This window comes from Streptomyces sp. NPDC051921, assembly GCF_040680975.1.
Classification (GTDB): Bacteria; Actinomycetota; Actinomycetes; order Streptomycetales; family Streptomycetaceae; genus Streptomyces.
Genome location: NZ_JBFAXU010000004.1, coordinates 363,360 through 419,593, shown reverse-complemented (window position 1 = coordinate 419,593; position 56,234 = coordinate 363,360). Strand labels below are relative to the sequence as shown.

Here is a 56,234-nt window from a genome sequence, read left to right as displayed (position 1 = left end):
GACCTTCGCGATGCCGTCGAAGTCCTTCTTGGACGCGGCGGCGTCCGCGAGGTGCATGAGGCGGAACATACCGGCGCCCTGGCGGGCGACGACGAGCTTCGGCTCGATCTTGATGCCGGGCGCGACCTCCAGCGAGAGCCCGAGCGCGAGCGCCTCCTCGGCGCCCTGCGGGGCGGTGATCTTGGTCGCGCCGAGCTTGATCTTCTGCCCCTCGGACTCGACGGTGAACTCGGCGCAGCCGTCCAGCGCCGTGGACAGCTTCTTGACGTAGTCCGCCGCACCGGTGCCGGGGAAGGTCGCCACCTGCTCGCTGAGCTCGGACGCGTTGTTGCCGATGACGAAGTCGACGCTCGCCCCGGTGGTGGCACCCGCGATGTCGGGGCCCATCATGTCGGCGAGCGGCTGGCACGCGGCCTTGTCGGCCTTGTAGACGCTCGTCGACTCCTCCGCCTTCTTGGTCTTCCAGCCGGAGGGCAGGTCCTTGACCTCCAGGGCGGCGGCCTTCATCTGGGCGTCCGTCAGCGGCGTGGCGGCCGGGGCCTGGGAGGTGGGGGCCGCGGAGGCAGAGGCCGACCCGGCGGCGGAGGGCTTGTCGGCGCCGTCCTTCTTCGTGTCGTCGGAGCCGCCGCACGCGGCGGTCAGCGAGAGCGCGGAGACGGCGAGAACGGCGGACAGACCACGGGTGATACGCGTACGCATGATGCGGGAGCCCTCGAGGGTGAGAAGGACGGCGGGAAGCAGCACGGCCGCGTCCCGCGGCAACGTGTGGGGTGAGAATATCCAGGCCCTCCGACATCACCGCACCGAGGCCCCCCGTTCCCCAAGAGAATGCCAAAACCCCTGGTCGTAGCCCCTGCCCTCCGGGGCTGACGGTCAGCCCGCGACGGGGAACATCGCCCCGCGCCGCCCCTGCGGAGACACCAGCCACTCCAGCTTCGCCGCCGTGTCGGCCTCCGGGAGCGGGGTGTGCAGCACGATCACGAGGTCCGGGCGGGCCGGCACGCGCAGCTGGGTGGCCTCGACGAAGAGCGGGCCGACCAGCGGGTGCTCCATCTCCTTGCGGTTGAGGCCGCCGGGCCGGATGTCCCGCCGCTCCCACAGCTCCGCGAACTCCGGGCTGGCCTCCTTGGCCTCCTCGACCACGGAACGGAAGCCGTCGTCCCCGGGATGCTCCGAGCAGGCGGCGCGGAACTGGGCGACGACCTGCGGCGCGAGCTCCTCCCAGCCGTTCGACCGCGCCCGGTAGAGCGGGTCGGTGAAGAAGGCGATCAGGCAGTTCTGCACGAGCTCCGGCCGCATCCCGAGGACGATCGCCGCCGCCTCGTTGTACATGACCGTGTTCCAGTACACGTCCATGATGTGCGCGGGGAACGGCATCCACGTGTCGATGAGGCGCCGCAGCCCGTGGCACATGTCCCGGTCCTCGGGCGCGGCCTCGGGAGCCGGCGGGTTGAGCCCCGCCAGGACGTACAGGTGCCGCCGCTCGGTCGGGCTGAGCCGCAGCACCCGGGCGACCGAGTCGAGGACCTGCGGGGAGACGGTGATGTCGCGGCCCTGCTCCAGCCACTGGTACCAGGAGACCCCGACCCCGGCGAGGACGGCGACCTCCTCGCGGCGCAGTCCGGGCGTGCGGCGCCGACCGCCGTCCGGCAGGCCGGCCTCGGTGGGGCTCACCCGGGCCCGACGGCTCATCAGGAACTCGCGCAGTTCCGCGAGTCGGTGGGCCTTGCCGTCCGTGTTCTCCACTGCCGTGGCCACGTGTGCTTCCTCCCCCTGGACGCGTGGTGGTGCCTGGTGGTGCGACCAACAGGATAAGTTCCCGCTCCCCACGGGCATTCCCGCGCCGCGAGAGTCGTGGCCATGGCAACCGTCACCTCCTCCGAGGCCTCCCGGGCCGAGACCGCCCCGGTCGTTCCCGCTCCCCCGGCCCCCGCGCCCGGCGCCGCCCCGGCCGGCCGCGCCAGGCTCATCCTGATCGTGCTGTGCGCCGCCCAGTTCATGGTGTCGCTGGACTTCTCCGTCCTGAACGTGGCCCTGCCCGTGCTCGGCGCCGACCTCGGCCTCAGCACCTCCGCGCTCCAGTGGGCCGTCACCGCCTTCGCCCTGCCGTCCGGCGGCTTCCTGCTGCTCTCCGGCCGGATCGGCGACCTGTACGGGCGCAAGAAGCTGTTCCTCACGGGCCTCGCGCTCTTCGGCGCGGCCTCGCTGCTCGCCACCTTCGCCTGGAGCCCGGCCGCCTTCCTCACCGGCCGCGCCCTGCAGGGGCTGGGTGCGGCGGCGATCGTGCCGACCGGCATGGCGCTGCTGACCACCACCTTCCCCGAGGGTCCGCAGCGCGACCGGGCGCTCGGCATCTCCGGCACCATCCTGTCGCTCGGCTTCACGGTCGGCATGGTCCTCGGCGGCGTCATGACCGACACCTTCGGATGGCGCTCCACCATGGGCCTGCTCGCCCTGTTCAGCGCGCTCGTGCTGCCCTTCGCCCCGGGCCTGCTGCCCGAGTCCCGGACCCCTGAGCGCCCCCGCCTGGACGTGCCGGGCGCGGTGACCGTCACCGGTGGTCTGCTGTCCCTGATCTACGCCCTGTCGACGGCGGCGCAGCGCGGCTTCGGCGGCGCGGACGTCCTGGTCACCCTGGTGGCGGGCGTGGTCCTGCTGGTCGCCTTCGTGGTCGTCGAGTCCCGGCACGAGGCGCCGCTGGTGTCGCTGCCGATGCTGAAGCGTCGCACCGTCGCCTTCGGAAACCTGGGCGGGCTCGTCACCTTCGCGATGATGTCGACCGTCGTCTTCGTCCTGACCCTCTACCTGCAGGAGACGCTGGGGCTCTCCGGCTTCCAGACCGGTCTGGTCTTCGGCGTCCAGGGCGTCATGTCGGTCCTCGCCGGCTCCTTCGCCGCCAGGGTGATCGGCCGGTTCGGCGCCCGCCGCACCCTCGTCCTCGGCCTCGCCGGGCAGGGCGTGCTGACCGCCGGGCTGCTCGCCATCGGTGGCGGCTCGGGCGCGGTCCTGGCGACGGTCGCGGTCTCGCTGGCCTCCATGTGCCACCTGGGCGCGATCATCTCGTACGGCGTGACCGTCACCTCCGGCGTCCCGGACGAGGAGCAGGGCCTGGCCACCGGTCTGGTGACCACGACCCAGCAGGTCGGCCTCACCGTCGGCATCCCGCTGCTCGGCGTCCTCGCCACCACCGGCGACAGCCTGTACGGGGGCGTGCGCACGGTGCTCGCCCTGGACGCGGCGATCGTCCTGGCGACGGCGGTCCTGGTCGCGCTCGGCCTGCGCAGGCGTGCCTGACGCTCAGGGCCGGTCGAGGCGGAGCCGTACCGCCTTCGGAAGACCGGCGACGACGAGGTCGTACGAGTCCTCGACGAGCTCCCGGACCATCCGGTCCGGGAGCTCTCCCACGCTCACGGTGTTCCAGTGCCGCTTGTTCATGTGGTAGCCGGGGGCGACCGCCGGATACTCCTCGCGGAGCCGTACGGCCTCGTCCGGGTCGCACTTGAGATTGACCGTCAGGGGGTCGGCGTCCAGCCAGGACAGCGCGAACATCTTCCCGGCCACCTTGAAGACGGAGACGTCGGGACCGAAGGGGAACTCCTCGCTCGCGTCGTTGAAGTCCAGGCAGAAGGCGCGCAGCTGGTCGGGCGTCACGAGTCGGGTCCCTCCTCGGGGCCGGCGGTGCCGACCGGTTCGACGAGCACGGTCACGATCTTGTTCCGGCGGCCGGCCGGGGACTCGGCGGTGAGCCGCAGGGTCCGCCCGTCCGGCAGCTCCACGACCGAGTTGGCGCCGGCGATCGGCACCCGGCCGAGGGCCTTGGCGAGCAGTCCGCCGACCGTCTCCACGTCCTCGTCGTCGTACTCGTCGGGCCCGAATCCGTAGAGCTCGCCGAGGTCGCCGATGTCCAGGCGGGCGGTGACCCGGTAGCGGTCCTCGCCGAGCTCCTCGACGGGCGGCAGCTCCCGGTCGTACTCGTCGGTGATCTCGCCGACGATCTCCTCCAGGATGTCCTCGATGGTGACGATCCCGGCCGTGCCGCCGTACTCGTCGATGACGACGGCGACGTGGTTGCGCTCCTGCTGCATCTCGCGCAGCAGGTCGCCCGCGTTCTTGGTGTCGGGCACGAAGGCCGCGGGCCGCATCGCGGTGGACACCAGGTCGGCCTCGGCCTCCCGGTTGATGTGCGTCTTGCGGACGAGGTCCTTCAGATACACGATCCCGACGACGTCGTCCTCGTTCTCGCCGGTCACCGGGATGCGCGAGAAGCCGGAGCGCAGCGCGAGGGTGAGGGCCTGCCGGACGGTCTTGTAGCGCTCGATGCAGACGAGGTCGGTGCGCGGCACCATCAGCTCGCGCACCAGGGTGTCGCCAAGCTCGAAGACCGAGTGCACCATGCGGCGCTCCTCGTCCTCGATCAGCGACTCCTGCTCGGCCAGGTCGACCATCGCGCGCAGTTCGGCCTCGGAGGCGAACGGGCCCTTGCGGAAGCCCTTGCCGGGCGTGAGCGCGTTGCCGATGAGGATGAGCAGCTGCGGGATCGGGCCCATGATCCGGGCCAGCGGCAGCAGCACGTACGCGGCGGCCGTCGCCGTGTTCAGCGGGTGCTGGCGGCCGATGGTGCGCGGCGAGACGCCGACGGCGACGTACGACACGAGCACCATCACGGCGATCGCGACGAGCAGCGCCTGCCAGGTCTCCGAGAACTCCTCCAGGCACGCGTACGTGACGAGCACGCCGGCCGCCATCTCGCAGGCGACACGGACGAGCAGCGCCACGTTGAGGTAGCGGGTCGGGTCGGAGGCGACCTGCGCGAGCTTCTCGGCGCCGCGCCGCCCGGACCGTACGGCCTCGGCCGCCCGGAAACTGGAGACCCGGGCGATGGCGGCCTCGGCGCAGGCGGCGAGCCAGGCGACGACGACGAGGGCGACGGCGCCCAGGATCAGCTGAGCACTCATGATCGCCCCGCTCAGGAGACGGTCGGCGCCGGCGACGGGCCGGTCAGGCCCTTCTCCGCGCGCCAGCCGTCCACGATGGCGGCCTGGAGACCGAACATCTCGGCCTTCTCGTCCGGCTCCTCGTGGTCGTAGCCGAGCAGGTGCAGCACCCCGTGGACGGTCAGCAGCTGCAGCTCCTCGTCCATGGAATGCCGCGTCGGCGCGTCCTCGCCCTGCTTCTTGGCGACTTCGGGGCAGAGCACGATGTCGCCGAGGAGCCCCTGCGGGGGCTCCTCGTCGTCCTTCGTCGGCGGGCGCAGCTCGTCCATCGGGAAGGACATGACGTCCGTCGGACCGGGCAGGTCCATCCACTGGATGTGGAGCTGCTCCATCGCCTCGGCATCCACCACGATCACCGAGAGCTCGGAGAGCGGGTGGATGCGCATGCGCGCGAGCGCGTAGCGGGCGATGTCGAGGATCGCCTGCTCGTCGACCTCGGTACCGGACTCGTTGTTGACGTCGATCGACATGTGCGGTTGCTTCTACTTCCCGTTACGGCTGTCCTGACGGCCGCCGGTGCGGCTGTCGTTGCGGCTGTCGTACTTCTCGTACGCGTCGACGATACGGCCGACGAGCTTGTGCCGTACGACATCCTGCGACGTGAGCATGGAGAAGTGCACGTCGGCCACCCCGTCGAGGATGTCCCTGACCTGCCGCAGACCGCTCTTCGTGCCGCCCGGCAGGTCGACCTGGGTGATGTCACCGGTGATGACGATCTTCGAGTCGAAGCCGAGGCGGGTGAGGAACATCTTCATCTGCTCGGGGTTCGTGTTCTGCGCCTCGTCGAGGATGATGAACGCGTCGTTGAGCGTCCTGCCGCGCATGTAGGCCAGCGGCGCGACCTCGATCGTCCCGTTCGCCATCAGCTTGGGGATCGAGTCGGGGTCGAGCATGTCGTGCAGCGCGTCGTAGAGCGGCCGCAGGTACGGGTCGATCTTCTCGTAGAGCGTGCCGGGCAGGAAGCCGAGCCGCTCGCCCGCCTCGACGGCCGGCCGGGTCAGGATGATCCGGGTGACCTGCTTGGACTGCAGGGCCTGGACCGCCTTGGCCATGGCCAGATACGTCTTGCCGGTGCCGGCGGGGCCGATGCCGAACACGATGGTGTGCTTGTCGATGGCGTCGACGTAGCGCTTCTGGTTGAGGGTCTTGGGTCGGATGGTGCGACCGCGGCTGGAGAGGATGTTCTGCGTGAGCACCTCGGAAGGCGTCTCGACCGCGGCCTCGCCCTCCCCGCTCTCCTCGCGCAGCATCGCGATCGACCGTTCCACGGCATCCTCCGTCATCGGCTGTCCGGTGCGGAGCACCAGCATCATCTCGTCGAACAGACGCTGGATCAGCGCGACTTCCCGCGCTTCACCGGTCGCGCTGATCTCGTTTCCCCGTACGTGGATGTCCGTCGTCGGGAACGCTTCCTCGATCACGCGCAGCAGGGCGTCACCGGAACCCAGCATCATCACCATCGGGTGCTTCGCGGGGACCGTGAACCGGGCGCGTGCCTGCCCCGGCGCGAGGGCGGGGGCGTGGGCTGTGGGTGTCTGAGTCATGGGCCGGCACTGGGGCCTGCACATACCTCCTGTTGCAGGGTTCTCGCTGCTCGACAACCTCTCGGATACCAAGCCTACGACTCGCCCGGGACAACCCTGAACGGATTTACGGGGCGGGCCGGGAGGCCGCCGGGCGGCGGCGCCTCAGGAGGTGGGGGCGGCGCGGAAGCCGATGGTGGGGACGGCCCGGCGCAGCGGCCAGGAGCGGGCCGGGACGGGCAGCAGGCGCTCCAGGAAGGCGTAGCGGTCGCGCAGGGCGGCAGGGTCCTGGCACTCGTGCCCCTGGACGTGCTGCCACCAGGCGGCGATCTCGCCCCAGGTCGGCGCGGACAGCGATCCGCCGAACTCCTGCACGGACAGGGCCGCGGTCAGTCCGGCGAAGGCGAGCCGGTCGGCGAGCGGCCAGCCGGCGAGGGTCCCGGTCACGAACCCGGCGACGAAGACGTCCCCGGCGCCGGTCGGGTCGAGCGCCGAGACCTGGATGGCGGGCACCTCGGCGGTGTCGCCGGTGGCCCCGTCCACGGCGTAGGCGCCCTCGGAACCGAGCGTGACGACGGCGTACCGCACCTTGTCGGCGAGGGCCCGGGCGGCGGCGCGGGGGCAGTCGGTGCGGGTGTAGCGCATCGCCTCGGCGGCGTTGGGCAGGAAGGCCTCGCAGTGCTCGAGGTCGGTGAGCCCGGCGAGGTCCCAGCGCCCGGTGTCGTCCCAGCCGACGTCGGCGAAGACCTTGGCGCCGGAACCGGCCGCCCGGGCCACCCACTCCTCGCTGCGGCCGGGCACCAGCGAGGCGACGGCGGCGCGGGCGTGCGGCGGGTAGGCGGGGAGGGCGCCGTCGAGGGGCGGGGCGGCGTGGCCGTGCGACACCATGGTCCGCTCGCCCTCGTAGGCCATCGAGACGGTGACGGGGGAATGCCACCCGGGCACGGTCCGCGAGAGCGAGAGATCGATCCCCTCGCCCTGCTCCAGGGCGTCCCAGCAGTACTCGCCGTAGTGGTCGTCGCCGAACGCGGCCGCCAGCGAGGTCCGCAGGCCGAGCCGGGCGAGCGCGGTCGCCATGTTGGCGACGCCGCCGGGGCTGGACCCCATGCCGCGGGCCCAGGACTCGGTCCCCCGCACGGGGGCCGAGTCGAGCCCGGTGAAGATGATGTCGAGGAAGACCGTGCCGGTGAGGAAGACGTCGCACTGGGGGTCGGTGGGCTCGCGGAGGCGCACCAGCGGGTCGACGTCGTTGTCGCGTTCGGTCACGGCAGGCTCCCCGGTCGTGGTGCGGCGGATCGGCACCGTGGTGCTGATCCGGACAGTGTGCCCGAAGGGGGCGGCGAGACGGGGTGGACGCGACGATTCCGCGCCTTGATACCCACTCGACCCTCATCCAAACCGATCGTGACCCACATCACAGACCGAATCGGGGGATAACGGCTTCTCCGCCCACTCGGATGCTTGATACACATGGTGCCGCGATCCCGTGGATCCCCGGGCGCCGTCTCATTTCCCCGTTCAGTTCCTGGAACGCCCATGCCGTCGCGCCCTGCGCGTGCCCTGGCACCGCAATTCGCTCTCGTCGCCCTCTTCACCGCCGGTTACCTGGCCCCGTACCTCCTCCCGACCATCGTCGGCCGCCTGTCCGCGGGCCTGGGCCTGGGCCCGTCCCCGGCCGGCCTGGTCGGCTCGATCCTCCTCCTCGGCTCGGCGTCGGCGGGCTTCACGCTCGCGGCCCGCGCGGACCGCGTCGGGCCGCGGCGGGCGGCGCGACTGGGCCTCACGGCCATGGTCGTCGGCTACGGCGTGGCCGCGGCGACGCACGAGCTGCCGCTGGTGGTGCTCGGCGCGGTGGTCGGCGGCTTCGGCTCGGGCACGTCGACGGCGGTCGCCGCGGCGGGCATCGCGGGCCGCCCGGACCCGCACCGCGCGTCGGCGCTCGGCCTGTTGTCGGTGTCGGCGACGGCGGGCGCGCTGTACCTGACGCTGCCGCGACTGGGCGGGGGCCATGCGCTGCCGTTCGTGGCGATAGCGGCGCTGGCGATGGCGGTATGGCCGACGACGGGAGCCCTGGCACCGCCGACGCGGCCCGGCGTGCCGGCCGCCCGGGAGGCACCCGGAGCACCCGGGGTGCCGCTCGGGGCCGCGGCCCCGTCGGCCACTCCCCTCCCCCACCGCCGCGCGGGCACGACCCTGGCGGGCGCCATCCTGCTCTGGTCGATGGCGCAGAACGCGCTGTGGGGGGTCAGCGGCCGGATCGGCCTGACCCAGGCGGGCCTGTCGGAAGTGGCCCTGGGCGCGGTCTTCGCCGTCGCGCTCGGCGCGGGCCTGGCGGGCGTGGTGGCGGCGGGAGCGCTGGGTTCGCGGCTGGGCCGGGCGGTCCCGATCGGCGCGGGAACGGCGCTGATCGCCGGCTGTGTCCTCCTGAGCTCGGCCGCGGTGACCCCGGCGAGCTTCGCGGCGGGCGAGATCGCGTGGAACGCCCTCTACCCCGTCGTCCTCTCCTACGTCCTCGGCCTGGCCGCGTCCCTGGACCCGCGGGGCCGCTGGGCGGTCCTGGTCGGCTCGGCGTCGTCCCTGGGCGTGGCGTGCGGCCCGGTCACGGGCAGCGTCCTGTCGGAGGCGGCGGGCTACCAGGGCATGGGCCTGACCCTGTGCGCCCTGCTCCTGCTCGTCGCCGCCCCCATGACGGCCGTGGCCCGCCACGCCTCGGGCCGCCCCCTGGTCCCCGGCTCCGTCCGCCGCCGCGGCGGCGCCCCGGCGGCCGTCCTGGCCGCGACCACCACCCCGACCCCGGCCCTCGTCCCCCAACTGGGCGCCCCGGAACAGGACATCGCCCCGATCCGCCTGGACACCCCGGCCGACCGCGCGACGAGGTCGGGCTTCGACCTGGCCCGCCCGTCGGACCGGGCGTAGGAGCCCGAGCGCCCGCCGGACGAGGCGCGGGCGGGGAGGGTCGGAGCGGGTCGGGTCGGGGCGAGTCAGGCAGGGGCGGGCCGGAGCGGGTCGGGCCGGAGCGGTTCGTGCCGGAGCGGGTCGGGGCGGATCGGTCGGGGCGGATCGGGCGGGGCGGATCGGGCGGGGCGGATCGGGCGGGGGTGGCTCGCCTCAGGCGCCCGGCTCCGCCGCGAAGTCGTACGCCTCGACCTCCGCCAGGTACCCCGCCCGTCGCTCCTCCTCGTCGTCGAGGAAGGACGCCAGGAAGGAGTTCCGGGCCAGCGTCCGAAGCTGCTCGGCGGACAGCCCCAGCGCGTCACGGACCGCCGTGAAGTTGTCGCCGACGTAGCCCCCGAAGTACGCCGGATCGTCCGAGTTGACCGTGGCCACGAGACCCGCGCCCAGCATCGCCCGCAGCGGATGGTCCTCGATCGTGTCGGTCGCGCGCAGGCGGACGTTGGAGAGGGGGCACAGGGTCAGCGGAATCCGCTCCCGCACCAGGCGCTCCACGAGCGCGGGGTCCTCCAGGCAGCGCAGGCCGTGGTCGACGCGCTCGACGCCGAGGACGTCGAGGGCCTCGGTGATGTACGACGGCGGGCCCTCCTCCCCCGCGTGCGCGACCCGCCGCAGGCCGAGGCGGGCGGCGGCCTCGTACACCTCGCGGAACTTGGCCGGCGGATGCCCGACCTCGGCGGAGTCGAGGCCGACGCCGGTGATCCGGTCCAGGTACGGCTTCGCGGCCTCCAGCGTCTCCATCGCCGACTCCGCGGACTCGTCGCGCAGGAAGCACATGATGAGCCGGGTGGAGATCCCGTGCCGCTCCTCGGCACGGTCGAGGGCCGCGCCGAGCCCCTCGACCACCACCCCCAGCGGCACGCCCCGCGCCACGTGCGCCTGCGGGTCGAAGAAGATCTCGGCGTGCCGCACCCCCTGCTCCGCGGCCCGCGCCAGATAGGCCTCGGCGAGCTCGGTGAAGTCCTCGGCGGTGCGCAGGACCCCCATCAGCGCGTAGTACAGGTCCAGGAAGGACTGCAGGTCGCTGAAGCGGTACGCCTCACGCAGCGCCTCGGTGTCCGCGTACGGCAGCGTCACCCCGTTCCGCGCGGCCAGCGCGAACGCCAGCTCGGGTTCGAGGGTGCCTTCGATGTGCAGGTGCAGTTCGGCCTTGGGTACGGGCATCGGGAGCGTTCTACCTCTTCGGTACGGGGACCCTCATCAGGTCCTGGGCAATGCTCAGTTCCCCCTCGAACCCGGCGGCCCGCGCCTGCCGCTCGAACTCCTCCGGTTCGGCGTACCGCTGCGAGAAGTGCGTCAGCACGAGATGCCGCACGCCCGCGTCCCGGGCGACGGCCGCCGCCTGACCGGCCGTCAGGTGTCCGTGGTCGGTGGCGAGCCGGACGTCCTCGTCGAGGAAGGTCGACTCGATGACGAGCATGTCGGCTCCGTCGGCGAGTGCGTACACACCGTCGCACAGCCGGGTGTCCATGACGAAGGCGAACCGCTGACCGCGCCGCACCTCGCTCACGTCCTCCAGCGTGACGCCGTTCAGGACGCCCTCCCGCTGGATCCGCCCCACGTCGGGCCCCTTGATGCCGTGCGCGGCGAGCCGCTCCGGCAGGAGGCGGCGTCCGTCGGGCTCGGTCAGCCGGTAGCCGTACGACTCGACGGGGTGCGAGAGCAGCCGCGCGTCGAGCGTGTACGCGTCGGTGACGGCGAACGGCCCGTCGGCGGCGACGGGCTCCTCCACCAGGCGCACGGTCTGGCGATAGGCGGTCGCGTACCGCAACCGCTCGAAGTACTCCTGCCCGCTCGCCGGGTAGTGCGCGGTGACCGGGTGCGGCACCTGGTCGAGGTTGATCCGCTGGATCACCCCGGCCAGGCCGAGCGAGTGGTCGCCGTGGAAGTGCGTGACGCAGATCCGGTTCAGGTCGTGTGCCGCGACCCCGGCCCGGAGCATCTGGCGCTGGGTGCCCTCACCGGGGTCGAAGAGGATGCCGGTCCCGTCCCAGCGCAGCAGGTAGCCGTTGTGGTTGCGGTGCCGGGTCGGGACCTGGCTGGCCGTGCCGAGGACGACCAGTTCGCGTACGGACAAGGGAGGTCCCGGCCTATCCGGGCGGCCAGTTGAGGCCGCGGCCGCCGAGGACGTGGGCGTGCGCGTGGAACACGGTCTGGCCGGCGCCGGCGCCGGTGTTGAAGACGATGCGGAAGCCGCTGTCGTCGACCTTCTCCTGCGCCGCGACCTCACCGGCCTCACGCAGTATGTCGGCGGCGACGGTCGGCGCGGCCGCCGCGAGGCTGGCGGCGTCCGGGTAGTGCAGGCGCGGGATGACCAGGATGTGGGTCGGCGCCTGCGGGTTGATGTCGCGGAACGCGAGGGTCGTCTCCGTCTCGCGCACGATCGTCGCCGGCACCTCCCCCTCCGCGATCTTGCAGAACAGGCAGTCGCTCTGCGGCTCTCCGGCCATGGCCCGGGCCTCCTCGCCTCCGTCGATCATCAGTACACGCGCATGCTATCGGGACCCGACCGGCTCCCCGCCGACGCCCGACACCCCGTCCGGCGTACGCGGCCACGGCCCACGCCCCCGCGCCGAGCACCGGCCGTAGCTGACGGAACCCGGTGCGGCCGACGGTCGCGTGCGGAGTCCGACGGCGGCGTCCGGCGTCCGGCGTCCGGCGTACGGCGTCCGGCGTACGGCGTCCGGGCAGGCTAGGACCAGCGTCCCGTGCGTCCGAGCACGAGCGCCGCGGCCGCCGTCCCGGCCGTGGAGGTGCGCAGGACGCTGTGCCCGAGGCGGTACGGCCGGGCGCCGGCGCCCTCGAAGAGCGCCAACTCCTCCGGGGACACGCCGCCTTCGGGCCCCACGACGAGCACGATCGAGCCCTTGTCCGGCAGCTCGGCGGTGGCGAGCGCCCCGCTCGGGTGGTCCCGGTCCTCGTGCAGGACGGCCGCGAAGTCGGCCTCCGCGAGCAGTGCGGCGACCTGCTTGGACGTCATCAGGTCCGCCACCTCGGGGAAGCGGGTGCGGCGCGACTGCTTGCCGGCCTCGCGGGAGGTGGCCCGCCACTTCGCGAGCGCCTTCAGACCGCGGTCGCCCTTCCACTGCGTGATGCAACGGGACGCGGCCCACGGAACGATCGCGTCGACGCCGGTCTCGGTCATGATCTCGACGGCCAGTTCGCCGCGGTCACCCTTGGGAAGGGCCTGGACGACGGTCACGTGGGGCGCCGGCGGGGGCTCCTCGTGGTCCGCGGAGACCTGGACGGTCAGCTGGTCCTTGCCCTCGGCGGACACGACGAGGCACTCGGCCCAGCGCCCCCGCCCGTCGGTCAGGACGACCTCCTCCCCGGCGCGCAGCCGCTTCACCGAGACGGCGTGCCGGCCCTCGGGCCCGTCGAGGAGGAAGCTGCCGCTCCCGGGAACGGAGTCGACGACGAAGACGGGTGCGGTCACGAGGTGCTCCTGGTGCGTGGGGTGCCGACGGGACCGGGGGTACCGGTCGCACCGGCGGATTCGGTGGTGGCTGCGGTGCCGGGGAGGACGGAGAGGGCGGCGTCGAGTTCCTCGGCGAGGACCTCGACCAGCCGGCCGGCCGGGAGCTCCCGGGCCAGCCGGTGGCCCTGTCCGGCCCACAGGGCCATCCCCTGCGGGTCGCCGGCCGTCGCGGCGGCCTTGCGCAACGGGGCCGTGAGGTGATGGACCTCGGGGTACGCGGCGGGGGCGTACGGCCCGTGCTCGCGCATGAAGCGGTTGACGAGCCCCCGCGCCGGACGCCCGGAGAAGGCCCGGGTGAGCTCGGTGTGGGTGAACAGCGGATCGGTGAGGGCCCGCTTGTGCAGCGGGTGCGCCCCCGACTCGGGGCAGGCGAGGAACGCGGTGCCGAGCTGCGCGGCGTCCGCGCCCGCGGCGAGCACGGCGGCGATCTGCCGGCCGCGCATGATCCCGCCGGTCGCCACCAGCGGCAGCCGGACGGCCTCGCGCACCTCGGTGAGCAGCGGCAACAGCCCGCGGCCCCGGCCCGGGGCGGGGCCGTCGGCCGGGTCGTCCCGGTGGGTGCCCAGGTGCCCGCCCGCCTCGGCGCCCTGGACGCAGACCGCCCCGGCCCCGGCGCGCTCGGCGGTCCGGGCCTCCTCGACGGACGTGACGGTGACGATCGTGAACGTGCCGACCCGCGCGAAGGCGTCCAGCGCGTCGCGGTCGGGGCAGCCGAAGGTGAAGGAGACGACCGGGACGGGGTCGTCGAGGAGGATCGCCAGCTTGGCCTCGTACGCGTCGTCCCGCCCGTGCTCCGCGTCGCCGAGCGGCGTCTCGTACCACGTCGCCTCGCCGGAGAGCTGGTGCCGGTAGACCTCGACGGCGGCGGCGTCGGGTGCCTGCCCGCCGGGCGGCATGAGGAGGTTGACGCCGAAGGGCCGCGCGGTGAGCCCGCGCACCCGCTTGACCTCCTGGTAGAGCCCGCCCGCGGTCTTGTACCCCCCGGCGAGGAACCCGAGCGCCCCCGCCTCGCACACGGCCCCGGCCAGCTCGGGACAGGAGGCGCCGCCCGCCATGGGGGCCTGCACGATCGGATGACGAGAGAGATCGTTCAGCGGGGTGGACATGCAGGCATCGTGCCATGCCGGAACGGCCGGGCCGAATCCGTACGGGACCGGGGAACCCCGGCACCGCAGACCCGTGCGGGCGCCCCGCAGACCGGCGAAACGCCGAGGGGCGGTCCCGCGTTTCCGCGGGACCGCCCCTCGGCGTGGTGCGTCGGCTCAGCGCCCGTTGAACGCGTCCTTCAGACGCGAGAACAGCCCCTGCTGGCCCGGCTGGAACTGGCCCGTCGGGCGCTCCTCGCCACGCAGCTTGGACAGCTCGCGCAGCAGGCGCTCCTGCTCCGGGTCGAGCTTCGTCGGGGTCTGGACCTCGACGTGGACGATCAGGTCGCCCCGCCCGTTGCCGCGCAGGTGCGTGACGCCGCGGCCGTGCAGCGGGATCGACTGGCCGGACTGGGTGCCCGGGCGGATGTCGACGTCCTCCAGGCCGTCCAGCGTCTGCAGCTGCACCTTCGTGCCGAGCGCGGCCGCCGTCATCGGGATGGTGACCGTGCAGTGCAGGTCGTCGCCACGCCGCTGGAAGACCTCGTGCGGGACCTCGTGGATCTCGACGTACAGGTCGCCGGCGGGGCCGCCGCCGGGGCCGACCTCGCCCTCGCCCGCGAGCTGGATGCGGGTGCCGTTGTCGACACCGGCCGGGATCTTGACCGTGAGCGTACGGCGCGACCGGACGCGCCCGTCGCCCGCGCACTCGGGGCACGGGGTCGGGACGACGGTGCCGAAGCCCTGGCACTGCGGGCAGGGCCGGGAGGTCATGACCTGGCCCAGGAAGGACCGGGTGACCTGGGAGACCTCACCACGGCCGCGGCACATGTCACAGGTCTGCGCGGTGGTGCCGGGTGCGGCGCCCTCACCGGAACAGGTGGTGCAGACGACGGCCGTGTCGACCTGGATGTCCTTGGTGGTGCCGAAGGCCGCCTCGTCGAGGGTGACCTCCAGGCGGATCATCGCGTCCTGGCCGCGCCGGGTGCGCGAGCGCGGGCCGCGCTGGGACGCCGTACCGAAGAAGGCGTCCATGATGTCCGAGAAGTTCCCGAAGCCGCCCGCACCGAAGCCGCCCGCGCCGCCCGCGCCGCCGGAGGCGGACAGCGGGTCGCCGCCGAGGTCGTAGACCTGCTTCTTCTGCGGGTCCGAGAGCACCTCGTAAGCGGCGTTGATCTCCTTGAACCGCTCCTGCGTCTTCGGGTCCGGGTTCACGTCCGGGTGAAGCTCACGGGCGAGACGGCGGAAGGCCTTCTTGATCTCGTCCTGCGACGCGTCGCGGCGTACGCCCAGTACGGCGTAGTAGTCGGTGGCCACTTACGACTCCGCCAGGATCTGTCCGACGTAACGTGCCACTGCGCGTACCGCTCCCATCGTTCCGGGGTAGTCCATGCGGGTCGGTCCGACCACGCCGAGTTTGGCGACTGCCTCGCCGCCGGAACCGTAGCCGACCGAGACGACCGACGTGGACGTCAGCCCCTCGTGGGCGTTCTCGTGCCCGATGCGTACGGTCATGCCCGACTCCTTGGCCTCGCCGAGCAGCTTGAGGAGCACGACCTGCTCCTCGAGGGCTTCCAGCACGGGCCTGATCGTCAGGGGGAAGTCGTGTCCGAAGCGGGTCAGATTGGCGGTGCCGCCGATCATGAGCCGCTCCTCCTGCTCCTCCACGAGGGTCTCGAGGAGGGTCGCGAGCACGGTCGAGACCGTGCCGCGGTCCTCGATCTCCTCGAAGGAGTCCGGCAGGTCCTGCACCAGCTGCGGCACGTCGGCGAACCGGCGGCCGACGACCCGGCTGTTGAGCCGGGCCCGCAGGTCGGCCAGGGAGGTCTCGCCGAAGGGCGCCGGGCAGTCGATCACGCGCTGCTCGACCCGGCCGGTGTCGGTGATGAGCACCAGCATCAGCCGGGCGGGAGCCAGCGACAGCAGTTCCACGTGCCGGACCGTCGAACGGGTCAGCGAGGGGTACTGCACGACGGCGACCTGCCGGGTCAGCTGCGCGAGCAGCCGGACCGTGCGGCCGACGACGTCGTCGAGGTCGACGGCTCCGTCGAGGAAGTTGTGGATCGCCCGCCGCTCCGGGGTCGACAGCGGCTTGACGCCCGCGAGCCGGTCCACGAAGAGGCGGTAGCCCTTGTCGGTGGGGATGCGGCCGGCACTGGTGTGAGGCTGGGCGATGAAGCCCTCCTCCTCCAGGACGGCCATGTCGTTGCGCACGGTGGCGGGCGACACGCCGAGCTTGTGCCGCTCGGTCAACGCCTTGGAGCCGACCGGCTCCTCCGTCCCGACGTAGTCCTGGACGATGGCGCGCAGCACCTCGAGTCTGCGTTCGCTGAGCATCGCGCGCACCTCCAGCTGTCGATCCGGTTTCCGGTTGCTCCGCTTTTGGCACTCGCCCTGCCCGAGTGCCAGGAATCCCCCGGCCAGTGTACGGCGGCCGACATCGCTCCTGGCAAGGAGGCGGGGTCGGAGCGGTTAGCGTCACGCCATGGACCTGGACTGGGAAGCGTACGACTGGGAGCGGCTCGGGGACGGGGTCGGCAGGCGCCGGCTGCCGGGCTGGGACGCCACGGTGGGCCTGGTCGTCGGGCGGGACGCGGTGCTGCTGTACGACACGGGCGGCACCCTCGCGCAGGGTGCCGAGCTGCGCGCCCAGGTGACGGCACTCACGGGCCGCCGGAGGGTGACGCATGTCGCACTGAGCCATCCGCACTTCGACCATGTGCTGGGCACGGCCGTCTTCGCGGGGGTCGAGGTGTTCGGCGCGGTCGGTGTGGACGCGCTGCTGCGCCGCGGGGCGGAGGCGCTGCGGGCGGACGCGGTGCGGCACGGGGTGGACGAGCGGGCCGCGGCGGAGGCCTCGGAGATCCTGGTCGCCCCGCGGCACACGGTCTCGGGCGAGTGGACGCTCGACCTGGGCGGGCGCCAGGTCCTGCTCGCCAACGTCGGCCCGGGCCACACGGGCCACGACCTGGCGCTCCTGGTCCCGGGCGAGCGGGAGATCGTCTTCTGCGGCGATCTCGTGGAGGAGTCGGGCGAGCCGCAGGCGGGCCCGGACGCGATCCCGGGCCGCTGGCCGGCCGCCGTCGACCGCCTGCTGTCCCTGGGCGGCGAGGACGCGGTGTACGTGCCCGGGCACGGCGCACTGGTGGAAGCGGACTTCGTCCGACGCCAGCGGGATGAACTGGCACGCCGCTTCGACGTGTCGTAGCGTCGCCCGAATACGTGGCCACGCCCCGGACATGACGCCTCGTCGGCTCCGCCCTCCCGGCGGCCGCCGCGCGGCCCCGGCCTCCCCCGGCGGCATCTCGTGCCCCTCGCCCAGGACAGAATCGAGCCCATGCGCAGCTACGACCCGGACCTCACTCCCGCCTGGAAGCGCTCGGCCCCCGTGCCGGAGGTCCCGGCGGACCACGACCTCGTCGTCGAGGAGGTCTCGACGGGCTTCTGCGGGGCGGTGATCCGCTGCGAGGCGGGCACGGTCACCCTGGAGGACCGCTTCGGCAAGCAACGGGTCTTCCCGATGGAACCGCGCGGCTTCCTCCTGGAGGGCCGGGTGGTCACCCTGGTCCGCCCGTCCCGCCCGGCGCCCGCGAGTCCCGCCCGTACGGCCTCCGGCTCGATCGCGGTCCCCGGCGCCCGGGCCCGCGTCGCCCGGGCCGGCCGGATCTACGTGGAGGGCCGCCACGACGCCGAGCTGGTGGAGCGCGTCTGGGGCGACGACCTGCGCATCGAGGGCGTGGTCGTGGAGTACCTGGAGGGCGTCGACGACCTCCCGGCCATCGTCGCCGACTTCGCCCCGGCCCCGGACGCCCGCCTCGGCGTCCTGGTGGACCATCTGGTGGAGGGCTCCAAGGAGTCCCGCATCGCCGCCCGGGTCACCTCCCCCGACGTCCTGGTCGTCGGCCACCCCTACATCGACATCTGGGAGGCCGTGAAGCCCTCCTCCGTCGGCATCCGCGCCTGGCCGGCCGTCCCCCGCGGCCAGGACTGGAAGACCGGCGTCTGCCGCGCCCTCGGCTGGCCCGAGAACACCGGCGCGGCCTGGCAGCACATCCTGTCCCGGGTCCACTCCTACAAGGACCTGGAGCCGGCGCTCCTGGGCCGGGTGGAGGAACTCATCGACTTCGTCACGGCTCCGTAGGGGCTCCGTCCCCTCAACTCCCCACCACATGCGGGGTGGTCACAGGATCGCGGCGTTCTCGGCCTGTGGGACATGAGGGGGGCTCATGGAGACGCGGGGTCTGCCGTGGGAGTACCGGGCGAAGGGTCCACGGTCACGCGGGACCGGAGCCCGTCCCGGGCCGGCCCTCCGGCCGGGAGGCGCCCGGTGCGCGCGCCGGCGTGAGGCCCGTCGGCGGCCCGGGACCAGGTCGTGTCCGTGAAGCCCGCCCGGCTCGTGACGCCTGGCACGCTCGCCGCGTCGTCGGGATCACCCGGGTACGCACGGCACGAGGGCGACCCTCCGCCCGGCGCTCGCACGCACCGGGCGCCGCGAGCCCCGCCCCGCGGGCGGACGGCGCTCCTTCCCGGACGGGACCTAGTCGACCAGGTCCCGCACGACCGCGTCGGCCAGGAGCCGCCCCCGCAGGGTCAGCACGGCCCTCCCCTCGGCGTACGGCCCGGGGTCGAGGAGTCCGTCCGCGAGGGCCCGCTCGGCAGCCGCCAGCCCTTCGGGCTTGAGCAGTCCCAGCTCGACGCCCTCCCGGAGCCGCAGCTCGAGGAGCACCCGCTCGACCCGTCGGTCCTCCTCCGACAGGACCTCGCGCCCGGCCCCCGGAGACTTCCCGGACCCCAGCGCCGCCGCGTACGCGCCGGGGTGCTTGACGTTCCACCACCGCACCCCGCCCACGTGGCTGTGGGCGCCCGGCCCCGCGCCCCACCAGTCGGCGCCGCGCCAGTACAGCTCGTTGTGCAGGCAGCGGCCGGCGTCGGAGGTGGCCCAGTTGGACACCTCGTACCACGCGTAGCCCGCCCGGGACAGCACGTCCTCGGCCATCAGGTAGCGATCGGCGTGCACGTCGTCGTCGGTCATCGGTACCTCGCCGCGCCGGATGCGCCGCGCCAGCTGTGTGCCCTCCTCGACGATCAGGGCGTACGCGCTGACGTGGTCCGGCCCGGCCCCGATCGCCGCGTCCAGGGAAGCCCGCCAGTCGTCGTCGGACTCGCCGGGCGTGCCGTAGATGAGGTCCAGGTTCACGTGCTCGAAGCCAGCCGCCCGCGCCTCGGCGACGCACGCCTCGGGGCGACCGGGGGTGTGGCTGCGGTCGAGGATCTTCAGGACGTGCTGCCGGGCGCTCTGCATGCCGAAGGAGATCCGGTTGAAGCCGCCCTCGCGCAGCGTGGCCAGATACGCGGGGTCGACGGACTCCGGATTCGCCTCGGTCGTCACCTCGGCGTCGTCCGCGAGCCCGAACTCGTCCCGGACGACCGCGAGCATCGACACGAGATCGGCCGCGTCGAGCAGCGTGGGGGTGCCGCCGCCGACGAAGACGGTCCGCACCGGGCGGGGGTCGTCGCCGAGGACCTTGCGCGCGAGCCGTATCTCCTCGGCCACCTGCCCGGCGTAGTTCTCGCGGGAGGCGAGCACGCCGCCGGCACCGCGCAGCTCGCCGGCGGTGTAGGTGTTGAAGTCGCAGTAGCCGCAGCGGGTGGCGCAGTACGGCACGTGCAGATAGAACCCGAGCGGTCGCTCCCCGGCGCCCTGCAGGGCGCTCACGGGCAGCGCACCGTCCTCGGGCATGGGCTCACCATCGGGCAGTACGGAAGGCATGAGCCCATTGTCCCGTACCGCCCGAGGTGCGCCCCGCGCCTGTGGAAAACTCCGGAAGTCCCAGGTCGGCCGAGGTCGGCCGGGGCGGCCGGGGCGGCCGGGGTCGGCCCGCCTCAGCCCCGTCAGGTCGCGCAGGGCCCGTCAGGTCGCGCAGGCCCGCCGGGCCCCGCGGCCCGACGAGGCTCCGTCCGACCCGTCAGGCCTCCCGCGCCCCCGTGTACATCTCGTCGATCAGGTGCTGGTACGTCCGCTCCACCACCGGGCGCTTCATCTTGAGGCTCGGCGTGAGCTCGCCGTGCTCGACGTCGAGGTCACGCGGCAGGAGGCGGAACTTCTTGATCGTCTGCCAGCGCTGCAGACCCTCGTTGAGGCGTCCGATGTAGCCCTCGATCAGCTGCTCGACCTGCGGGGAGGCGACGACCTCCGCGTAGGACTTGCCGCCGAGCTCGTGCTCGGCCGCCCAGCCGAGGATGGCGGGCTCGTCGAGGGCGATGAGCGCGCTGCAGTAGTTCCGGTCGGCGCCGAGCACCACGATGTTGGAGACGAACGGACAGACGGCCTTGAACTGGCCCTCGATCTCCGTCGGCGCGATGTACTTGCCGCCGGAGGTCTTGAACAGGTCCTTCTTGCGGTCGGTGATCCGCAGGTAGCCGTCGGCGGACAGTTCGCCGATGTCACCGGTGTGGAACCAGCCGTCCGGCTCCAGGACCTCCGCGGTCTTCTCCGGCAGCCCGTGGTAGCCCTCCATGACGCCGGGGCTGCGCAGCAGGATCTCGCCGTCGTCGGCGATGCGGACCTCGGTGCCGGGCAACGGCTTGCCGACGGTGCCGGTGCGGTAGGCCTCGCCCGGGTTGACGAAGGAGGCGGCGGAGGACTCCGTGAGGCCGTAGCCCTCCAGGATGTGGATGCCGGCGCCGGAGAAGAAGTAACCGATCTCCGGGGCGAGCGCGACGGAGCCGGAGACGGCGGCGCGCAGCCGGCCGCCGAAGGCCTCGCGGAGCTTCTTGTAGACCAGCGCGTCGGCGACCTTGTGCTTCGCGGTGAGGCCGAAGGGCGCCGAGGCGGTGCCGGTGCGGCGGAAGTTGTCCTGGGTGACCTTCGCGTACTCGCGGGCGACTCCGGCCGCCCACTGGAAGATCTTGTACTTGGCCGCGCCGCCCTCGCGGGCCTTGGCGGCGACGCCGTTGTAGACCTTCTCGAAGATGCGCGGGACGGCGGCCATGTAGGTGGGCTGCACGACCGGCAGGTTCAGGATGATCTTGTCGATGCGCCCGTCGACGGCGGTGACGTGGCCGACCTCGATCTGGCCGGAGGTGAGCACCTTGCCGAAGACGTGGGCGAGCGGCAGCCACAGGTACTGCACGTCGTCCTGGGTGACCAGGCCGGTGGCGGCGATGGCCTTGGCCATGTACGACCAGTTGTCGTGCGGGAGGCGGACGCCCTTGGGGCGGCCGGTGGTGCCCGAGGTGTAGATGAGGGTGGCGAGCTGGTCGGAGGTGATGGCCCCGACGCGCTCCTTCACGGCCTCCGGGTGCTTCTCCAGGTAGGCCTTGCCGCGCGCCTCCAGATCGGCGAGGGTGACCACCCACTCGTCGGAGGTGTCCGCACCCTCGGGGTCGATGACCACGACGTGGTGGAGGTTCGGCAGATCGGCGCGGCGTTCGACGGCCTTGGCGAGCTGGGCGGCGTCCTCCGCGATCAGGACGCGCGAGTCGGAGTCGGAGAGGATGAACGCCGACTCCTCGGCGTTGGTCTGCGGGTAGATCGTGGTGACGGCGGCGCCGGCGCACATGACGCCGAGGTCGGCGAGGATCCACTCGACCCGGGTCGAGGAGGCGAGCGCGACCCGCTCCTCCGGCTGCACCCCGAGGTCGACGAGGCCGGCGGCGATGCCGTAGACGCGTTCGGCGGCCTGCGCCCAGCTGAGCGACTTCCAGTCGTCCGGCCCCTGGCCGGAGGAGGCGGGAACCGGGTAGCGGTAGGCCTCCGCGTCCGGCGTCCGCTCGACTCGCTCAAGGAAGAGGGTCGCCACGGACGGCGGCCGGTTCTCGATCAGGGTCTGTGTGTCGCTCACGACGTCCTCCGGGCGGCGGCGGTGCGGTCAGGCGGTGGGTCGGACAGTGCGTAACTAACTGGCGAGTAACCTTCGAGCGGCTTCAGAGTAGAGCGCCGGAGACTGGCGCGTAAGGGCTTGCATATAACGAACGGGTCTGCACGCTCTCGGCGCACAGACCCGTTCGGCGTACATGTCCATGTACGAGGCAGCTACTTCACCGCCTGGGCTCCGCCTACTTCTTGGCCTTGCCGCCGGCCGCGTCGTCGCTCGACAGGACGGCGATGAAGGCCTCCTGCGGGACCTCCACGGAGCCGACCATCTTCATCCGCTTCTTGCCTTCCTTCTGCTTCTCCAGCAGCTTCCGCTTACGGGAGATGTCACCGCCGTAGCACTTGGCGAGGACATCCTTGCGGATGGCGCGGATGGTCTCACGGGCGATGACCCGGGAGCCGATGGCGGCCTGGATGGGCACCTCGAAGGCCTGGCGCGGGATGAGCTCGCGCAGCTTGGCCACGAGCCGCACACCGTAGGCGTACGCCGCGTCCTTGTGGGTGATCGCCGAGAAGGCGTCCACCTTGTCGCCGTGCAGCAGGATGTCGACCTTGACCAGGCTGGAGGCCTGCTCGCCGGTGGGCTCGTAGTCGAGCGAGGCGTAGCCGCGGGTCTTGGACTTCAGCTGGTCGAAGAAGTCGAAGACGATCTCGGCCAGCGGCAGGGTGTAGCGGATCTCGACGCGGTCCTCGGAGAGGTAGTCCATGCCGAGGAGGGTGCCGCGCCGGGTCTGGCACAGCTCCATGATCGAGCCGATGAACTCGGTGGGGGCGAGGATCGTAGCGCGAACGACCGGCTCGTACACCTCGCTGATCTTGCCCTCGGGGAACTCGCTCGGGTTCGTGACCGTGTGCTCGGCGCCGTCCTCCATGACCACGCGGTAGACCACGTTGGGGGCGGTGGCGATCAGGTCGAGACCGAACTCGCGCTCCAGGCGCTCGCGGATCACGTCGAGGTGGAGCAGACCCAGGAAGCCGACGCGGAAGCCGAAGCCGAGGGCCGCGGACGTCTCGGGCTCGTAGACCAGCGCGGCGTCGTTGAGCTGGAGCTTGTCGAGGGCGTCGCGCAGCTCGGGGTAGTCCGAGCCGTCCAGCGGGTACAGACCCGAGAAGACCATCGGCTTCGGGTCCTTGTAGCCGCCGAGCGCCTCCTCGGCGCCCTTGCTCTGGGAGGTGATCGTGTCACCGACCTTGGACTGGCGGACGTCCTTCACGCCGGTGATCAGGTAGCCCACCTCGCCGACGCCGAGGCCGTCGGCCGGCAGCATCTCGGGCGAGTTCGTGCCGATCTCCAGGAGCTCGTGCGTGGCGCCGGTCGACATCATCTTGATGCGCTCGCGCTTGTTGAGCTTGCCGTCGACGACACGGACGTACGTGACGACACCGCGGTACGAGTCGTAGACCGAGTCGAAGATCATCGCGCGGGCGGGGGCGTCAGCGACGCCCACCGGGGCCGGGATGTCCCGGACGGCCCGGTCGAGCAGCGCCTCGACGCCCAGGCCGGTCTTGGCGGAGACCTTGAGCACGTCCTCCGGCTGGCAGCCGATGAGGTTGGCCAGCTCCTCCGCGAACTTCTCCGGCTGGGCGGCCGGCAGGTCGATCTTGTTGAGCACCGGGACGATGGTGAGCTCGTTCTCCATCGCCAGGTAGAGGTTGGCGAGAGTCTGCGCCTCGATGCCCTGGGCGGCGTCCACCAGCAGGATCGTGCCCTCGCAGGCGGCCAGCGAACGCGACACCTCGTAGGTGAAGTCGACGTGCCCGGGGGTGTCGATCATGTTGAGGATGTGCGTCCGGCCCTGCTCCGGCCCCTCGGTGGGGGCCCAGGGCAGACGGACCGCCTGGGACTTGATCGTGATGCCGCGCTCACGCTCGATGTCCATCCGGTCGAGATACTGGGCGCGCATCTGCCGCTGGTCGACCACGCCGGTCAGCTGGAGCATCCGGTCGGCAAGCGTGGACTTGCCGTGGTCGATGTGCGCGATGATGCAGAAATTGCGGATCAGAGCCGGGTCGGTACGGCTCGGCTCGGGCACGTTGGTAGGAGTCGCGGGCACGCAGGGTTCTCGTCTCGGGCGATGTTCAGAACGGATACGTAGGCTCCATGGTCCCATGACTGCGGGCCGGTGCTCGGTTTGGGCGGTGTGGAGAGCGGCTGATACCGTGGACAGCTGTGTCTCGTGTGCCCTCTCAGCTGCGCGGCACATCCTGAAGAAACATCGAACCTGTAAAGGCTCTTTTCGTGGCGAACATCAAGTCCCAGATCAAGCGGAACAAGACCAACGAGAAGGCGCGCCTGCGCAACAAGGCCGTCAAGTCGTCGCTCAAGACCGCGATCCGCAAGGCCCGTGAGGCTGTCGCCGCCGGCGACCTCGAGAAGGCCACCGTTGCCGCTCGTGCCGCCTCGCGTCAGCTCGACAAGGCTGTCTCGAAGGGTGTCATCCACAAGAACGCCGCCGCCAACAAGAAGTCGGCGCTGGCCACCAAGGTTGCCTCCCTCCAGGGCTGAGCTCTGATGTGACACGGCCGTACGGGACCCAGCGGGCCCTCTAACCGCTCCCGCCCGGCCACCCGGCTTCGTACGCGAGACGCGTTCGCCACGCGTGTACGGGCCACCAGCTTGTACGCCGAAGGCCCCGCCGCCCTCCTTCCCCAGGAGGCGACGGGGCCTTCGGCGTTCCCCACCCCCGCGCTCAGGCTCGGAGCGTGACCGACTTCCTGCCGCTCCTCGTGATCGCCCTGGCGCTCGCCGCGCTGCTGGGCCTGCTGGCCCGCCTGGCCGTCGTGGTGCGCCGCCGGGGCACGGCGGGCGCGGCGATCACGGCGGCGATGGCCGCGCACGACGAGGCGTTCCGGATCACCGCGCACGAGTCGTACGTGGAGGTCCGGGCCCAGGCCGAGCGCAGGGCTCCGCTCCTGTCGCGCGAGGGACCCTGGACGGAGCGCGCACCGCTTTCGCCCCGGCGCCGCCCGGGCCTTCTCACCCGCGCGGCACGCCGCACGGGACTCCTCGGCCGCCGGACCCGACGCGGCGCCCGCGGCCCCCGCAACGACTGACCGCCACCGCGGCAGGATCGGCATCCGACGGACCGGACGACCTCCCGGGCGAGCGCGACGCCCGCGCCCCGGGCGGGTCGAGGTCCCGGGCCGGATCGACGCCCGCGTCGGATCGGCGTCCGGGTCGGATCGGCGTCCGGGTCGGATCGGCCTCTCGCGTGCCGGGTCGGCGTGCGGTGTCCCGTCCGGGTCGGCCGCCGGGCCGGCTCCTGCGTCCCGGCCGAATCGACGTCTGCGCCGGAACGACGTCCAGCGCCCCGGCCGAATCGACGTCTGCGCCGGATCGACGTCCAGCGCCCCGGCCGGATCGACATCCCCGTCCCGGCCGAGCGGACGCCCGCGCCGGATCGACGTCCCTCGTGCCGGATCGGCGTGCGGCGTGCCGAACCGGCGCGCGGTGTGCCGAACCGGCGTGCGGTGTCCGGCGGTCGTTTCAGGCGCGGCGCATGCGGGCGGCGCGGGCGATGGTGACCACGGCCTTCTCCAGGGCGTACTCGGGGTCGTCGCCGCCGCCCTTCACGCCGGCGTCCGCCTCCGCGACCGCCCTGAGGGCGACCGCCACGCCGTCGGGGGTCCAGCCACGCATCTGCTGGCGCACCCGGTCGATCTTCCACGGCGGCATGCCGAGCTCCCGCGCCAGGTCGGCCGGACGGCCTCCGCGCGCGGAGGAGAGCTTCCCGATGGCCCGCACGCCCTGGGCGAGCGCACTGGTGATCAGCACGGGCGCGACCCCGGTCGACAGCGACCATCGCAGCGCCTCCAGCGCCTCCGCGGCCCGCCCCTCGACGGCGCGGTCGGCGACCGTGAAGGACGAGGCCTCGGCGCGACCGGTGTAATAGCGGCCGACGACCGCCTCGTCGATCGTCCCGTCGACGTCCGCCGTCAGCTGCGCCGCCGCAGAGGCGAGCTCGCGCAGATCGCTGCCGATCGCGTCGACGAGCGCCTGGCACGCCTCGGGCGTGGCCGAACGCCCGAGCGTCCGGAACTCCTGCCGCACGAACGTCAGCCGCTCCGCCGGCTTCGTCGTCTTCGGGCAGGCCACCTCCCGCGCGCCCGCCTTGCGGGCCGCGTCGAGCAGTCCCTTGCCCTTGGCGCCGCCCGCGTGCAGCAGCACCAGGCTGATCTCCTCGGCCGGAGCGTCGATGTAGGCCTTGATCTCCTTGATCGTGTCCGCCGACAGGTCCTGCGCGTTCCGCACGACCAGGACCTTGCGCTCGGCGAAGAGCGAGGGACTGGTCAGCTCGGCCAGCGCGCCGGGCTGGAGCTGTTCGGGGCCGAGGTCGCGCACGTCCGTGTCGGCGTCGGCGGCGCGGGCCGCCGCCACCACCTCGCGGACCGCGCGGTCCAGCAGCAGGTCCTCCTGGCCCACGGCGAGCGTGACGGGGGCGAGGAGATCGTCGGGGGAAGACTTCTTGGTGGCCATCGCGCTCCAGCATCCCACGCGCCACCGACACCGGGTCCGTCCCCGGCCCGGCCGTCGTCGAGAATGTGCACGTGAGCGATGTGAGACACGTACTGGTCCTGCCCGACCGCGACGCGGCCCAGGAGGTCGCCGAGGAACTCCCCGACCGCTTCGGCGTCGCCGAGGAGCCGCAGCTCGTACGCGACGCCCTGGCCGGCGAGGACGACGCCGAGGACGCCCAGTGGCTGGTGGTCGTCGAGGACCCGGACGGCAGCCTGGACCCGAAGGCCCTGGACGCCCTGGCCGCCGAGTACGAGGGCTGGCTGGAGGCTCCGTAGCGCCGCGCGGCCGGGGGCGCCTCGCCGACCGCGCCGGGCTCGCGGCGCCTGGCGCACGCCCTGGTCCGGCCCGGCCGATGACGCTCCCTAGGCCTGCGTCTTCGGCACGATCTGGACGTCCAGATCGATCGTGATGCTCGAACCGACCGCCGCGATCCCGCGGGCGAGCAGCGTCTGCCAGGTCAGCGTGAAGTCCTCGCGGTGCAGTTCGGTGGTCGCCCGGCAGGCGCCCCGGGTCTCGCCCCGCAGGCCGTTGCCGAGACCCAGGTACTGGGTGTCGAGGGTGACCGTGCGGCTGACGCCGTGCAGGGTGAGCGCGCCGGTGACCGCCCAGCGGCTGCCGCCCTTGTGGACGAAGCGCTCGCTGTAGAACTCCAGGGTGGGATAGGCGCCGACGTCGAGGAAGTCGCCGGACCGCAGATGGTCGTCGCGCATCCGCACGCCGGTGTCGATCGAGGCCGCGTCGATCACGACGTGCATGGCGGACTGCTCCATGCGCTCGGCGATCCGGACCGCGCCGGCGAAGCTGTTGAAGCGGCCGTGGATCCGCGCGAGGCCGATGTGCCGTGCGGTGAAGCCGATCTGGGAGTGCATCGGGTCGATCTCCCAGTCGCCCGGCTCGGGCAGCGGCTGCTGGGGCGCGACCTGGAGCAGCACGTCGCCGAGGCTCGCGTGTGCGCTCTGCGCGACGACGGCGTTGCCGTGGTACGGCGTGTAGCCCTCGGCCGTCACCGCGAGCCGGTACTCCCCGGCCGGCACGGTCGCGAGGAGGCTGCCGTAGGGGTCGGTCTCGCCTGCGAGGACCTTGCGGCCCGCCGTGTCGCTGACGACGAACTCGGCCTGGCGGACCGGCTCGCTCACGGGGTCCAGGACCCGGCAGCTCAGGACGCCCGCCGACGCCGGCACCGCGAGTCCCGCGAGCGGGCCGCCCCGGAAGGCTCCCGCGCGACGCTTACCGAACAGACCGAACACTTCACGTACCCCCGGACAAACCGCTCACGTTTCCGCTTCAACGAAGACGCATTCGATCACTGTTGCGTCGTTCGAGGCAAACGGCGCAAGTGTTACCGGAGGTCCGAATTGAACATTACGCTTACACGTGTGATCCGACAGCGGCCCGTTCCGGCAGCTCGCGCAGGCGCGGCAGCGGCGAGGGCAGCAGCCACACCACCGCGAAGACCGCGCCCACGGTGGCGAGCCAGAGCGTGGGCCGCAGCCCGAGCGCCGTGCCGAGCAGACCGCCGGCGAGCGCGCCGAGCGGGCGGAAGCCGTGGTTGAGGGTCCGGAAGGCCCCCATCACCCGGGCGCGGACGGCGTCGGGTATCAGCGCCATCTGGAACGACCCGGACGCCACGTCGACCACCATCACTCCGACGCAGGAGAGAAACTCGGCGACGAAGAGCAGTCCGAGGACCAGCGGCAGCGGGCCGCTCGCGGCCGGTATCAGCAGCAGCGGCAGGGTGAATCCCAGGAAGCCGGCGACGAGGCAGGGCCCGATGCCGATCCGTCGCACGACCGCCCCACTGCACGCCGCCCCGATCAGCCCGCCCACGGCGCCGGCGGCGAGCACGGCGCCCAGCACACCCGCGCTCAGGCCGAGTTCGGTGGTCGCGTAGAGCACGAAGAGCGTGTGGAACATGTAGTTGAAGAACTGCACCGTGCCCGAGGCCGCGAACAGCGCGCGCATCGACGAGTCCCGCAGCACCCAGCGGAGCCCCTCGGTGAAGTGCCCCTTCTCGACCGGCGCCGGCGCGGGTTCGGCGGGACTGATCCGGGCCAGGTACCCGGCCGACACGACGTAGGTGAGCGCGTCCGCGAGCAGCGCGAAGGGCGCGGTGAGCAGCTGCACCAGCAGGCCGCCGATCCCCGGACCCGCCAGCCAGGCCGTCGAACGGCTGCCGTTGACGAGCGAGTTCGCCTGCACGTACCGCTCGGTGGGCACGAGCGACACGAACAGCGTGGCGTTGCACGCCTCGAAGAGCACCGTCAGCGCTCCCACCCCGAAGGCCACCGCGTAGAGCTGACCGAGCGTCAACGCGTCGAGCAGGTAGGCGACCGGCAGGGTCAGCAGCAGCACCGCCCGACCGAGGTCGGCCGCGATCATCGCGCGCCGCCGCCGGGCCTGCCGGTCCGCCCAAGCCCCGAACGGCAGGTTCAGCAGCAGCGCGGGCAGCAGCTCGGCCGCCTTCAGCCAGCCCATCTCGGTGGCGTCCGCCCCGAGGACGAGAACGGCGGCGAGCGGGAGCGCCATCAGGGAGATCTGATCGCCGACGAGGGAGACCGTCTGACCGGTCCAGTACCGCCGGAACGGCCGCTCGCGCAGCAGCGCGGGTATACGTGCACCGATCGCCATGTTCACTCCCCCTCGTCGTCGACTTCCGTGCCGCCCGTATCGTCCGAGCTGCCCGTGTTCTTGCCGTCCCGCTCCGTGCCGTCCGGGATCTCGCGGTCCAGGAAGGCCATCTGCAGGAAGGCGACGGCCTCGGCCCCCTCGGGCCGCAGCGCCGGGTCGCGCTCCCGCTCCTCGTACGGCCGCAGCAGCTCCTCGATCCGCTGCCCGAGGCCGTTGAGCTCCTCGGGAGTCAGATGGAACAGCGTGTCGCCGAACCGCTCGGCCTCCCGCCACTCCCGGGGCAGCGTGTGCCGGTTCGCCACTGCCCGGAGGACCCGCTGGAAGTACAGCTCGATCGCGGCCCCGCTGAGCGCGTCCGCCGCCTCGGCGACGGCCGCGTCCTCACTGTGGTCCGGCCACTCGGTGTACTGGGCCGTCGCCCGCCAGGGCTTCTCCCGCCCCTTGCCGCCCGGGGCCTGCTCGACCAGTCCGTACTTGGCGAGTATCCGCAGGTGGTAGGAGCAGCTGGCGACGGACTCGCCGGTCAGCTCGGCCGCCCGGGTGGCGGTGAACGGTCCGCTGCGCCGCAGCAGTCCCACGAGGGTCATCCGCGTCGGATGGGCGTAGGCCCGCAGGGCCCGGGGGTCGGTGAGTCGGATACTGCGAGGCTGCTGCTCCGTCATGATGTAAACATATCTTTAGAAAGACTCCTTTACAAGGATTGCTTTACAAGCCCTCCTCCGTGAGGAGGGCCGTACGCGGCCAACCTGGACCGCCTCAACCTGCTCCGGTGCCCGCCGTGTGCGCCGTCAGCCCGGCCCCTGCCCCGGTCACCGCGATCGCGCCCGCCCGGTCCGTGCTCAGCACCCGCGCCCCGCCGGCCCGCAGCGCCCCCACCGTCAGCGGCGAGGGATGACCGTACGGGTTGTCCCGGCCCGCGGACACCAGCGCGAGCCGCGGCCGTGCCGCCCGTATCAGCCCGGGGTCCTGATGGGCCGAGCCATGATGGGCGACCTTGAGCACGTCGACGGGCGGCAGCGCCGGATACGCCCGCACCAGGGCCTGTTGCGCCGGGGGCTCCAGGTCACCGAGCAGCAGCAGCGTCACCCCGCCGACGGTCCGGACGAGCAGCGTGACACTGGCGTCGTTCGGCCCCGACTCCGCCGGCTCCGTCGGCTCGCCCGCATCCCTCGCCCCCGCGGGGCCCGTCGCGCCGGGACCGACCCGCGGCCACAGCACCCGCCACTCCAGCGGCCCGAGCCGGCGCCGCTCCCCCGCCCCGGCCCGCACCAGCGGCACTCCCGCCGCCCGCGCCGTGCGCCGCACGAACTCCGCCTGCCCCGGTGGCTCTTCCAGTCCGGTCACCTGGATCGCACCGACCGCCCGCCCCCGCAGCACCCCCGGCAGGCCGGCCACGTGGTCCGCGTGGAAGTGGGTGAGCACCAGGAGCGGGATCCGGCGCACCCCGAGGTCCCGAAGGCACCGGTCCACCGGCTCCGGGTCCGGCCCGGCGTCCACCACGACGGCACTGTCCCCGCCCGCCGCGAGGACGGTCGCGTCCCCCTGACCGACCTGGCACATCGCGAAGACCCAGCCCGCCGGCGGCCAGCCCGTGACCACCCGGACCAGGGGCGGCGGCCGCACCACGGCCAGGAACAGCAGCGCGGCACAGCCCACCCCGACCCACCGCCGGAAGGGCAGGCGCCACAACGCGAGGAGCAGCAGCCCGGACAGCAGCGCGAGCAGCAGGCCGCCCCACCAGCCGTCCGGCCAGGCCGTCTCCGCGCCGGGCAGCTCCGCCCCGGTGCGGGCCACCTTCGCGATCCACCCGGCCGGCAGGCCCGCGACCCGCGCCACCGCCTCCGCGGCCCCCGGCCACACGGCCGCGAGGGCCAGGGCGGCGAATCCGAGGACCGTGGCCGGGGCCACCGCGGGCTCCGCGAGGAGATTGGCGGGGACCGCGACCAGGCTCACCCGGGCCGCGAAGACCGCCACGACGGGCGCGCAGATCACCTGCGCCGCGAGCGTCGCGCCCAGCGCCTCGGCGATCCGGCCGGGCACCCGGCGCCGCCGCAGCGCATCGCTCCAGCGCGGCGCGACCGTGAGCAGCGCCCCCGTGGCCAGGACGGAGAGCAGGAAGCCGTAACTCCGGGCCAGCCAGGGGTCGTAGAGCACGAGGACGAGCACCACCGCGGCCAGCGCCGGGATCAGCGAGCGTCGTCGGCCGGTGGCGATGGCGAGCAGGGTGACGAGCCCGCACGCCGCCGCCCGCAGCACGCTCGGATCGGGGCGGCACACGACCACGAAGGCGAGGGTCAGCCCTCCCCCGGCGAGCGCCGTGGCCCGCAGCGGGATGCCGAGCCTGGGGGCCAGCCCGCCCCGTTCGACCTGCTGGGCCGTGCCGGGCCTGCCGATGAGCAGCAACAGCACGACCGTGAGGTTCGAACCCGACACGGCCAGAAGGTGAGTGAGATCGGTCGCCTCGAAGGCCTCCTTCAGCTCGGGGCCGATCCGGGAGGTGTCGCCCACCACGAGGCCCGGGAGCAGCGCCCGGGCGTCCGGCGCCAAGCCCTCCGTCGCCCGCCGCAGCCCGGCCCGCAGCTCCCCGGCCGTCCGCTGGAGGGCGCTGGGCGGCGCGACCGTCCGCGGCGGCCCGTCGGCATCGGCTCTCAGCACCGCGGCGACGGTGTCGCCGGACCGCGCCGGCGCGAGCCGTCCCTCCACCGCGATCCGGGTCGAGGGCAGCAGTCCCAGCCACTCGCGCCGTCCTTCCTTCGCGGGCACGAGCACCAGGACCGGTGCTCTCGTGCGGTGCTCGGCACCGTCGCGCCCCTCGACCCTGACCACCTCGCCCGCGACGACCACGAACACCGGGGCCGCCCGGCTGCCACGCACCCTGGGGTGGGTGAGCCGGGGATCCGCGGTGACCGTCACCTCGGCGGCCACCCGGGCTTCCGTGCGCGCGAGTTCGGGCACCGGGCCGCGCCTCAGGTCCGCCGCGTGCAGCCCGCCCGACGCGGCCCCGGCGGCGGCGCAGAGCAGCACGCCGGCGCATGCCGCCGCCCGCAGTCCGCACCGCCCCGCCGGCGCCAGGAGCAGCGCCGCGCCGGCGAGGCAGAGCAGCACCCCCGCGACGGTCCACCAGCCGGCGACGCCCACGGAGAGCGCCGCCCCGCCCCAGGCGGCGAGGGCCGGCGGGACGAGCCGGAGATCGGCCGGCCCCTCGTCCCTCCCGGGCGGATGGCGGATGTCCTCGCTCATGGCCTGACCAAGGGGGCGAGGTCCGCGAACCGGCGTGCGCCGATCCCGTTGACGTCGCGCAGCTCGGCGACCGAGCGGAACCCCCCGTGCTCGACGCGGTGCTCCACGATGTGCCGGGCGAGCACCGGGCCGACCCCGGGGAGCCCGTCGAGCTGTTCGAGGGTCGCCGTGTTGAGGCTCAGCGGGGCCGCCGGGACCGTCGGCCCGAGGGCCGCACCGCCGCCCCCGGCCGTCGCCCCACCGGTCCCGGCACCGCCCGGTCCCGTGCCGCTCGCCAGGGCGCCCGGCAGGCCGACCACCACCTGTTCGCCGTCCAGGAGGACCCGGGCCCGGTTGAGTCCCGTCAGGTCCGTCCCGGGGCGCACACCGCCCGCCGCGCGCAGGGCGTCGGTGACACGGGATCCGGCGGGCAGCGTGAACACCCCGGGTCGGAGCACTTTGCCTCCGACATCCACCACGATCACCGCGGAGGCACCGGCAGCACCCGCGCCCGCACCGGTCCCGGCCGCGGCCCCCGACCCCTGCGGCGAGGGCTCCGCGGACCCCAGGAGCGGCGGTGCGGTCTCCGGCAGCGGCCGGGTCGCCGCGACCACCTCGGGTGCCTCGACCTGCTGGGGCCGCCCCGTCCAGAAGAAGGCTCCGGCGATGCCCACGGCCACGGCCAGGACCACGGCGAGGGCGGCCAGCGAGCGCCGTTCGAGCCCGCACCGGGACTGGATCCACAGCGGCAGGCGGTCGCGCAGCGCCAGCCGTAGGAGCTCACCGCGTGGCACGGGCGGTTCCGGTCCGGCCCGCTCCTCCACCGGGAGTTCGGGCGGTTCCTGAGGTTCGGGCGCGCGCGGCCCGGGTGGCGCCGCCGGCGGGAACAGCGCCTCGCCCCTGCGTCGCAGCGCCTCCGACGCGGGGCCCGCCGCGTGCCGCCCCGGCCGGCCGGCCCGGGACGCCCGAGCCGTCCGGGTCCGCAGGCGTGTGGCACGGCCGTCCGATCCCGGCTCCCGGCCGGGTCCGCTGGTGGGGGTGCCGCGTCGTGATCCGATGTGTGTACGAAGAGTCATGGATCCGACGTTAGGGACTGCCGGCCGAGACTGCCGAGATCCCTCAAATCCGGTGGACAACCACCCAGTTGTGGATAACTTCGCCACCCGGACGAGGGATCGCGTAGGGCTCCGTCGGTCGTCAGCGCGGGGAGACGACGACCGCGAGCAGCCCCGGTCCGGTGTGGGCGCCGATGACCGCGCCCACTTCGGTGACCTGGAGGTCCTCGACGGTCGGAAGCCGTTCACGCAGCCGCTCGGCCAGCGCGGCGGCCCGATCGGGTGCGGACAGGTGGTGCACGGCGATGTCGACGGGGCCGCTCCCGGCCCGCTCGACCGCGATCTCCTCGAGGCGGGCGATCGCCTTCGACGCCGTGCGCACCTTCTCGCGCAGCTCGATCCGCCCGCCGTCGAGTTCGAGCAGCGGCTTCACGGCGAGCGCGGACCCGAGCAGTGCCTGGGCCGCCCCGATGCGCCCACCACGCCGCAGGTAGTCGAGCGTGTCCACGTAGAAGAAGGCGGAGGTGCCGGCCGCTCGCTTCTCGGCCGCCGCGACGGCCTCGTCGAGCGAGCCGCCCGCCTCGACGACCTCCGCCGCCGCCAGGGCGCAGAAGCCGAGGGCCATCCCCACCATGCGGGTGTCGACGACCCGGACGGGCACGGGGGCGTCCTGGGCGGCGAGCACGGCCGCGTCGTAGGTGCCGGAGAACTCTCCGGACAGGTGCAGCGAGACGACGCCCTGGGCCCCCGCCTCGGCGGCGGCACGGTAGGCCGCGGCGAAGACCTCGGGGGCGGGGCGCGAGGTGGTCACGGAGCGCCGCTTCTGCAGCGCCTCGGCGAGCGAGCGGGCCGAGATCTCGGTCCCCTCCTCCAGCGCGCGGTCGCCGATGACGACGGTGAGGGGAACGGCGGTGATGGCGTGCCGCTCCATCGTCTGGGGTGGCAGGTAGGCCGTGGAATCGGTGACGATCGCGACATGCCGGGACATGAGCGGGAGGTTACCCCGCCGGGGCCGCCCCATGGCAGCCCGGGCCCGCCGGCCGGCCGGGGCGCCGCCCCGGGCGCCGCCTCCGGCCGCCGTCCACGGGTCGGCCGGCGGCTGCCGTCGGCCTGTTCCCCCCTCTGCCCGCCCTCTGCCCGCCGGTCACGGCGAGTCCCGATCACCCCTGCTCGACCGCCCCCGGTGCGTGACCGGCGGGCGACGGCGACCGGCGCGCGACGAGGCGCTCGGGCGGTGGGCTCAGGTCGTGGTCTCGGGTCGGTTCGTCTTCTGCCAGGGGTCCGTCGTCACGCGAGGGTCGGGACCCGTGATCGCCTGCGGGTGGTCGGCCGCCCCGGCGTCCGCGTCCGGCCAGGTCTGCGCCTGCCCGACACCGGCGCCATCCGCGTCCCTGCCCCGGTCCGCGCCTTCGCCGACACCGCCGTCGGTCCCGGCGCCGGTCCAGTGCCGCAGCGCGCCCGCCTCCATGTCGATCTGGGCGCTCAACGAGGACAGCTCGTCCTCGGCGAACTTGCGGGCGCGGTCCCGGGCGGCGAAGCGCAGGGCGTCGGCGGAGTGGGTGACCTGCTCGGCGCGGCGGCGGAGGTCCGGCAGCTGCGCCGCGACGTGGGCCTTGTCCGGCTCGCGCTCCAGGCGCTTGAGGTCCCCGTCCAGCTCCCGCGCATGGGCGCTGAGCCGGTGGAAGAGATCCAGGGACTCCCGCAGGGAGGCGTCCTCGGCGACGCCCGCGTGCAGGGCGTCCTGGGTGGCGCGCATCGACGTGCGCAGCGAGAGCCGCAGCTGGGCCAGCTCGCCCCCGACACCCACCTGTCCGAGGCTCTTGGCCTTCAGGGTGGTGTCCTCGACGGTGCGCCGGGCCTGGTCGATGGTGCGGTCGACGCCGCGCTTGGCCGCCTTGGCGACCTTCACCGTGGCATAGACCCCGAGCGCCACGAAGGCAACGAAGAGCAACGCCATGATCGTGATCGCGGCTTCCATGTGCTCGCCCCTCCGGCCTCGGTTGTGGTTCTTCCACGGTAAACGGAAAGGGCAGGCCGACGGTTCCAGGGGAACCCCCAGCCTGCCCCCACCGCTCCCCTAGGGGACGGTCGGCGTCAGCGGCCGACGGCGTCAGCCGGCGACGATGTTGACCAGCTTCGGTGCGCGGACGATCACCTTGCGGATCTCCGCGCCGCCCAGCGCGGCGACCACGTTCGCGTCGCCCAGCGCCAGCGCCTCCAGCTCCGCGTCGGTGATCGACGGGGAGACCTCCAGGCGCGCCTTGACCTTGCCCTTGATCTGCACGACGCAGGTCACGGTCTCGTCCACGACGTACGCCGGGTCGGCGACCGGGAAGTCCTGGTGGACGACCGAGTCGGTGTGGCCCAGGCGGTGCCACAGTTCCTCGGCGATGTGCGGGGCCAGCGGCGCGACCAGCAGCACCAGCTGCTCGGCGACCGGGCGGGACACGGCGCCGCCGGACTTGGTCAGGTGGTTGTTCAGCTCGGTGATCTTGGCGATGGCCGTGTTGAACCGCATCGCGACCATGTCCTGGGCGACCCCGTCGATGGCCTTGTGCAGGGCGCGCAGGGTGTCCTCGTCGGCCGGTGCGTCGACGACGGTGACCTCTCCGGTGCTCTCGTCGACGATGTTGCGCCACAGGCGCTGCAGCAGGCGGTACTGGCCGACGACCGCACGGGTGTCCCACGGGCGGGAGACGTCCAGCGGGCCCATGGCCATCTCGTACAGGCGCAGGGTGTCGGCACCGTACTCGGCGCAGATCTCGTCCGGGGTGACGGCGTTCTTCAGGGACTTGCCCATCTTGCCCAGGACGCGGCTGACCTTCTCGCCCTGGTAGAAGAACCCGCCGTCGCGCTCCTCGACCTCGGCGGCCGGGACGGCGATGCCGCGGGAGTCCCGGTAGACGAAGGCCTGGATCATGCCCTGGTTGTACAGCTTGTGGAACGGCTCCGCCGAGGACACGTGGCCCAGGTCGAAGAGGACCTTGGACCAGAAGCGCGCGTACAGCAGGTGCAGCACGGCGTGCTCGGCGCCGCCGACGTACAGGTCGACACCGCCGGTGGGCATGCCCTCGCGCGGGCCCATCCAGTACTGCTCGATCGCCGGGTCGACCAGCTTCCGGTCGTTGTGCGGGTCCAGGTAGCGCAGCTCGTACCAGCAGGAGCCGGCCCAGTTGGGCATGGTGTTGGTCTCGCGGCGGTACTTCTTGGGGCCGTCGCCCAGGTCCAGGGTGACGTTGACCCAGTCCTCGTTGCGGGACAGCGGCGTCTCCGGCTGGGTGTCCGCGTCGTCCGGGTCGAAGGTGCGCGGCGAGTAGTCGTCGACCTCCGGCAGCTCCAGGGGCAGCATCGACTCGGGCAGCGAGTGCGCGACGCCGTCCTCGTCGTAGACGATCGGGAAGGGCTCGCCCCAGTAGCGCTGGCGGCTGAACAGCCAGTCGCGCAGGCGGAAGTTGACGGTTCCTTCACCGATGCCGCGGTCGGCCAGCCAGGAGGTGATCTTCGCCTTGGCCTCGACGACGCCCAGGCCGTCGAGGGAGATCTCGTCGTTGGCGGAGCCGATCAGCTTCGCCTCGTACGAGCTGAAGGCGTCGTCCCAGGTCGACGGGTCGGTGCCGCGGTCGTCGGAGGGCTCCACGACGCAGCGCATCGGCAGCTCGAAGGCGCGCGCGAAGGCGAAGTCACGGCTGTCGTGCGCCGGGACGGCCATGATCGCGCCGGTGCCGTAGCCCATCAGGACGTAGTCGGCGATGAAGACCGGGACCTGCTGGCCGCTGACCGGGTTGGTCGCGTAGGCGCCGGTGAAGACGCCGGTCTTCTCCTTGGCCTCGGCCTGCCGCTCGACGTCGGACTTGGAGGCGGCCTGCTTGCGGTAGGCGTCGACGGCCTCGGCGGGGGTGGCGTGCCCGCCGGTCCACACGTCGTGGGTGCCTTCGGGCCAGGTGGCCGGGACGATCTTCTCGACCAGGTCGTGCTCGGGCGCCAGGACCATGTAGGTGGCGCCGAACAGGGTGTCCTGGCGGGTGGTGAAGACGGTGATGGCACCGGTGTCGCCGACCTGGAAGTCGACGCGGGCGCCCTCGGAGCGGCCGATCCAGTTGCGCTGCTGCAGCTTGATGGCCTCGGGCCAGTCCAGGCCGTCCAGGTCGTCCAGCAGGCGGTCCGCGTAGGCGGTGATGCGCATGTTCCACTGGCGCAGCTTGGCCTTGAAGACGGGGAAGTTGCCGCGCTCGGAGCGCCCGTCGGCGGTGACCTCCTCGTTGGCCAGGACGGTGCCCAGACCGGGGCACCAGTTGACCGGGGCGTCGGAGGCGTACGCCAGGCGGTACTCGCCCAGGACGTCGGCGCGCTCGGCGGCGGTCAGCTCGTTCCACGCGCGCGTGGCGCCGGGGATCTCACGGGTGCCGTTCTCGAACTGCTCGACCAGCTCGGCGATCGGACGGGCCTTCCCGGCCTCGTCGTCGTACCAGGAGTTGAAGATCTGCAGGAAGATCCACTGGGTCCACTTGTAGTAGTCCGGGTCGATCGTGGCGAACGACCGGCGCTTGTCGTGGCCCAGGCCCAGCCGGCGCAGCTGGACCTTCATGTTCTCCATGTTGGCCTCGGTGGACACGCGCGGGTGCGTGCCGGTCTGCACGGCGTACTGCTCGGCCGGCAGGCCGAAGGCGTCGAAGCCCAGGGTGTGGAGGACGTTGTGCCCGGTCATGCGTGCGTGGCGGGCGAAGACGTCGGTGGCGATGTAGCCCAGCGGGTGGCCGACGTGCAGGCCCGCACCGGACGGGTAGGGGAACATGTCCATGATGAACTTCTTGGGGCGGGCCGCGACGGCCGCGTCCCCGGCCAGGTCACCGGTGGGGTTCGGGGCCTCGTAGGTGCCCTCGGCGTCCCAGGCGTCCTGCCAGCGTGCCTCGACGTCGGCGGCCATGGCCGCCGTGTAGCGATGCGGGGCCGCCGTCTCGGCGGCCGTGTTGATCTCGGTCATGGTCCTTGAAGCTCCATCGATCGTCTCTGCCCACTGCCAGCAACTGCCACGAAATGAAAAATCCCCTCGCACAGGAGGGGACGCCGCGCCGATGCCGACCGGATCTTCATCCGTCGGGACTGATCAGCGCGGCTCGCTAAGCAGAAGGCGTACGGCACGCATGGCGTCAGGGTACCGCAGGGCCCGAGCGGGCCGCACGGACGTTCCGCGTGGTGAGCACACGACGAAGCGGGCCGTCCGATGAGGACGGCCCGCTTGTCTTCTGTGGAGCTAAGGAGAATTGAACTCCTGACCTCCTGCATGCCATGCAGGCGCTCTACCAACTGAGCTATAGCCCCGCGTGCGGGAATCAAGACCACCGCAGAAGCGGCGCAAGCCATCCGATCCGGATGGCCCGCTTCCGTTCTGTGGAGCTAAGGAGAATTGAACTCCTGACCTCCTGCATGCCATGCAGGCGCTCTACCAACTGAGCTATAGCCCCTTGTTTCGCTGTCCCCGCTCCGGTCTCCCTCGCGGCGACGGACAGAACAGTAACGGCCCGCCCGGCAGATCGCCAAATCCGTTTCTCCGGCCCGTGCGGGGCTCCGGGTAGGGTCGCCGACTGTGTCTGTCTCGCCGCTGTCCCCGACCCGCGCCCGCCCGTGGCCCCTCGCCACCGCCGCGGCGGTCTGTCTGATCTCGTTCGCGGCCTTCTGGGTGGCGCAACGCCTCGCCCACGTGAACATGCTCGACGTGATGGTCTACCGGGCCGAGGCCGAGACGCTGCGGGCCGGAGGCGACCTCTACGCGATGCGCGCCACCTCGGCGAACCTCGCGATGACCTATCCGCCGTTCGCGGCCGTGCTGTTCCTGCCGTTGACGCTGGTCGGCGTCCCGCTGATGCGGACGCTGAACACCGCGGGGAACCTGCTCCTGGTGGTGGCGCTGGTCCAGTTGTCGCTCCAGCTGGTCCGCCCGGCGCTGTCCCGCGCCGGGTCGCGCGCCGACCTGTGGCGTACGACCCTGTGGATCGCGGCCGTCGTGGTCTGGTGCGAGCCGGTGTGGACGACGCTGCGGTACGGGCAGATCAACCTGCTCATAGCGGTGGCGGTGCTGTGGGACCTGACGCGCCGCGAGGGCAGCCGGTGGGCCGGCCTCGGCATCGGGCTCGCCACCGCGGTGAAGCTCACCCCGGGCCTCTTCGTGGTCCTGCTGTTCGCCGCGGGCCTGCTGCTGTGGCGCCGGGACCGCAGGCCGAACCAGTGGCTGCGGACGGCGTTCACGGCGACCGGGGTCTTCCTCGGGATCACGCTCGCCTCGGCGCTGGCCCTGCCGGCCGACTCGAAGAAGTTCTGGACGCAGACCCTGTTCGAGACGGGCCGGGTGGGCCACGCCGAGGAGACCGCCAACCAGTCCCTCAGCGGCGTCCTGGCCCGGCTCCTGCACACGGACGCCCCGGGCCTGTGGTGGGTGGCGGCGGCGGTCAGCCTCGGCGGCGCGGCGATGGTGCTCGCGGTACGGGCGGCGGTGCGCGGCGACAAGGCGGTGGCCGTGGTCGTCACCGCGTTCACGGCGCTGATGATCAGCCCGATCTCCTGGTCCCATCACTGGGTGTGGTGCGTGACCCTGCTGATCCTGCTGTACGACCGGTCCACGCGCGCGTGGCCGGTGACGGGGGCGGTGGCGCTGGCCTTCGCCTCGTTCGCGCTGTGGTGGGTGCCGCACGACCCGGGCCGCCCCGAACTGGACCAGAACGCCGGTCAGATGCTGCTGTCCGCGGTCTACCCGCTGACGGCGACCGCCGTCCTCGCCGGCTACGCGCTGAGCCTGCGGCGGTCCGGGGCGGGGGCCGAGGAGCTCGTGCCGGAGCCGCGCGAGGCGGTCCGGGAGCGGGAGCCTCAGGCCGTCGCGAAGGAGTAGAACCGCTTCAGGGTGCAGTGCTCGTCGAGGAGCCGGCCGTAGATCGGCTCCCCTTCGAGCTCACGGTAGGTCTCGATGGGGTCGCCCTTTATGATCAGCGCCCGCGCGCACTCCTCGCACCAGTACTGGAACTCGGCGTTGACCGGGTCCATGTCCCGGACGATCGGCGTACCGCTGTCGCACCAGTCGCACTTCCGCCGGTGCGCGCCCATCACTCGGCTCCCGTCACGGTCGCGGCATGTGCGGCCGGGGTGTCCGGTGTCCGTGGCTCGGGGACGGATTCCGCGACGGCAAAGGCTGCGATCTCCTCGGCACCGTCCACGGCCATGCGCGCTCCCTCCCGCCCGGACCCTCTTCCCCTCCGGCGCTCCGATTCTGCCATGGCCCCGCAAGGGGGTCAGCGTCGTCGGCCGGGCAGGCCCACCGAAGCGCCCAGGAGCGCCGCCGCGGCAAGGGCCAGGGTGCCCTGGCCGAGGGCCTCGGCCGAGGCCCGCGCCCCCGGTCCGGCGACGGCGCCGAGGTACAGGCTGCCGAAGGTGGCGACGCCGATCAGCTGGCCGAGCTGGGTGACGGTGGCGAGCAGTCCGCCGGCGTCGGCGGCGTCCTCGGGCCGTACGGTCGCGAGCGCGCCGGTCAGGGCGGGACTGAAGGCCAGGGCCAGGCCGACGCCCAGGGCGCACATCACCGGGTGGAGCAGCCAGCCGCCGCTGCCGCCGCCCCTCAGGACGGCGCCCACGCCGAGCACGGCGGCGGCCGTCAGCAGGAAGCCGCCCGGCACCAGGAGGCGCTGCAGGCGGGCCGGCCAGCGGCGCCAGGTGAGGCCGACGATCCCGAAGGCCGCGGCGCTGGGGCCGAAGGTGAGCCCGGCCCGCAGGGCGCTCTGTCCGAGGGCGCCCTGAAGGTGCAGGGTGACGGTGAACAGGAATCCGGCGTTGACGGCCATCACCGCGGCGATCCGGAGGACGGCCTGCCCGATGCCGGGGACGCGCAGCACCCTGGGGGCGATGAGCGGGGCGCCGCCGCGCCGGGCCAGACCGGCCTCGTACGCGCCGAAGGCGGCGAAGAGGACCAGGGACGCGCCGAGCGACAGCCAGGTCCACAGCGGCCAGTCCTCCTCCTGGCCGAGGACGAGCGGGACGGTGAGCAGCGACACGGCGCCGGCGAGCAGGAGCAGGCCGGGCAGGTCGAGGGAGCGGGATCGAGCGGCCCCGGTGTCCGTGTCGCGGGGCAGCGCCTTCGCGCCGAGGACGAGCAGGACGAGTCCGATGGGCACGTTGACGAGGAAGACCGGGCGCCAGCCGGTGCCGAACAGGTCGGCGCTGACGAGGACGCCGCCGACGACCTGGCCGGCGGCCGCGCCGGTGGCGAGGACGGCGGAGTAGGCGCCGAGCGCCCGGACCCGGGCCTCGCCGGTGAAGTTGCGCTGGATGAGGCTGAGCACCTGCGGGATCATCAGGGCCGATCCGGCGCCCTGTACGACGCGGAAGGCGATCAACTGTCCGGTGCCGGCGGCCAGTCCGCAGGCGAGCGAGGCAGCGGTGAAGACCGCGAGGCCGACCAGGTGGACGCGCCGGTGGTCGAACAGGTCGCCGAGGCGCGCGCCGGTGATCAGCAACACCGCGTAGGCGATGGTGTATCCGGCGACGACGAGCTGGATCCCGGCGCCGTCGGCGGCGAGTTCGGTACGGATCGTGGGGGCGGCGACGTTGACGATGAAGACGTCGAGCAGGGCCATGAACTGGGCGGCGAGCACGACGGCGAGGAGCGCACCGGGGCGCTTGTCGGTGCCGCGGTCTTCACTGGGTACGGGACGTGCGGTGGTCGTCGTCATGTCAGGAGCGTGACGCGGGCCCGATACGGGTAACGAGAGCCTCCTGATGCTGGTACTGACAGCACCTGGCAACGCCGGTACAGGGACTCGACCATGGGGGGTGTGACTACCTTGGCAGTACGGACGGCACCGGTACAGGGGCGCCGCAGGCCGGAGCTCGCGGCGTTCCTGCGCAGCCGGCGGGCGCGGGTGACACCGGAGGACGTGGGCATGCCGCCGGGGCTGAGACGCCGGACCCCGGGGCTGCGCCGCGAGGAGGTGGCCCAGCTCTCCGGGGTCGGCGTGACCTGGTACACGTGGCTGGAGCAGGGGCGGCCGATCAACGCCTCGGCGCAGGTGCTCGACGCGGTGGCGCGCACGTTACGGCTGGACCGGCCGGAGCGCGAGCACCTCTACCACCTGGCGGAGGTGCCGTACGAGCCGGAGGCGGCGCCGGCCTACGCGACGGAGGTCAGCCCGGAGATCCAGGGCATCCTGGACGCCCTCGTGCCGCACCCGGCGGTGGTCTACAACGCGCGCTACGACGTGCTGGCGACCAACGAGACGTACGAACTGCTGTTCCTGCCGGCGGAGGGCGAGACCTGGACGGGTCCGCTCGGCGGCGTCCGCAACGTGCTGTGGTCGCTGTTCACCATGCCCGACCCGGCCTGCCCCGTGGTCGACAAGCGGCAGGAGCTCCCCGTGATGGTGGCGCAGTTGCGCGGGGCGTACGGGCGGCATGTCGGCGAACCGGCGTGGGAGTCGTTCGTGCGGCTGCTGTCCGAGGCCAGCCCGCACTTCGCGGAGCTGTGGCGCAGCGGGGACGTGGTGCCGCCGGGGACCCGGGTGAAGACCTTCCGGCACCCCCTGGTGGGCGAGGTGCGGATGACGTCGGTCTCGCTGTCCATCAACGGGATGCCCGAGTGCCGGATCGTGACGTACACGCCGAACGACGAGGAGAGTCGCCGCGCGATCGAGGTGCTGCGCGCCGCGAAGAAGTGACGGAACGACGAATCCCGCCCCCTACTGGGGACGGGATCCGGTGACTGTGGAGCTAAGGAGAATTGAACTCCTGACCTCTTGCATGCCATGCAAGCGCTCTACCAACTGAGCTATAGCCCCTCGTGTTCTTCGCGCTCCGCGCTGCGAACAAGAAGAACTTTAGCCTGTGACCTGCCAGAAAGTGAAATCGAGGTCTGACAGGCCGCACGCGGGGGTTCAGTCGTCGTCGCCGAGGACCGGCTCGGGCAGCGTGCCGGCGTTGTGCTCCAGGAGGCGCCAGCCGCGCGCGCCCTCGCCCAGGACGGACCAGCAGCAGTTCGAGAGTCCGCCGAGGGACTCCCAGTGCCGGGCCTCCAGGCCGAGCAGTCGGCCGATGGTGGTGCGGATGGTGCCGCCGTGGCTGACCACGACGAGCGTGCCGTCCTCGGGCAGCTTGTCGGCGTGCTCCAGGACCACCGGGGCGGCCCGGTCGGCCACCTCGGTCTCCAGCTCGCCGCCGCCCCGGCGCACCGGCTCACCGCGCTTCCACGCGGCGTACTGCTCGCCGTAGCGCGCGGTGATCTCGTCGTGCGTGAGGCCCTGCCACTCCCCCGCGTACGTCTCGCGCAGTGCGGCGTCGTGGGCGACGGCGTGGCCGGTCAGGGCGGAGAGCTCGGCCGCCGTGGCCGCCGCCCGCTTGAGGTCGGAAGCGACGATCGCGTCCGGCTTCAGCGCCGCGAGCAGCCGGGCGGCCCGGCGCGCCTGGGTGACACCGGTCTCGGTCAGCTCGATGTCCGTGGACCCCTGGAACCTGCGCTCCAGGTTCCAGGAGGTCTGGCCGTGGCGCCACAGCACGATGCGGCGGCCGGTGCCGCCCTTGCCGCTGGTCAGCTCAGCTCACCGTCCGCTCCGTCGGTGCCCATCAGCTTGGCGTGCTCCTGCGCCTTGCCGCGGGTCTGCTTGGCGTCCTCGGGCAGCTCCAGCTCGGGGCAGTCCTTCCACAACCGCTCCAGGGCGTAGAAGACCCGCTCCTCGCTGTGCTGCACGTGGACGACGATGTCGACGTAGTCGAGGAGGATCCAGCGGGCGTCGCGGTCGCCCTCGCGGCGCACCGGCTTGGCGCCCAGGTCCTTGTTCAGCCGCTCCTCGATCTCGTCGACGATCGACTTGACCTGGCGGTCGTTGGGCGCGGAGGCGAGCAGGAAGGCGTCGGTGATCGACAGCACATCGCTGACGTCGTACGCGATGATGTCGTGCGCGAGCCGGTCGGCCGCCGCCTGGGCGGCGGCGTTGACGAGCTCGATGGAGCGATCCGTGGCGGTCACAAGCAGGCTTTCGTCGGCGGTCTGAGTCCCCTCAAGGGTCTCATGTACCGCCGACGGGCCCTAAAAGGATTATCGGAGGGTCACCGTGTGGCTCCGGGGATCTTGTAATCCTCGCCCAGGTTTACGGTGACCTCGGCGTTTCCGGCGGGCTTGCCCTTGGTGACCGACCCGGCGGGCAGACCCAGGGTCTTGGCCACCTCCGCGGCGGTCGCCTTCTGGGCGTCGTCCCCGTACACGACCTGGGACTTCGCCTCGGTCCCGGCCTTGGTGCCGCCGACCACGGCGTAGCCTCCGTTGATCAGCACCACGCGGGCCGCCTCGGTGGCGTCCTTGCCGGTGGCGTCGCGGATCGCGACCCGGGTCGCCGCGCCCTGCTCGGGGGCGCTGACCTTGCCGCCCAGGATGTCCTTGACCACGCTGTCACCGGTGGCCTCGCTGAGCGAGCCGTCGGGCTCGACGGGCAGCACGGCCGTCTTGTAGTCGCCGACCTTGGCGTGCTCGGCGAGCTTGGCGAGAGACGCGCCGAGGTCCTTCTCCGGCAGCGACGGGTCGAGGATCTGGGAGAGGGTCTCGATGGTCATCGTGGCGGCCTTGGGGTCGTCGGAGATCTTCCGCAGCACGCCGTACAGCACCGCGCCGAAGCGCTGGAGCTGCTTGGCCTCGGCCTCGCCGGGCGCCCGGTAGGTGGCGTAGGCGACGGCGGCGCGACCGTTGAGGGTCTGGTTCTCGCCCTTCTTGACCAGCGGCTCGTCGCCGGGCTTGGCGCCGGGGACGTCGGTGTCGGTCGTGATGTCGATGTTGCTGACGAGCTCGACGAGGTTCTCGAGGTACGGGGTGTCGAGCCGCCACGTGCCGGTGATCTTCGCGCCGAGGAGGTTGCCGACGGCCTCGCGGGTGCCGCTGGAACCGTCCTCCTCGACGGACTTGGCGAGCGTGGTGGTGGCGCCCTCGCCATTGGCGACGGCGAGGGAGTTGGGGAGCAGGACCGTCGTGCCCTGCTTGGTCGTGGTGTTGTCCACGAGGAGGGCGGTGGAGGTCCCGCCGCCCGTGGTGTTGTGCAGGTGGACGACGATCGTGTCGCGCTTCTGCGGCCCGGTGGCGGTGTTCTGCTTCTGCTCGTCCGCGGACATGCCGGGGAGCTTGCCGGCGGACCACAGGTAGCCGACGCCGCCGACGGCGGCGAGCACGAGGACCACGACGAGGGCGACGACCCGGTTGCGGCCGCGGCGACGGGCCTCCTCACGCCGCTCGGACCTGCTTTCGGTGAACTTCAGCCAGTCGATGACGTCCTCGGAGTCCTCGTCGGGCTCCTCGATGAACGAGAACTGCTCGGTGCGGTACCCGCGCCCGTCGTCCTCCGGCGCGGGGCGCTGCCCGGGCACGGCGGTCGGGGCAGCCTGCGGCGGGCGGGCCGGCGGCGGGGCCTGCGGACCGGGGGCGGGCTCGGTCCGGACGGCCCACTGCTGACCGGTCCGGTCGACCTGTCCGAACTGACCGGTCTGGCCGGTGTCGTACTGCTGGTAGTCGTACGCGGGCTGCTGCCCGTACGGGTCGTACCCGGGCTGCTGCCCTTGCGGCTGCTGGACCGGCTGCCCGTACGCGTCGTAGCCGTAGTGCTGCGGTTGCTGTTGCTGCGGCGGCTGGGCGGGCCGTCCGTAGGGGTCGTAGTGCTGCTGCGGGACCTGCTGCTGGTACACCGGCTGCCCGTACTCGTCGTAGCCGATGATCTGCGGCTGCGGATAGTACGGGTCGTACGGGTGCTGCTGATCGTTCACCGGTGCCCCTCCCCGAGGCTCACTCGCCGCGGTACAACTGGCGCTTGTCGATGTAGCGCACCACACCGTCCGGGACCAGATACCAGACCGGGTCGCCCTGCGCGACCCGTGCCCGGCAGTCGGTGGACGAGATGGCGAGCGCGGGGACCTCGACCAGCGACACCCCGCCCTTGGGCAGGCCGTCGTCGGTGAGGTCGTGACCCGGTCGGGTGACGCCGATGAAGTGCGCGAGCGCGAACAACTCCTCGGCGTCGCGCCAGGTGAGGATCTGGGACAGCGCGTCGGCGCCGGTGATGAAGAAGAGATCCGAGTCGCTGTTGAGGGAGCGCAGGTCCCGGAGGGTGTCGATGGTGTACGTCGGTCCGCCGCGGTCGATGTCGATGCGGCTGACGGAGAACTGCGGGTTGGACGCGGTGGCGATGACCGTCATCAGATAGCGGTCCTCGGCCGGCGTGACGGCCTTGTGGCTCTTCTGCCAGGGCTGCCCCGTCGGTACGAACACCACCTCGTCGAGGTGGAACAGGGCGGCCACCTCGCTGGCGGCCACCAGGTGTCCGTGGTGGATCGGATCAAACGTTCCGCCCATCACGCCGAGGCGGCGCTTGCCGCGACCGCCAGTAGGCACTTCCTGCTCTCCCATGCGTGCAGAGCCTACTGGCACGGCGGCGGACGCCGGATCAGCGGCCTCTCGGCTCAGCGGTCGCGGTTGAAGCGGGTGGTGATCCAGAGGAGCAGAAGGAGCACGAGCAGGGCGCCGCCACCCGTCACGTACGGGCTGAGGCTTTCGTGGTTGCCGCCGTGCTCGGCACCCTCGGCGAGCGTGACCAGGTTGGCGGCAGTGGCGTGGAGGCTCATCTTCGGCAGGACCTTCGATCGGGGATGGGAGCGGAGACTTCGCGCACATCGTATGCGGCGGGTCGCGGAGCGCTCACGCCGACTCAGGCGTTGGCGTCACCGGGTCCGTTTTCGCCGCGGGTCGCGGCGGTCCGGGCGTCGTCCCGCGGGCCTTCGGCGTCGCCGGCGTCCTCGCCGCCGTTGCGGTATCCGCGCAGCAGGAACCAGGCGAGCAGCGCGGCTCCCACGATCGAGACGAGCAGGAAGATCCGGAGCGTGTCGCCCGGCCCCTGCTGCTCCGTCGCGGCGAGCAGGGAGGTGACGGCGGTGGTCGCGGTGTCCGTCATGACGGTGGTGCTCCTCGCTTGTCCACAGTGCCCGAGTTATCCACAGGCTCCGGCACACCGTAGCCCCCCTCGCCTAGTCTGGGGTGCGTCAGGGGGACGAGCACCGACTCGTACGAACTGGGGGCATTCATGACCGAGAAGACCAACGATCAGCACGGGAACCTGCCGGGCAGGCAGCGCAGGCGCTTCGCCGGCATCTCCTCGCGGGCCTACGAGCACCCGGCCGACCGCTCCGCGCTGGTCGCGCTGCGCAAGCTGAGCGGCTTCGACACCGTCTTCAAGGCGCTGAGCGGGCTCCTGCCCGAGCGCAGCCTGCGCCTGCTGTTCCTGTCCGACTCCGTGCGGGTGAGCGACGCGCAGTTCTCTCACCTCAACGACATGCTGCGGGACGCCTGTTACATCCTGGACCTGGAGAAGGTCCCGCCGATGTACGTCACGCAGGACCCGAAGCCGAACGCGATGTGCATCGGTCTCGACGAGCCGATCATCGTGGTCACCACCGGCCTGGTGGAGCTGCTCGACGAGGAGGAGATGCGCGCGGTCGTCGGGCACGAGGTGGGCCACGCGCTGTCGGGCCACTCGGTGTACCGGACGATCCTGCTCTTCCTCACCAGCCTGGCGCTGAAGATCGCCTGGATCCCGCTGGGGAACGTGGCCATCATGGCGATCGTGACGGCGCTGCGCGAGTGGTTCCGCAAGTCGGAGCTCTCGGCCGACCGGGCGGGCCTCCTCGTGGGCCAGGACGTGCAGGCCTCGATGCGCGGCCTGATGAAGATCGCGGGTGGCAACCACCTCCACGAGATGAACGTGGACGCCTTCCTCGCGCAGGCCGACGAGTACGAGAAGGGCGGCGACCTGCGGGACTCCGTCCTGAAGATCCTGAACGTGCTGCCGCGCTCGCACCCGTTCACCACGGTCCGGGCCGCCGAGCTGAAGAAGTGGTCCGAGACCCGTGACTACCAGCGGATCATGGACGGGCACTACCCGAAGCGCTCCGAGGACAAGGACACCTCGGTGACCGACTCCTTCCGCGAGTCCGGACGGCACTACGCGGACTCGGTGCGCAACAGCAGGGATCCGCTGATGAAGCTGGTGACCGACATAGCCGGCGGCGCCGGGGACCTCGCGGGCGACCTGGGCGGAAAGCTGTTCAGCCGCTTCAACGGCGGTCCCGGCGGCCATGGCAACGGCACGGCCGCTGAGGGGGCCAAGGGCGCGCGGGGCGGCTCCGGCGGCGAGGCGGACGGGGCCGACGGCACGGGCAGCGGCGAGCGCGGTCAGAGCGAGGGCTGAGCGCTCGCGGCCAGCGTCCCGCAGAGCGAGGAGACGGTGGGCCGGCCCGTGGCGTACGGGTCGGTGCCCGCCCGCCGGCTCGGGTCGGCGGCCCGTTCGCCCGCGAGGAGGGGGCGCAGCGAGCCCTTGGCGTCGGCGTCGCAGGACTGCGGGCCGGCCTCGACGGTGCTGGTGAGCAGCTCGGCGCGGTGCATCCGCAGGTCCTCGCGGTCGAAGCGGAAGTGCAGCTCGCGATGGACCGTGTACAGCGATGCCCGGGCGGTCGGGCCGCTGCCGGTGGCGGCGGGACGGACGGCGTAGGTGAAGGTGTGGTCCGCCACGACGTCGATCAGGTCGGAGTTGATCTCGGCGAAGCGCAGGGTGCCCTGGACGCGGACGCCTGGGTCGGCGAGGACGACCCGGCGGGGGTCGAAGCGGACCAGCCAGCCGGAGACGGCGTGACGGCCGTCGTCCTGGGGCGATTCGACGCTGCGGTCGAACTGCTCCAGCTGGTCGGGGTCGAGGAGGAGCCTCGGCGGGCGGACGGTGAGCCCGGCCAGGACGTCCGGGTCGAGGGAGGAGGCGACCAGGTAGTCCTTGGCGATGCCGAGGGCGGCGACCACCTGGCTCTCGGAGAAGTGGCTGGTGCGGCCGGCCAGGGGGAGGTTGATGCCGGCGGCGCCGATGCGGTACTCGCCTGCGGGGCTGTGGGCGAAGAGCCGGGCGGCCTCGCCGCCGGGCACGGCGCCCTGGGGGGCGAGCGGGACCAGCGTGGTCCGGAGTGCCTCCGCCCGCTGGTCGACGGGCGGCTGGTACGGGTTGCGGACGCCGAGGTAGACGGCGGTGCCGAAGGCCAGCACGATCAGCAGGACGAGCAGCAGGGCCTGCCGGGAGCCGTTGCGGCCCTCCAAGGTCGGGCGGGAGCGGACCGCCTGGGCGTGCTCCCCCATGCGTTCCTGGGCGGAGAACTCCTGGAGCCGGGCAGCACGGACGAACGCCTCGTCGAAGACGACGGATCGGTACTCGTCCTCACCGCCGGGGAGTCCCTCGGGGGTCCCCTCAGGCGGGTCGCCACGCCCTGCCATACCTTCAGGGTAGGTCGGCGGACGCTTCGGTAAACGCCCAGGTACACGACAACTTCCGAAGAATTCGGACGCCGTTGCGGCGAACGGGCGAAGCGCCCTTCGGCCGCCGCCGGTGCCAGGCGTCGAGCGCCGGGCGGGCCTTCGCGGAGGCGCCCTACGGGGCGCCCGGTGCCGCGGGGACGGCGGGGGCGGGCGGGGCGGAGACGGTGGCCGCGGAGGGCACGGCGCGGGGCTTGTCGACGCCGGTGGTGGCCGGCGGGGGGATGCGGTCCTGGCGGTTGGCGGAGGCGCCCCGGTAGACCGCGCTGAAGGCGAGGGCGACCATGCCGACGCCCATCACCAGGGCGAGGACCCAGGCCACCGGGCGGTGCCAGCGGGCGCTGCTCCGGTAGGGGCGCAGGGCGCCGCCGTGCGGGCCGTAGGGGCCGAGGTCGTCGTCGGCGCCGTCCGGGTCGTAGCCGTCGGGGAGGCGGCCGGCGTCGTAGCCGTCCTCGTAGGGGTCGTCGTCGGCGAGACCGGCGACGGCCCTGGCCCTGGCCGCCTCGGCCTCGGCGCGGGCCTGGGCGGCGGCCAGCAGCCGCTCGACGGCGGTCGGCTCGTGGACCTCGGCGGCCCGTACGAAGTCCTCGTCGAAGACCACGGTGGCGAAGTCCTCGTCGGCGCCTCCGCGGTCGACAGAGTCCTCGGGGTCCCCGCCGTCCTGGAACGGCCTGCCCCCCACGTCGTCCGGCACGGATTCAGAGTAGACCTGGGAGGGGGTTTTGGGCAGGGAGAGCGCGAACTGTCCCTGCCCGGACCGGGCGGCGGAAAGGAGTGCGCCGGTTACCGCACGTGACCGTCGCCGGTCACGATGTACTTGGTGGAGGTGAGCTCCGGAAGGCCCATGGGGCCCCGGGCGTGCAGCTTCTGGGTGGAGATGCCGATCTCCGCACCGAAGCCGAACTGCCCGCCGTCCGTGAAGCGGGTGGAGGCGTTGACGGCGACGGTGGTCGAGTCGACCAGCTGGGTGAAGCGGCGGGCGGCGGCCTGGGAGGTGGTGACGATGGCCTCGGTGTGGCCGGAGGACCACAGGCGGATGTGCTCGACGGCCCGGTCGAGGGAGTCGACCACGGCGGCGGCGATGTCGTAGGAGAGGTACTCGGTCTCCCAGTCCTCGGGGGTGGCCGGGACGACGGTGGCCTTGCTGCCCTCGGCGTGGGCGAGGACCCGCTCGTCGGCGTGGACGGTGACACCGGCCTCGGCGAGGGCGTCCAGGGCGCGCGGCAGGAACGCGGCGGCGATGTCCTGGTGGACCAGGAGGGTCTCGGCGGCGTTGCAGACGCTGACCCGGTGGGCCTTGGAGTTGATCAGGATCTCGACGGCCATGTCGAGGTCGGCCTGGGCGTCGACGTAGACGTGGCAGTTGCCGGTGCCGGTCTCGATGACGGGGACGGTGGACTCCTCGACGACGGTCTTGATCAGGGAGGCGCCGCCGCGCGGGATGAGGACGTCGACGAGGCCGCGGGCGCGCATGAGCTCGCGCACGGAGTCGCGGGACTCGCCGGGGACGAGCTGGATCGCGTCGGCGGGCAGCCCTGCGCCGCCGACGGCGTCGCGGAGGACCTTCACCAGGGCGGTGTTGGAGGAGTAGGCGGAGGACGAGCCGCGCAGCAGGACCGCGTTGCCGGACTTGAGGCAGAGGGCGGCGGCGTCGACGGTGACGTTGGGCCGGGCCTCGTAGATGATGCCGACGACGCCGAGGGGGACGCGGACCTGGCGCAGGTCGATGCCGTTGGGGAGGGTCGAGCCGCGGACGACCTCGCCGACCGGGTCGGGCAGGGCGGCCACGTGCCGGACGTCGGCGGCGATGGCCCGCACCCGCTCGGGGGTGAGGGTCAGCCGGTCGATGATGGCCTCGCTGGTGCCGGCCTCACGGGCGCGGGCGATGTCCTCGGCGTTGGCCTCGACGATCTCGGCCGTGCGGACCTCCAGGGCGTCCGCGATGGCGAGCAGGGCGTCGTCCTTCGTCGCGCGCGGGAGTGGCGCGATCTCGGCGGCGGCGCCGCGGGCCCGGTAGGCGGCCTGGGTGACCGGGGACATGTTGTCGAAGGGCGTGAGCGAGGTCATGCCCGCAGGGTACTGGCACCTCTGCGGACATCCCTCACGTATCCCTTGGCCGTCCCGCACTGCGAGACGCCCCGTGACCGGCTGCCGAACGGCCGGAAGTCGACGTCAGTACGGGTGGACGCCGACCGGGGCGGCCGGTGGGGGGCCGTAGCCCTCGGCGATCCGCTGGTGGTAGGTCTCGCGGTCGATGACCTCCAGGCCGACGATCTCCCAGGGCGGCAGCTTCGCGGTCTGCCGGTGCTCGCCCCACAGCCGCAGGGCGACGGCCGCGGCGTCGTGGAGGTCGCGGGCCTCCTCCCAGTAGCGGATCTCGGCGTGGTCGTTGGCGTAGCGGCTGGTCAGCAGGAACGGGTGGTCGTGCGCCAGCTGTTCCAGGGCCCGGCGCACCTCCTTCAGCGGAGCCTCCGCACCGGAGACGCTGAGGGTGATGTGCCAGAGCTTGGACACCTCCCGGTCCGGAGGCGTCTCGTCGGTCTGCTCGGAAAGGTCCTGCTCGTACTGGTCGAAGTCGGCTCCGGCCTCGACGCTCGTCAGGGCGCGTTCGGCCGTCCCGCGGGGCAGTGCCCCTGGGCGCGCTCGTCTCACCGGCGGCCTCCTGTGTGATGCCTGTGCTGCGTGCTGCTGCGTGCTGCTGCTGTGCTGCGCGTGCTGTCGTCCCCGCCCTCTTCGTTGTCCCCGAGACAAAGTTGACCAGCCCGGGGCGGCGCATGGGGCGGTTTTGGTAAAGGTCCCTACCGGATGACCAGAGTTTCAGCCGTTTCGGTTCACATCACGACGAGGTCGTCACGGTGCACGACCTCGCGCTCGTACTCGGGGCCGAGCTCCCGGGCGAGTTCGTGGGTGGAGCGGCCGAGCAGCTGGGGGATCTCCTTGGCGTCGAAGTTGACGAGGCCGCGGGCGACGGCGCGGCCGGCGGTGTCCCGCAGCTCCACCGGGTCGCCGGCGGTGAACTCGCCCTCGACGGCGGCGATTCCGGCCGCGAGCAGCGACTTCTTGCCCTCGACCACGGCCCGCACCGCCCCGTCGTCGAGGGTGAGCGCACCCTGCGGGGTGGAGGCGTGGGCGAGCCAGAGCAGCCGGTCGGCGGAGCGGCGGCCGGTGCGGTGGAAGTACGTGCCGGTGTCCCGCCCGGAGAGGGCGTCGGTGGCGCGGACGGCGGAGGTGAGGACGACGGGGATGCCGGCCGCGGCCGCGATCCGGGCCGCCTCGACCTTGGTGACCATGCCGCCGGTGCCGACGCCGGCCTTGCCGGCGGAGCCGATCTCGACGTGGGCGATGTCGGCGGGGCCGGTGACCTCCGCGATGCGCGAGGTGCCGGGCTTCGACGGGTCGCCGTCGTAGAGCCCGTCCACGTCGGACAGCAGGACCAGCAGGTCGGCGCGGACGAGGTGGGCGACGAGGGCGGCGAGCCGGTCGTTGTCGCCGAAGCGGATCTCGTCCGTGGCGACGGTGTCGTTCTCGTTGACGACCGGCAGCGCGCCCATGGCGAGCAGTTGGTCGAGGGTGCGGTAGGCGTTGCGGTAGTGGGCGCGGCGGCTGGTGTCGTCCGTGGTGAGCAGGACCTGGCCGACGCGGACCCCGTAGCGTGCGAAGGAGGCCGTGTAGCGGGCGACGAGCAGGCCCTGGCCGACGCTGGCGGCGGCCTGCTGCCGGGCGAGGTCCTTGGGGCGGCGGGTGAGGCCGAGCGGCGCGAGGCCCGCGGCGATGGCGCCGGAGGAGACCAGGACGATCTCCTTCTCACCGCCGCTGCGGACCTTGGCGAGGGCGTCCACGAGGGCGTCGACGCGGTCGGCGTCGAGGCCGCCGGAGGCGGTGGTCAGCGAGGACGACCCGACCTTCACGACGATCCTGCGGGCTTCCGTCACGTACTGCCTGGCCACTGTCACCTGCGTCGTCCTCGCCGTCATGCTCGTGCTCTCGCTCGGCAGGCAATCTACGCGAGCCGTGTCGGGCGCCGCCCGCCTATTCCACCGGCTGGACGGCGGCTCCGGTGTGCGCCGCCCAGGCCGAGGCGATCATGGAGCGCACGTCGTGGCGGGCCTTCCAGCCCAGCTCCGCGGAGATCCGCTCGGCGGACGCGACGACCTGGGCCGGGTCGCCGGGACGCCGGGCGACGACCTCGGGCGCGACGTCGCGGCCGGTGACCTCGCGGACCAGGTCGATCACCTCCCGCACCGAAACGCCCTCGCCGCGGCCGATGTTGAGGGTGAGGTCACGGAACTCCCCCGCCGCGGCGGACTCGGTGAGCCGGCGCGCGGTGGCCAGGTGGGCGTCGGCGAGGTCGGCGACGTGGATGTAGTCGCGGACGCAGGTGCCGTCGGGGGTCGGGTAGTCGTCGCCGAAGATCAGCGGCGGCTCGCCGGCGTCGAGGCGGTGGAAGACCATCGGGACGAGGTTGAAGACGCCGGTGTCGGCGAGGGCCGGCTCGGCGGTGCCGGCCACGTTGAAGTAGCGGAGGCAGGCGGTGGCCATGCCGTAGGCACGGCCGACGGAGCGCACCATCCACTCGCCCGTGACCTTCGTCTCGCCGTACGGGCTGAGCGGGGCGCAGGGGGTGTCCTCGGTGACGAGCTCGGTGTCGGGCATCCCGTACACGGAGGCGGAGGAGGAGAACAGGAAGCTCCGGACGTCCGCCTCGGCGGCCGCTTCGAGCAGTACGTGGAGGCCGCTGACGTTCTCGCGGTAGTAGAGGAGCGGGCGCTCGACGGATTCGCCGACGGCCTTCTTCGCGGCGAGGTGGACGATCCCGCGGACCCCGTGCGCGCGCAGCACCCGGTCGAGGAAGGGGCGGTCGAGGACGCTGCCGCGCTCCAGCGGTACGCCCGCCGGGATCCTGGCCGGGTCGCCGGTGGAGAGGTCGTCCAGGACGACCACCCGCTCACCGGCCTCGGCCATGGACTTGACGACATGGGAACCGATGTAGCCGGCGCCGCCGGTGATGAGCCACGTCATTCGGGCAGCCTAACGCGAAGGGGTGAAAACAGCGGCGGCCCGGCGGTCCTCCCCGGAGGGGACCGCCGGGCCGGCGCCGCGGACAGGGGGTTCAGCCGCGCTCGGCGAGCGAGGCCCGGAACGCGAGGCACTCCTCGTACACCGGCAGGATGCCGGCGTCGCGGGCCTGCTCCAGGGTCGGGCCCTGGGCGTCCTTGGCGGACAGCTCGGGCTCGCCGTCGACCGGCCACTCGATGCCGATGGCCGGGTCCAGCGGGTGGATCGTGCGCTCGCGCTGCGGCGCGTACCCCTCGGAGCAGAGGTAGGTGACGGTCGCGTCGTCGGTGAGCGCGCAGAAGCCGTGGCCGAGGCCCTCGGAGAGGTAGACGGCCTTGCGGTCCTGGTCGTCGAGGCGCACGGCCTCCCAGCGGCCGAAGGTCGGCGAGCCGACCCGGACGTCGACGATGATGTCGAGCACCGCGCCGCGCACACAGGTCACGTACTTCGCCTGGCCGGGCGGCACGTCGGCGAAGTGGATGCCGCGCACGACCCCGGCGGCGGAGACGGAGAGGTTGCCCTGCTTCAGACCGAGCGGGTGACCGACGGCCTCGGCGAGCACGTCGGCCTTGTACCACTCGAGGAAGAGGCCGCGGGCGTCCCCGTGCTGCTGCGGGACGAACTCCCAGGCACCCTCGATGCCAAGCGGGTTGACCTTCATGGAAACGGTCCGGTCCTCTCTGAAGGCCGTCAGGCCTGGTCGGCTTCGTACGCGAGCAGGTCGAGCAGGTAGTTCCCGTAGCCGCTCTTGGTCAGCGGCTCGGCGAGGGCGCGCAGCCGCTCGTCGTCGATGAAGCCGGCGCGCCAGGCGGCCTCCTCCAGGCAGCCGATCTTCATGCCCTGGCGCTCCTCGACCACGCGGACGTACTCGGAGGCCTGGACCAGCGACTGGAAGGTGCCGGTGTCGAGCCAGACGGTGCCGCGGTCGAGGACCGAGACCTGGAGCTCACCGCGGTCGAGGTAGTGCTTGTTGACGTCGGTGATCTCCAGCTCGCCGCGGCCGCTGGGCTTGAGGCCCTTGGCGATCTCGACGACCCGGCTGTCGTAGAAGTAGAGACCCGGCACCGCGTAGCGGGACTTGGGGTTCTGTGGCTTCTCCTCGATGGAGCGGGCGACGCCGTTCTCGTCGAAGTCGACGACACCGTAGGCGGTGGGGTCGGAGACGGCGTGGGCGAAGACCACGCCGCCCTCGGGCTGCCGGTACTTCGCCAGCTGACGGCCGAGGCCGACGCCGTGGAAGATGTTGTCGCCGAGGATCAGGGCGACGGGCTCGTCCCCGATGAATTCCTCACCGATGACGAATGCCTCGGCAATTCCGTTGGGGTGCTCCTGGGTCGCGAACTGGATGTCCAGCCCGAGATCGGACCCGTCGCCCAGAAGGCGTTCGAACTGCGGGCGCTCCTCCGGCCCGGTGATGATCAGAATCTCCTTGATCCCCGCCATCACGAGGGTCGACAGGGGGTAATAGATCATCGGCTTGTCGAAGACCGGCATCAGCTGCT

General features: G+C 72.6%; 52 protein-coding genes and 3 tRNA genes (2 of these 55 cut by a window edge). 10 read left to right on the top strand and 45 right to left on the bottom strand.

Translation table 11 applies throughout. The features are described from left to right. Together AB0M16_RS08505 and AB0M16_RS08500 are read right to left on the bottom strand one after the other, a co-directional pair. Positions 1-699, bottom strand: the 5' portion of a protein-coding gene (locus AB0M16_RS08505) for a hypothetical protein (RefSeq protein ID WP_365340196.1). It extends 36 nt beyond the left edge of the window; the window shows 699 of its 735 coding nt (coding positions 1-699); its start codon is at positions 697-699; the stop codon falls past the left edge of the window. Positions 700-873: 174 nt separating this feature from the next. Further along, positions 874-1,758 (bottom strand): helix-turn-helix transcriptional regulator, encoded by an 885-nt coding sequence (locus tag AB0M16_RS08500; protein WP_365340194.1) that lies wholly within the window; start codon positions 1,756-1,758, stop codon positions 874-876. A 102-nt stretch (positions 1,759-1,860) separates the two neighbouring features. On the opposite strand from AB0M16_RS08500, the gene AB0M16_RS08495 reads away from it, so the two are divergent. Further along, a complete protein-coding gene (locus tag AB0M16_RS08495; RefSeq protein WP_365340192.1) occupies positions 1,861-3,294 on the top strand; it encodes an MFS transporter in 1,434 nt (477 codons plus the stop codon). A gap of 3 nt (positions 3,295-3,297) precedes the next feature. On the opposite strand, the gene AB0M16_RS08490 is transcribed toward AB0M16_RS08495, so the two are convergent. From AB0M16_RS08490 to AB0M16_RS08470, 5 genes are all read right to left on the bottom strand, one after another. Continuing rightward, complete coding sequence (locus tag AB0M16_RS08490; RefSeq protein WP_365340190.1) at positions 3,298-3,651, bottom strand: MmcQ/YjbR family DNA-binding protein; 354 nt, start codon at positions 3,649-3,651, stop codon at positions 3,298-3,300. Continuing rightward, a complete protein-coding gene (locus AB0M16_RS08485) occupies positions 3,648-4,955 on the bottom strand; it encodes a hemolysin family protein (protein WP_365340188.1) in 1,308 nt (435 codons plus the stop codon). Before AB0M16_RS08485 ends, AB0M16_RS08490 begins: the two co-directional genes overlap by 4 nt. 11 nt (positions 4,956-4,966) lie before the next feature. Then, complete coding sequence (ybeY, locus tag AB0M16_RS08480) at positions 4,967-5,464, bottom strand: rRNA maturation RNase YbeY (RefSeq protein WP_365340186.1); 498 nt, start codon at positions 5,462-5,464, stop codon at positions 4,967-4,969. 12 nt (positions 5,465-5,476) lie between these two features. Continuing rightward, positions 5,477-6,538, bottom strand: coding sequence for a PhoH family protein (locus AB0M16_RS08475; RefSeq protein ID WP_365340184.1), 1,062 nt, complete (start codon positions 6,536-6,538; stop codon positions 5,477-5,479). A gap of 144 nt (positions 6,539-6,682) precedes the next feature. Then, positions 6,683-7,783, bottom strand: coding sequence for a PfkB family carbohydrate kinase (locus AB0M16_RS08470; protein WP_365340182.1), 1,101 nt, complete (start codon positions 7,781-7,783; stop codon positions 6,683-6,685). A 270-nt stretch (positions 7,784-8,053) separates the two neighbouring features. Here AB0M16_RS08470 and AB0M16_RS08465 point away from each other — a divergent pair, with 270 nt between their 5' ends. Next, on the top strand, positions 8,054-9,433 hold the full coding sequence (locus tag AB0M16_RS08465; protein ID WP_365340180.1) for an MFS transporter: 1,380 nt from the start codon (positions 8,054-8,056) through the stop codon (positions 9,431-9,433). A 192-nt stretch (positions 9,434-9,625) separates the two neighbouring features. On the opposite strand, the gene AB0M16_RS08460 is transcribed toward AB0M16_RS08465, so the two are convergent. From AB0M16_RS08460 to hrcA, 7 genes are all read right to left on the bottom strand, one after another. After that, complete coding sequence (locus AB0M16_RS08460; RefSeq protein WP_365340178.1) at positions 9,626-10,633, bottom strand: adenosine deaminase; 1,008 nt, start codon at positions 10,631-10,633, stop codon at positions 9,626-9,628. A gap of 10 nt (positions 10,634-10,643) precedes the next feature. After that, positions 10,644-11,546: a ribonuclease Z gene (locus AB0M16_RS08455; RefSeq protein ID WP_365340176.1), complete on the bottom strand. Its 903-nt coding sequence runs from the start codon at positions 11,544-11,546 to the stop codon at positions 10,644-10,646. Positions 11,547-11,559: 13 nt separating this feature from the next. After that, a complete protein-coding gene (locus tag AB0M16_RS08450; protein WP_365340253.1) occupies positions 11,560-11,919 on the bottom strand; it encodes a histidine triad nucleotide-binding protein in 360 nt (119 codons plus the stop codon). A 242-nt stretch (positions 11,920-12,161) separates the two neighbouring features. Next, a complete protein-coding gene (locus tag AB0M16_RS08445; RefSeq protein ID WP_365340174.1) occupies positions 12,162-12,905 on the bottom strand; it encodes a 16S rRNA (uracil(1498)-N(3))-methyltransferase in 744 nt (247 codons plus the stop codon). Then, entirely contained in the window at positions 12,902-14,053 is a 1,152-nt protein-coding gene (locus tag AB0M16_RS08440) for a nitronate monooxygenase (protein WP_365340172.1), read from the bottom strand. The genes AB0M16_RS08445 and AB0M16_RS08440 overlap by 4 nt, the downstream gene beginning before the upstream one ends. 156 nt (positions 14,054-14,209) lie before the next feature. Continuing rightward, complete coding sequence (gene dnaJ, locus AB0M16_RS08435) at positions 14,210-15,349, bottom strand: molecular chaperone DnaJ (RefSeq protein ID WP_365340170.1); 1,140 nt, start codon at positions 15,347-15,349, stop codon at positions 14,210-14,212. Continuing rightward, a complete protein-coding gene (hrcA, locus tag AB0M16_RS08430; RefSeq protein ID WP_365340168.1) occupies positions 15,350-16,369 on the bottom strand; it encodes a heat-inducible transcriptional repressor HrcA in 1,020 nt (339 codons plus the stop codon). A 148-nt stretch (positions 16,370-16,517) separates the two neighbouring features. Here hrcA and AB0M16_RS08425 point away from each other — a divergent pair, with 148 nt between their 5' ends. Beyond that, complete coding sequence (locus tag AB0M16_RS08425) at positions 16,518-17,240, top strand: MBL fold metallo-hydrolase (RefSeq protein WP_365340166.1); 723 nt, start codon at positions 16,518-16,520, stop codon at positions 17,238-17,240. Between the two features lie 129 nt (positions 17,241-17,369). Next, a complete protein-coding gene (locus AB0M16_RS08420; protein WP_365340164.1) occupies positions 17,370-18,173 on the top strand; it encodes a DUF3097 domain-containing protein in 804 nt (267 codons plus the stop codon). A 396-nt stretch (positions 18,174-18,569) separates the two neighbouring features. Here AB0M16_RS08420 and hemW read toward each other — a convergent pair whose 3' ends face one another. The 3 genes from hemW to lepA form a co-directional block, all read right to left on the bottom strand. Next, a complete protein-coding gene (gene hemW, locus AB0M16_RS08415) occupies positions 18,570-19,802 on the bottom strand; it encodes a radical SAM family heme chaperone HemW (protein ID WP_365340162.1) in 1,233 nt (410 codons plus the stop codon). Between the two features lie 196 nt (positions 19,803-19,998). Then, entirely contained in the window at positions 19,999-21,876 is a 1,878-nt protein-coding gene (locus AB0M16_RS08410) for a long-chain fatty acid--CoA ligase (protein ID WP_365340160.1), read from the bottom strand. 214 nt (positions 21,877-22,090) lie between these two features. After that, on the bottom strand, positions 22,091-23,962 hold the full coding sequence (lepA, locus tag AB0M16_RS08405) for a translation elongation factor 4 (RefSeq protein ID WP_365340158.1): 1,872 nt from the start codon (positions 23,960-23,962) through the stop codon (positions 22,091-22,093). 185 nt (positions 23,963-24,147) lie between these two features. Between lepA and rpsT the strand changes: the two genes are divergently transcribed. Both rpsT and AB0M16_RS08395 read left to right on the top strand, forming a co-directional pair. After that, positions 24,148-24,414, top strand: coding sequence for a 30S ribosomal protein S20 (gene rpsT / locus AB0M16_RS08400; protein ID WP_030211082.1), 267 nt, complete (start codon positions 24,148-24,150; stop codon positions 24,412-24,414). Positions 24,415-24,611: 197 nt separating this feature from the next. Further along, positions 24,612-24,962, top strand: coding sequence for a hypothetical protein (locus AB0M16_RS08395; protein ID WP_365340156.1), 351 nt, complete (start codon positions 24,612-24,614; stop codon positions 24,960-24,962). A 433-nt stretch (positions 24,963-25,395) separates the two neighbouring features. Here the strand turns inward: AB0M16_RS08395 and holA are convergent, their stop codons facing one another. Next, on the bottom strand, positions 25,396-26,385 hold the full coding sequence (holA, locus tag AB0M16_RS08390) for a DNA polymerase III subunit delta (RefSeq protein ID WP_365340154.1): 990 nt from the start codon (positions 26,383-26,385) through the stop codon (positions 25,396-25,398). 71 nt (positions 26,386-26,456) lie between these two features. Between holA and AB0M16_RS08385 the strand changes: the two genes are divergently transcribed. Further along, the gene (locus tag AB0M16_RS08385) at positions 26,457-26,702 is read left to right on the top strand and encodes a hypothetical protein (RefSeq protein WP_365340152.1); all 246 of its coding nucleotides are present in this window, start codon (positions 26,457-26,459) and stop codon (positions 26,700-26,702) included. A gap of 87 nt (positions 26,703-26,789) precedes the next feature. Here AB0M16_RS08385 and AB0M16_RS08380 read toward each other — a convergent pair whose 3' ends face one another. The 10 genes from AB0M16_RS08380 to AB0M16_RS08335 all read right to left on the bottom strand — a co-directional run bounded on the left by AB0M16_RS08380 (position 26,790) and on the right by AB0M16_RS08335 (position 38,791). Continuing rightward, complete coding sequence (locus tag AB0M16_RS08380) at positions 26,790-27,674, bottom strand: YceI family protein (protein WP_365340150.1); 885 nt, start codon at positions 27,672-27,674, stop codon at positions 26,790-26,792. Positions 27,675-27,795: 121 nt separating this feature from the next. After that, positions 27,796-29,055, bottom strand: coding sequence for an MFS transporter (locus AB0M16_RS08375; RefSeq protein WP_365340148.1), 1,260 nt, complete (start codon positions 29,053-29,055; stop codon positions 27,796-27,798). Between the two features lie 2 nt (positions 29,056-29,057). After that, on the bottom strand, positions 29,058-29,717 hold the full coding sequence (locus tag AB0M16_RS08370) for a helix-turn-helix domain-containing protein (protein WP_365340146.1): 660 nt from the start codon (positions 29,715-29,717) through the stop codon (positions 29,058-29,060). A 94-nt stretch (positions 29,718-29,811) separates the two neighbouring features. Beyond that, positions 29,812-32,295: a ComEC/Rec2 family competence protein gene (locus AB0M16_RS08365; RefSeq protein WP_365340144.1), complete on the bottom strand. Its 2,484-nt coding sequence runs from the start codon at positions 32,293-32,295 to the stop codon at positions 29,812-29,814. Next, a complete protein-coding gene (locus tag AB0M16_RS08360) occupies positions 32,292-33,068 on the bottom strand; it encodes a ComEA family DNA-binding protein (RefSeq protein ID WP_365340142.1) in 777 nt (258 codons plus the stop codon). The genes AB0M16_RS08365 and AB0M16_RS08360 overlap by 4 nt, the downstream gene beginning before the upstream one ends. A 403-nt stretch (positions 33,069-33,471) precedes the next feature. Further along, positions 33,472-34,317, bottom strand: a complete 846-nt coding sequence (locus tag AB0M16_RS08355; protein WP_365340140.1) for a DegV family protein — start codon at positions 34,315-34,317, stop codon at positions 33,472-33,474. A 252-nt stretch (positions 34,318-34,569) separates the two neighbouring features. Further along, positions 34,570-35,307 carry a hypothetical protein gene (locus AB0M16_RS08350; protein WP_365340138.1) on the bottom strand — a complete coding sequence of 246 codons (738 nt, stop codon included), beginning with the start codon at positions 35,305-35,307 and terminating at the stop codon, positions 34,570-34,572. Between the two features lie 132 nt (positions 35,308-35,439). Continuing rightward, a complete protein-coding gene (leuS, locus tag AB0M16_RS08345) occupies positions 35,440-38,310 on the bottom strand; it encodes a leucine--tRNA ligase (protein ID WP_365340136.1) in 2,871 nt (956 codons plus the stop codon). 265 nt (positions 38,311-38,575) lie between these two features. After that, positions 38,576-38,648, bottom strand: a tRNA-Ala gene (locus AB0M16_RS08340). 70 nt (positions 38,649-38,718) lie between these two features. Further along, a tRNA-Ala gene (locus tag AB0M16_RS08335) sits at positions 38,719-38,791 on the bottom strand. A gap of 122 nt (positions 38,792-38,913) precedes the next feature. Between AB0M16_RS08335 and AB0M16_RS08330 the strand changes: the two genes are divergently transcribed. Beyond that, on the top strand, positions 38,914-40,209 hold the full coding sequence (locus tag AB0M16_RS08330) for a glycosyltransferase 87 family protein (protein ID WP_365340134.1): 1,296 nt from the start codon (positions 38,914-38,916) through the stop codon (positions 40,207-40,209). On the opposite strand, the gene AB0M16_RS08325 is transcribed toward AB0M16_RS08330, so the two are convergent. Together AB0M16_RS08325 and AB0M16_RS08320 are read right to left on the bottom strand one after the other, a co-directional pair. Continuing rightward, on the bottom strand, positions 40,188-40,421 hold the full coding sequence (locus tag AB0M16_RS08325) for a hypothetical protein (RefSeq protein ID WP_365340132.1): 234 nt from the start codon (positions 40,419-40,421) through the stop codon (positions 40,188-40,190). The genes AB0M16_RS08330 and AB0M16_RS08325 overlap by 22 nt on opposite strands. A gap of 185 nt (positions 40,422-40,606) precedes the next feature. Next, the gene (locus AB0M16_RS08320) at positions 40,607-42,040 is read right to left on the bottom strand and encodes an MFS transporter (RefSeq protein ID WP_365340130.1); all 1,434 of its coding nucleotides are present in this window, start codon (positions 42,038-42,040) and stop codon (positions 40,607-40,609) included. Between the two features lie 93 nt (positions 42,041-42,133). On the opposite strand from AB0M16_RS08320, the gene AB0M16_RS08315 reads away from it, so the two are divergent. Further along, positions 42,134-43,021 carry a helix-turn-helix transcriptional regulator gene (locus AB0M16_RS08315; protein WP_365340128.1) on the top strand — a complete coding sequence of 296 codons (888 nt, stop codon included), beginning with the start codon at positions 42,134-42,136 and terminating at the stop codon, positions 43,019-43,021. A 47-nt stretch (positions 43,022-43,068) separates the two neighbouring features. On the opposite strand, the gene AB0M16_RS08310 is transcribed toward AB0M16_RS08315, so the two are convergent. From AB0M16_RS08310 to AB0M16_RS08280, 7 genes are all read right to left on the bottom strand, one after another. Continuing rightward, a tRNA-Ala gene (locus tag AB0M16_RS08310) sits at positions 43,069-43,141 on the bottom strand. A 96-nt stretch (positions 43,142-43,237) separates the two neighbouring features. After that, positions 43,238-43,891, bottom strand: coding sequence for a histidine phosphatase family protein (locus tag AB0M16_RS08305; RefSeq protein ID WP_365340251.1), 654 nt, complete (start codon positions 43,889-43,891; stop codon positions 43,238-43,240). Then, positions 43,888-44,325: a ribosome silencing factor gene (gene rsfS / locus AB0M16_RS08300; RefSeq protein ID WP_365340126.1), complete on the bottom strand. Its 438-nt coding sequence runs from the start codon at positions 44,323-44,325 to the stop codon at positions 43,888-43,890. Before rsfS ends, AB0M16_RS08305 begins: the two co-directional genes overlap by 4 nt. Before the next feature lie 80 nt (positions 44,326-44,405). After that, positions 44,406-46,100, bottom strand: coding sequence for an LCP family protein (locus tag AB0M16_RS08295; protein WP_365340124.1), 1,695 nt, complete (start codon positions 46,098-46,100; stop codon positions 44,406-44,408). A gap of 19 nt (positions 46,101-46,119) precedes the next feature. Beyond that, positions 46,120-46,740: a nicotinate-nucleotide adenylyltransferase gene (nadD, locus tag AB0M16_RS08290; protein ID WP_365340122.1), complete on the bottom strand. Its 621-nt coding sequence runs from the start codon at positions 46,738-46,740 to the stop codon at positions 46,120-46,122. A 53-nt stretch (positions 46,741-46,793) separates the two neighbouring features. Then, a complete protein-coding gene (locus tag AB0M16_RS08285) occupies positions 46,794-46,955 on the bottom strand; it encodes a hypothetical protein (protein ID WP_365340120.1) in 162 nt (53 codons plus the stop codon). Between the two features lie 83 nt (positions 46,956-47,038). Next, positions 47,039-47,281: a hypothetical protein gene (locus AB0M16_RS08280; protein WP_365340257.1), complete on the bottom strand. Its 243-nt coding sequence runs from the start codon at positions 47,279-47,281 to the stop codon at positions 47,039-47,041. Positions 47,282-47,410: 129 nt separating this feature from the next. Between AB0M16_RS08280 and AB0M16_RS08275 the strand changes: the two genes are divergently transcribed. After that, positions 47,411-48,574, top strand: a complete 1,164-nt coding sequence (locus tag AB0M16_RS08275) for a M48 family metallopeptidase (RefSeq protein WP_365340118.1) — start codon at positions 47,411-47,413, stop codon at positions 48,572-48,574. Here the strand turns inward: AB0M16_RS08275 and AB0M16_RS08270 are convergent. The 8 genes from AB0M16_RS08270 to rfbA all read right to left on the bottom strand — a co-directional run. Then, positions 48,559-49,638: a hypothetical protein gene (locus tag AB0M16_RS08270; RefSeq protein WP_365340116.1), complete on the bottom strand. Its 1,080-nt coding sequence runs from the start codon at positions 49,636-49,638 to the stop codon at positions 48,559-48,561. The genes AB0M16_RS08275 and AB0M16_RS08270 overlap by 16 nt on opposite strands. Before the next feature lie 154 nt (positions 49,639-49,792). Further along, complete coding sequence (locus AB0M16_RS08265) at positions 49,793-50,371, bottom strand: hypothetical protein (protein ID WP_365340114.1); 579 nt, start codon at positions 50,369-50,371, stop codon at positions 49,793-49,795. Between the two features lie 89 nt (positions 50,372-50,460). Beyond that, positions 50,461-51,744, bottom strand: coding sequence for a glutamate-5-semialdehyde dehydrogenase (locus AB0M16_RS08260; protein WP_365340112.1), 1,284 nt, complete (start codon positions 51,742-51,744; stop codon positions 50,461-50,463). Positions 51,745-51,849: 105 nt separating this feature from the next. Next, the gene (locus tag AB0M16_RS08255) at positions 51,850-52,329 is read right to left on the bottom strand and encodes a hypothetical protein (protein WP_365340110.1); all 480 of its coding nucleotides are present in this window, start codon (positions 52,327-52,329) and stop codon (positions 51,850-51,852) included. Between the two features lie 179 nt (positions 52,330-52,508). Further along, a complete protein-coding gene (gene proB / locus AB0M16_RS08250) occupies positions 52,509-53,609 on the bottom strand; it encodes a glutamate 5-kinase (protein ID WP_365340249.1) in 1,101 nt (366 codons plus the stop codon). Positions 53,610-53,706: 97 nt separating this feature from the next. Continuing rightward, the gene (galE, locus tag AB0M16_RS08245) at positions 53,707-54,696 is read right to left on the bottom strand and encodes a UDP-glucose 4-epimerase GalE (protein ID WP_365340108.1); all 990 of its coding nucleotides are present in this window, start codon (positions 54,694-54,696) and stop codon (positions 53,707-53,709) included. Between the two features lie 91 nt (positions 54,697-54,787). After that, the gene (rfbC, locus tag AB0M16_RS08240) at positions 54,788-55,393 is read right to left on the bottom strand and encodes a dTDP-4-dehydrorhamnose 3,5-epimerase (RefSeq protein ID WP_365340106.1); all 606 of its coding nucleotides are present in this window, start codon (positions 55,391-55,393) and stop codon (positions 54,788-54,790) included. Positions 55,394-55,422: 29 nt separating this feature from the next. After that, positions 55,423-56,234 carry the 3' portion of a glucose-1-phosphate thymidylyltransferase RfbA gene (gene rfbA / locus AB0M16_RS08235; protein WP_365340104.1) on the bottom strand. Its footprint extends 67 nt past the window's final position, so only the last 812 of its 879 coding nucleotides appear in the window; the start codon falls outside the window, past its right edge — the gene reads right to left on this strand; the stop codon is at positions 55,423-55,425.

Coding starts and splice junctions, on each gene's coding strand:
- AB0M16_RS08495 (WP_365340192.1), top strand. CDS start 1,861: ATGGCAACCGTCACCTCCTCCGAGGCCTCCCGGGCCGAGACCGCCCCG.
- AB0M16_RS08485 (WP_365340188.1), bottom strand. CDS start 4,955: ATGAGTGCTCAGCTGATCCTGGGCGCCGTCGCCCTCGTCGTCGTCGCC.
- ybeY (WP_365340186.1), bottom strand. CDS start 5,464: ATGTCGATCGACGTCAACAACGAGTCCGGTACCGAGGTCGACGAGCAG.
- AB0M16_RS08475 (WP_365340184.1), bottom strand. CDS start 6,538: ATGACTCAGACACCCACAGCCCACGCCCCCGCCCTCGCGCCGGGGCAG.
- AB0M16_RS08465 (WP_365340180.1), top strand. CDS start 8,054: ATGCCGTCGCGCCCTGCGCGTGCCCTGGCACCGCAATTCGCTCTCGTC.
- AB0M16_RS08460 (WP_365340178.1), bottom strand. CDS start 10,633: ATGCCCGTACCCAAGGCCGAACTGCACCTGCACATCGAAGGCACCCTC.
- AB0M16_RS08450 (WP_365340253.1), bottom strand. CDS start 11,919: ATGGCCGGAGAGCCGCAGAGCGACTGCCTGTTCTGCAAGATCGCGGAG.
- AB0M16_RS08440 (WP_365340172.1), bottom strand. CDS start 14,053: ATGTCCACCCCGCTGAACGATCTCTCTCGTCATCCGATCGTGCAGGCC.
- hrcA (WP_365340168.1), bottom strand. CDS start 16,369: ATGCTCAGCGAACGCAGACTCGAGGTGCTGCGCGCCATCGTCCAGGAC.
- AB0M16_RS08425 (WP_365340166.1), top strand. CDS start 16,518: ATGGACCTGGACTGGGAAGCGTACGACTGGGAGCGGCTCGGGGACGGG.
- AB0M16_RS08420 (WP_365340164.1), top strand. CDS start 17,370: ATGCGCAGCTACGACCCGGACCTCACTCCCGCCTGGAAGCGCTCGGCC.
- hemW (WP_365340162.1), bottom strand. CDS start 19,802: ATGCCTTCCGTACTGCCCGATGGTGAGCCCATGCCCGAGGACGGTGCG.
- holA (WP_365340154.1), bottom strand. CDS start 26,385: ATGGCCACCAAGAAGTCTTCCCCCGACGATCTCCTCGCCCCCGTCACG.
- AB0M16_RS08375 (WP_365340148.1), bottom strand. CDS start 29,055: ATGGCGATCGGTGCACGTATACCCGCGCTGCTGCGCGAGCGGCCGTTC.
- AB0M16_RS08370 (WP_365340146.1), bottom strand. CDS start 29,717: ATGACGGAGCAGCAGCCTCGCAGTATCCGACTCACCGACCCCCGGGCC.
- AB0M16_RS08365 (WP_365340144.1), bottom strand. CDS start 32,295: ATGAGCGAGGACATCCGCCATCCGCCCGGGAGGGACGAGGGGCCGGCC.
- AB0M16_RS08355 (WP_365340140.1), bottom strand. CDS start 34,317: ATGTCCCGGCATGTCGCGATCGTCACCGATTCCACGGCCTACCTGCCA.
- AB0M16_RS08350 (WP_365340138.1), bottom strand. CDS start 35,307: ATGGAAGCCGCGATCACGATCATGGCGTTGCTCTTCGTTGCCTTCGTG.
- leuS (WP_365340136.1), bottom strand. CDS start 38,310: ATGACCGAGATCAACACGGCCGCCGAGACGGCGGCCCCGCATCGCTAC.
- AB0M16_RS08325 (WP_365340132.1), bottom strand. CDS start 40,421: ATGGGCGCGCACCGGCGGAAGTGCGACTGGTGCGACAGCGGTACGCCG.
- AB0M16_RS08320 (WP_365340130.1), bottom strand. CDS start 42,040: ATGACGACGACCACCGCACGTCCCGTACCCAGTGAAGACCGCGGCACC.
- AB0M16_RS08315 (WP_365340128.1), top strand. CDS start 42,134: ATGGGGGGTGTGACTACCTTGGCAGTACGGACGGCACCGGTACAGGGG.
- nadD (WP_365340122.1), bottom strand. CDS start 46,740: ATGGGAGAGCAGGAAGTGCCTACTGGCGGTCGCGGCAAGCGCCGCCTC.
- AB0M16_RS08285 (WP_365340120.1), bottom strand. CDS start 46,955: ATGAGCCTCCACGCCACTGCCGCCAACCTGGTCACGCTCGCCGAGGGT.
- AB0M16_RS08280 (WP_365340257.1), bottom strand. CDS start 47,281: ATGACGGACACCGCGACCACCGCCGTCACCTCCCTGCTCGCCGCGACG.
- AB0M16_RS08275 (WP_365340118.1), top strand. CDS start 47,411: ATGACCGAGAAGACCAACGATCAGCACGGGAACCTGCCGGGCAGGCAG.
- AB0M16_RS08270 (WP_365340116.1), bottom strand. CDS start 49,638: ATGGCAGGGCGTGGCGACCCGCCTGAGGGGACCCCCGAGGGACTCCCC.
- AB0M16_RS08260 (WP_365340112.1), bottom strand. CDS start 51,744: ATGACCTCGCTCACGCCCTTCGACAACATGTCCCCGGTCACCCAGGCC.
- galE (WP_365340108.1), bottom strand. CDS start 54,696: ATGACGTGGCTCATCACCGGCGGCGCCGGCTACATCGGTTCCCATGTC.
- rfbC (WP_365340106.1), bottom strand. CDS start 55,393: ATGAAGGTCAACCCGCTTGGCATCGAGGGTGCCTGGGAGTTCGTCCCG.